The 55,329-nt window shown below is 66.0% G+C and carries 52 protein-coding genes (2 of these 52 running past the window's edge); 31 read left to right on the forward strand and 21 right to left on the reverse strand.

The genetic code is table 11. The features are described from left to right. Positions 1–44, reverse strand: partial view of a methylated-DNA--[protein]-cysteine S-methyltransferase gene (locus ACIPHN_RS13695; RefSeq protein WP_400436981.1) — the 5' portion only. 529 nt of this gene lie to the left of the window's left edge; 44 of the gene's 573 nt are visible here — the first part of the coding sequence; the start codon lies at positions 42–44; the stop codon falls past the left edge of the window. Between the two features lie 143 nt (positions 45–187). Here ACIPHN_RS13695 and ACIPHN_RS13700 point away from each other — a divergent pair, with 143 nt between their 5' ends. Both ACIPHN_RS13700 and ACIPHN_RS13705 read left to right on the forward strand, forming a co-directional pair. After that, on the forward strand, positions 188–406 hold the full coding sequence (locus ACIPHN_RS13700) for a ribbon-helix-helix protein, CopG family (protein WP_400436982.1): 219 nt from the start codon (positions 188–190) through the stop codon (positions 404–406). Then, entirely contained in the window at positions 400–765 is a 366-nt protein-coding gene (locus ACIPHN_RS13705; protein ID WP_400436984.1) for a type II toxin-antitoxin system VapC family toxin, read from the forward strand. Before ACIPHN_RS13700 ends, ACIPHN_RS13705 begins: the two co-directional genes overlap by 7 nt. A gap of 141 nt (positions 766–906) precedes the next feature. Here ACIPHN_RS13705 and ACIPHN_RS13710 read toward each other — a convergent pair whose 3' ends face one another. Then, complete coding sequence (locus ACIPHN_RS13710; RefSeq protein WP_400436985.1) at positions 907–1,266, reverse strand: hypothetical protein; 360 nt, start codon at positions 1,264–1,266, stop codon at positions 907–909. Between the two features lie 352 nt (positions 1,267–1,618). Between ACIPHN_RS13710 and ACIPHN_RS13715 the strand changes: the two genes are divergently transcribed. After that, a complete protein-coding gene (locus ACIPHN_RS13715) occupies positions 1,619–2,824 on the forward strand; it encodes a threonine ammonia-lyase (RefSeq protein WP_400436987.1) in 1,206 nt (401 codons plus the stop codon). 13 nt (positions 2,825–2,837) lie between these two features. On the opposite strand, the gene ACIPHN_RS13720 is transcribed toward ACIPHN_RS13715, so the two are convergent. From ACIPHN_RS13720 to ACIPHN_RS13730, 3 genes are read right to left on the reverse strand one after another with little or no spacing between them, the layout of a single operon-like run. After that, the gene (locus ACIPHN_RS13720) at positions 2,838–3,131 is read right to left on the reverse strand and encodes a DUF6587 family protein (protein ID WP_400436989.1); all 294 of its coding nucleotides are present in this window, start codon (positions 3,129–3,131) and stop codon (positions 2,838–2,840) included. Next, the gene (locus ACIPHN_RS13725; RefSeq protein WP_400436990.1) at positions 3,128–4,954 is read right to left on the reverse strand and encodes a ferrous iron transporter B; all 1,827 of its coding nucleotides are present in this window, start codon (positions 4,952–4,954) and stop codon (positions 3,128–3,130) included. The genes ACIPHN_RS13720 and ACIPHN_RS13725 overlap by 4 nt, the downstream gene beginning before the upstream one ends. Further along, positions 4,951–5,202, reverse strand: coding sequence for a ferrous iron transport protein A (locus ACIPHN_RS13730; RefSeq protein WP_400436991.1), 252 nt, complete (start codon positions 5,200–5,202; stop codon positions 4,951–4,953). Before ACIPHN_RS13730 ends, ACIPHN_RS13725 begins: the two co-directional genes overlap by 4 nt. Before the next feature lie 484 nt (positions 5,203–5,686). Here ACIPHN_RS13730 and ACIPHN_RS13735 point away from each other — a divergent pair, with 484 nt between their 5' ends. Further along, positions 5,687–6,193 carry a hypothetical protein gene (locus tag ACIPHN_RS13735; RefSeq protein ID WP_400436992.1) on the forward strand — a complete coding sequence of 169 codons (507 nt, stop codon included), beginning with the start codon at positions 5,687–5,689 and terminating at the stop codon, positions 6,191–6,193. An 18-nt stretch (positions 6,194–6,211) separates the two neighbouring features. On the opposite strand, the gene ACIPHN_RS13740 is transcribed toward ACIPHN_RS13735, so the two are convergent. Further along, positions 6,212–7,126, reverse strand: coding sequence for a LysR family transcriptional regulator (locus ACIPHN_RS13740; RefSeq protein ID WP_400436994.1), 915 nt, complete (start codon positions 7,124–7,126; stop codon positions 6,212–6,214). A gap of 150 nt (positions 7,127–7,276) precedes the next feature. Between ACIPHN_RS13740 and ACIPHN_RS13745 the strand changes: the two genes are divergently transcribed. Then, positions 7,277–8,545: an MFS transporter gene (locus tag ACIPHN_RS13745; protein WP_400436995.1), complete on the forward strand. Its 1,269-nt coding sequence runs from the start codon at positions 7,277–7,279 to the stop codon at positions 8,543–8,545. Positions 8,546–8,643: 98 nt separating this feature from the next. On the opposite strand, the gene ACIPHN_RS13750 is transcribed toward ACIPHN_RS13745, so the two are convergent. The 3 genes from ACIPHN_RS13750 to ACIPHN_RS13760 all read right to left on the reverse strand — a co-directional run bounded on the left by ACIPHN_RS13750 (position 8,644) and on the right by ACIPHN_RS13760 (position 10,567). Then, positions 8,644–9,231 carry a VOC family protein gene (locus ACIPHN_RS13750; protein ID WP_400436997.1) on the reverse strand — a complete coding sequence of 196 codons (588 nt, stop codon included), beginning with the start codon at positions 9,229–9,231 and terminating at the stop codon, positions 8,644–8,646. 22 nt (positions 9,232–9,253) lie between these two features. Next, entirely contained in the window at positions 9,254–9,643 is a 390-nt protein-coding gene (locus tag ACIPHN_RS13755; protein WP_400436999.1) for a nuclear transport factor 2 family protein, read from the reverse strand. A 174-nt stretch (positions 9,644–9,817) separates the two neighbouring features. Then, positions 9,818–10,567: an SDR family oxidoreductase gene (locus tag ACIPHN_RS13760; protein WP_198982322.1), complete on the reverse strand. Its 750-nt coding sequence runs from the start codon at positions 10,565–10,567 to the stop codon at positions 9,818–9,820. Between the two features lie 221 nt (positions 10,568–10,788). Here ACIPHN_RS13760 and ACIPHN_RS13765 point away from each other — a divergent pair, with 221 nt between their 5' ends. Beyond that, complete coding sequence (locus tag ACIPHN_RS13765; protein ID WP_400437001.1) at positions 10,789–11,754, forward strand: LysR family transcriptional regulator; 966 nt, start codon at positions 10,789–10,791, stop codon at positions 11,752–11,754. On the opposite strand, the gene ACIPHN_RS13770 is transcribed toward ACIPHN_RS13765, so the two are convergent. Next, a complete protein-coding gene (locus tag ACIPHN_RS13770) occupies positions 11,727–12,512 on the reverse strand; it encodes an AraC family transcriptional regulator (protein ID WP_400437003.1) in 786 nt (261 codons plus the stop codon). The genes ACIPHN_RS13765 and ACIPHN_RS13770 overlap by 28 nt on opposite strands. Positions 12,513–12,666: 154 nt before the next feature. On the opposite strand from ACIPHN_RS13770, the gene ACIPHN_RS13775 reads away from it, so the two are divergent. Next, positions 12,667–13,494 (forward strand): alpha/beta fold hydrolase, encoded by an 828-nt coding sequence (locus ACIPHN_RS13775; protein WP_400437005.1) that lies wholly within the window; start codon positions 12,667–12,669, stop codon positions 13,492–13,494. Here the strand turns inward: ACIPHN_RS13775 and ACIPHN_RS13780 are convergent. After that, positions 13,488–13,796, reverse strand: a complete 309-nt coding sequence (locus ACIPHN_RS13780) for a hypothetical protein (RefSeq protein ID WP_400437007.1) — start codon at positions 13,794–13,796, stop codon at positions 13,488–13,490. The two genes, ACIPHN_RS13775 and ACIPHN_RS13780, sit on opposite strands and share 7 nt — an antisense overlap. A 273-nt stretch (positions 13,797–14,069) precedes the next feature. Between ACIPHN_RS13780 and ACIPHN_RS13785 the strand changes: the two genes are divergently transcribed. Then, complete coding sequence (locus tag ACIPHN_RS13785) at positions 14,070–15,386, forward strand: Zn-dependent hydrolase (RefSeq protein WP_400437009.1); 1,317 nt, start codon at positions 14,070–14,072, stop codon at positions 15,384–15,386. Here the strand turns inward: ACIPHN_RS13785 and ACIPHN_RS13790 are convergent, their stop codons facing one another. Continuing rightward, a complete protein-coding gene (locus ACIPHN_RS13790; protein WP_400437011.1) occupies positions 15,387–16,406 on the reverse strand; it encodes an NAD(P)-dependent alcohol dehydrogenase in 1,020 nt (339 codons plus the stop codon). 164 nt (positions 16,407–16,570) lie between these two features. Here ACIPHN_RS13790 and ACIPHN_RS13795 point away from each other — a divergent pair, with 164 nt between their 5' ends. Continuing rightward, the gene (locus ACIPHN_RS13795) at positions 16,571–17,488 is read left to right on the forward strand and encodes a LysR family transcriptional regulator (RefSeq protein WP_400437013.1); all 918 of its coding nucleotides are present in this window, start codon (positions 16,571–16,573) and stop codon (positions 17,486–17,488) included. Between the two features lie 9 nt (positions 17,489–17,497). On the opposite strand, the gene ACIPHN_RS13800 is transcribed toward ACIPHN_RS13795, so the two are convergent. Further along, positions 17,498–18,235 carry a glutamine amidotransferase gene (locus ACIPHN_RS13800; protein WP_400437015.1) on the reverse strand — a complete coding sequence of 246 codons (738 nt, stop codon included), beginning with the start codon at positions 18,233–18,235 and terminating at the stop codon, positions 17,498–17,500. A 494-nt stretch (positions 18,236–18,729) separates the two neighbouring features. Here ACIPHN_RS13800 and ACIPHN_RS13805 point away from each other — a divergent pair, with 494 nt between their 5' ends. Next, positions 18,730–19,134: a DUF4148 domain-containing protein gene (locus ACIPHN_RS13805; RefSeq protein WP_400437017.1), complete on the forward strand. Its 405-nt coding sequence runs from the start codon at positions 18,730–18,732 to the stop codon at positions 19,132–19,134. A gap of 158 nt (positions 19,135–19,292) precedes the next feature. Here the strand turns inward: ACIPHN_RS13805 and ACIPHN_RS13810 are convergent, their stop codons facing one another. The 3 genes from ACIPHN_RS13810 to ACIPHN_RS13820 form a co-directional block, all read right to left on the reverse strand. Further along, the gene (locus ACIPHN_RS13810) at positions 19,293–20,396 is read right to left on the reverse strand and encodes a mechanosensitive ion channel family protein (RefSeq protein ID WP_400437019.1); all 1,104 of its coding nucleotides are present in this window, start codon (positions 20,394–20,396) and stop codon (positions 19,293–19,295) included. A gap of 109 nt (positions 20,397–20,505) precedes the next feature. Further along, positions 20,506–22,626 (reverse strand): FUSC family protein, encoded by a 2,121-nt coding sequence (locus tag ACIPHN_RS13815; protein ID WP_400437021.1) that lies wholly within the window; start codon positions 22,624–22,626, stop codon positions 20,506–20,508. A 221-nt stretch (positions 22,627–22,847) separates the two neighbouring features. Further along, the gene (locus tag ACIPHN_RS13820; RefSeq protein ID WP_400437023.1) at positions 22,848–23,762 is read right to left on the reverse strand and encodes a LysR substrate-binding domain-containing protein; all 915 of its coding nucleotides are present in this window, start codon (positions 23,760–23,762) and stop codon (positions 22,848–22,850) included. A gap of 173 nt (positions 23,763–23,935) precedes the next feature. Between ACIPHN_RS13820 and ACIPHN_RS13825 the strand changes: the two genes are divergently transcribed. Continuing rightward, positions 23,936–25,426 carry an acetyl-CoA hydrolase/transferase family protein gene (locus tag ACIPHN_RS13825; RefSeq protein WP_400437025.1) on the forward strand — a complete coding sequence of 497 codons (1,491 nt, stop codon included), beginning with the start codon at positions 23,936–23,938 and terminating at the stop codon, positions 25,424–25,426. A 2-nt stretch (positions 25,427–25,428) separates the two neighbouring features. Here ACIPHN_RS13825 and ACIPHN_RS13830 read toward each other — a convergent pair whose 3' ends face one another. Further along, the gene (locus tag ACIPHN_RS13830; RefSeq protein WP_400437027.1) at positions 25,429–26,412 is read right to left on the reverse strand and encodes a LysR family transcriptional regulator; all 984 of its coding nucleotides are present in this window, start codon (positions 26,410–26,412) and stop codon (positions 25,429–25,431) included. Positions 26,413–26,545: 133 nt separating this feature from the next. Here ACIPHN_RS13830 and ACIPHN_RS13835 point away from each other — a divergent pair, with 133 nt between their 5' ends. The 7 genes from ACIPHN_RS13835 (at position 26,546) to ACIPHN_RS13865 (ending at position 33,772) form a co-directional block, all read left to right on the forward strand. Next, the gene (locus ACIPHN_RS13835; RefSeq protein ID WP_400437029.1) at positions 26,546–27,811 is read left to right on the forward strand and encodes an MFS transporter; all 1,266 of its coding nucleotides are present in this window, start codon (positions 26,546–26,548) and stop codon (positions 27,809–27,811) included. A 185-nt stretch (positions 27,812–27,996) separates the two neighbouring features. Further along, complete coding sequence (locus ACIPHN_RS13840) at positions 27,997–28,569, forward strand: DUF2325 domain-containing protein (RefSeq protein WP_400437031.1); 573 nt, start codon at positions 27,997–27,999, stop codon at positions 28,567–28,569. A gap of 110 nt (positions 28,570–28,679) precedes the next feature. Continuing rightward, entirely contained in the window at positions 28,680–29,174 is a 495-nt protein-coding gene (locus tag ACIPHN_RS13845; RefSeq protein ID WP_400437033.1) for a sigma-70 family RNA polymerase sigma factor, read from the forward strand. A 6-nt stretch (positions 29,175–29,180) separates the two neighbouring features. Beyond that, the gene (locus tag ACIPHN_RS13850) at positions 29,181–30,197 is read left to right on the forward strand and encodes a FecR domain-containing protein (protein ID WP_400437034.1); all 1,017 of its coding nucleotides are present in this window, start codon (positions 29,181–29,183) and stop codon (positions 30,195–30,197) included. An 80-nt stretch (positions 30,198–30,277) separates the two neighbouring features. Further along, on the forward strand, positions 30,278–32,680 hold the full coding sequence (locus ACIPHN_RS13855) for a TonB-dependent siderophore receptor (protein ID WP_400437036.1): 2,403 nt from the start codon (positions 30,278–30,280) through the stop codon (positions 32,678–32,680). A gap of 178 nt (positions 32,681–32,858) precedes the next feature. Continuing rightward, the gene (locus ACIPHN_RS13860) at positions 32,859–33,098 is read left to right on the forward strand and encodes a hypothetical protein (protein WP_400437037.1); all 240 of its coding nucleotides are present in this window, start codon (positions 32,859–32,861) and stop codon (positions 33,096–33,098) included. A gap of 35 nt (positions 33,099–33,133) precedes the next feature. Further along, positions 33,134–33,772, forward strand: coding sequence for an ATP-binding cassette domain-containing protein (locus ACIPHN_RS13865; RefSeq protein ID WP_400437039.1), 639 nt, complete (start codon positions 33,134–33,136; stop codon positions 33,770–33,772). On the opposite strand, the gene ACIPHN_RS13870 is transcribed toward ACIPHN_RS13865, so the two are convergent. Continuing rightward, positions 33,769–34,695 (reverse strand): LysR family transcriptional regulator, encoded by a 927-nt coding sequence (locus ACIPHN_RS13870; RefSeq protein WP_400437040.1) that lies wholly within the window; start codon positions 34,693–34,695, stop codon positions 33,769–33,771. The genes ACIPHN_RS13865 and ACIPHN_RS13870 overlap by 4 nt on opposite strands. A 148-nt stretch (positions 34,696–34,843) precedes the next feature. Here ACIPHN_RS13870 and ACIPHN_RS13875 point away from each other — a divergent pair, with 148 nt between their 5' ends. The 8 genes from ACIPHN_RS13875 (at position 34,844) to ACIPHN_RS13910 (ending at position 44,155) form a co-directional block, all read left to right on the forward strand. Then, on the forward strand, positions 34,844–35,887 hold the full coding sequence (locus ACIPHN_RS13875; protein WP_400437042.1) for a cupin domain-containing protein: 1,044 nt from the start codon (positions 34,844–34,846) through the stop codon (positions 35,885–35,887). A gap of 87 nt (positions 35,888–35,974) precedes the next feature. Next, the gene (locus ACIPHN_RS13880) at positions 35,975–37,168 is read left to right on the forward strand and encodes a 3-hydroxybenzoate 6-monooxygenase (protein ID WP_400437044.1); all 1,194 of its coding nucleotides are present in this window, start codon (positions 35,975–35,977) and stop codon (positions 37,166–37,168) included. A gap of 10 nt (positions 37,169–37,178) precedes the next feature. Next, complete coding sequence (gene maiA, locus ACIPHN_RS13885) at positions 37,179–37,826, forward strand: maleylacetoacetate isomerase (protein ID WP_400437045.1); 648 nt, start codon at positions 37,179–37,181, stop codon at positions 37,824–37,826. A gap of 45 nt (positions 37,827–37,871) precedes the next feature. Next, on the forward strand, positions 37,872–38,576 hold the full coding sequence (locus ACIPHN_RS13890) for a fumarylacetoacetate hydrolase family protein (RefSeq protein ID WP_400437047.1): 705 nt from the start codon (positions 37,872–37,874) through the stop codon (positions 38,574–38,576). 89 nt (positions 38,577–38,665) lie between these two features. Beyond that, complete coding sequence (locus ACIPHN_RS13895) at positions 38,666–39,994, forward strand: MFS transporter (RefSeq protein ID WP_400437048.1); 1,329 nt, start codon at positions 38,666–38,668, stop codon at positions 39,992–39,994. Positions 39,995–40,207: 213 nt separating this feature from the next. Then, positions 40,208–41,812, forward strand: a complete 1,605-nt coding sequence (locus ACIPHN_RS13900; RefSeq protein WP_400437049.1) for a methyl-accepting chemotaxis protein — start codon at positions 40,208–40,210, stop codon at positions 41,810–41,812. 171 nt (positions 41,813–41,983) lie between these two features. Beyond that, complete coding sequence (locus ACIPHN_RS13905; RefSeq protein ID WP_400437216.1) at positions 41,984–43,606, forward strand: acyl-CoA synthetase; 1,623 nt, start codon at positions 41,984–41,986, stop codon at positions 43,604–43,606. Between the two features lie 279 nt (positions 43,607–43,885). After that, complete coding sequence (locus tag ACIPHN_RS13910) at positions 43,886–44,155, forward strand: helix-turn-helix domain-containing protein (RefSeq protein ID WP_400437050.1); 270 nt, start codon at positions 43,886–43,888, stop codon at positions 44,153–44,155. Here ACIPHN_RS13910 and ACIPHN_RS13915 read toward each other — a convergent pair. Both ACIPHN_RS13915 and ACIPHN_RS13920 read right to left on the reverse strand, forming a co-directional pair. Next, positions 44,144–45,604 (reverse strand): heavy metal sensor histidine kinase, encoded by a 1,461-nt coding sequence (locus ACIPHN_RS13915; RefSeq protein WP_400437051.1) that lies wholly within the window; start codon positions 45,602–45,604, stop codon positions 44,144–44,146. The two genes, ACIPHN_RS13910 and ACIPHN_RS13915, sit on opposite strands and share 12 nt — an antisense overlap. After that, a complete protein-coding gene (locus ACIPHN_RS13920) occupies positions 45,601–46,272 on the reverse strand; it encodes a heavy metal response regulator transcription factor (RefSeq protein ID WP_400437052.1) in 672 nt (223 codons plus the stop codon). Before ACIPHN_RS13920 ends, ACIPHN_RS13915 begins: the two co-directional genes overlap by 4 nt. Before the next feature lie 262 nt (positions 46,273–46,534). Between ACIPHN_RS13920 and ACIPHN_RS13925 the strand changes: the two genes are divergently transcribed. From ACIPHN_RS13925 to ACIPHN_RS13945, 5 genes are all read left to right on the forward strand, one after another. Beyond that, positions 46,535–46,825 carry a DUF4148 domain-containing protein gene (locus tag ACIPHN_RS13925; RefSeq protein ID WP_400437054.1) on the forward strand — a complete coding sequence of 97 codons (291 nt, stop codon included), beginning with the start codon at positions 46,535–46,537 and terminating at the stop codon, positions 46,823–46,825. A gap of 76 nt (positions 46,826–46,901) precedes the next feature. Further along, positions 46,902–47,252, forward strand: a complete 351-nt coding sequence (locus ACIPHN_RS13930) for a cobalt transporter (RefSeq protein WP_400437055.1) — start codon at positions 46,902–46,904, stop codon at positions 47,250–47,252. A gap of 66 nt (positions 47,253–47,318) precedes the next feature. Beyond that, positions 47,319–48,602 (forward strand): TolC family protein, encoded by a 1,284-nt coding sequence (locus ACIPHN_RS13935; protein WP_400437056.1) that lies wholly within the window; start codon positions 47,319–47,321, stop codon positions 48,600–48,602. Positions 48,603–48,610: 8 nt separating this feature from the next. Then, positions 48,611–49,897: an efflux RND transporter periplasmic adaptor subunit gene (locus ACIPHN_RS13940; RefSeq protein ID WP_400437058.1), complete on the forward strand. Its 1,287-nt coding sequence runs from the start codon at positions 48,611–48,613 to the stop codon at positions 49,895–49,897. Between the two features lie 39 nt (positions 49,898–49,936). Beyond that, positions 49,937–53,077: a CusA/CzcA family heavy metal efflux RND transporter gene (locus ACIPHN_RS13945; protein WP_400437059.1), complete on the forward strand. Its 3,141-nt coding sequence runs from the start codon at positions 49,937–49,939 to the stop codon at positions 53,075–53,077. Between the two features lie 21 nt (positions 53,078–53,098). Here ACIPHN_RS13945 and ACIPHN_RS13950 read toward each other — a convergent pair whose 3' ends face one another. Next, positions 53,099–55,329 carry the 3' portion of a putative bifunctional diguanylate cyclase/phosphodiesterase gene (locus ACIPHN_RS13950; RefSeq protein WP_400437061.1) on the reverse strand. 106 nt of this gene lie beyond the right edge of the window, so 2,231 of the gene's 2,337 nt are visible here — the last part of the coding sequence; its start codon lies beyond the right edge, outside the window; its stop codon occupies positions 53,099–53,101.

Here is a 55,329-nt window from a genome sequence, read left to right on the forward strand (position 1 = left end):
AGCAGACCCGCAGGGGAGGCCATCAGCTTGTACGCATATTCCATTTGCCACTCTTTTCTTGCATCGAAGCGGGTGATTCTACTGCCTCAGCCAGGAAGATGGTCAAGGCTTCCAAAGAAAGTTCGAGGCCGGAAGAGATGCAATGATATATGATATGTATATCATCCATCATCATGGAGCCAGCGCAATGAGCCGCATCCTGATCGACATTCCCGAGGTACAACTGGCGGAGCTGACGCAGCTTGTCGAGCATCAGCAGCGTCCCCGTGCGATGCTCATCCGCGAAGCCATCGCCGCCTACATCCTCCAGCACAAACTGGAGCAGGGGGCCGAGCCATTCGGGCTGTGGAAGAAGAAAAAACCCGATGGGCTGGCTTACCAGAAGGAGCTGCGCGCCGAATGGTAAAGGCACTCTTCGATACCAACATCCTGGTCGACTATCTCAACGGTATTGCCGCCGCCAGGAAGGAACTGGCACGCTACGAAGAGCGCTACATCAGCATCATCACCTGGATGGAGGTCATGGTCGGTACCTCGGAAGAGGATGAAGAGACCATCCGCGCCTGGCTGTCCTCCTTCCACGTCGTCGAGCTGGACACGGCCCTGGCCGAACGTGCTGTCCAGCTGCGCAAGCGCCGCCGCATCCGCTTGCCTGACGCCATCGTCTGGGCCAGTGCGCAAGTCCATTCGCTGCTGCTGGTGTCGCGCAATACCAAGGATTTCCCGGCCGACGACCCCGGGGTGCGGGTTCCCTACAAGGTGTAGAGGCCACGCAAGCCCCGCTCACCATCGACAATGAAACAGGGCGCCGCTCTCCCGCCGGCGCCCTGTGGTTTTTCGTGTCGCTGCCTGTTTTTCTGTCTCGGATTTTCTCGGATTTTCCCGGTTCTTGTCGGTCGTTTCCGGTCAGAGCGTCAATACCGAACGCCCACTCTCGTTGATCGCGTCATAGACCCGGGTGCATACCCGGCACACCAGATGGCTGCGCTTGACATGACGATGCCGCAGCACCAGCTGCAAGGCCACGCCATCGCAATGCGGGCAAGCCTCGCGCATGGGGCCGATCGGTACCACGTCAGCGGCCAGATAACCATTGGGGGTCATGATGCCGTCGATGACTTCGCGCGGATCAAGTTCTACCAGTTTCAACATCAACGGCGAGGTGCGCTGCTCGTAACGGGGACGCGCACGCTCCCCGGTGGTGGGTACTGCAAAGGGCGGTAACGAGGATGGCCTGACATCCGGGTGCCGGGTGGCGATGCTCATTTGTATCTCCTTGATGAGAACGGCTGAGGCTGATCGGACCTGCATGAGGGAGAAGGCCGCAAAACGGCACTTCCGGGTGCCGCATTCCACGTTGGCAAGAGATTCAGGCGGCGGGGCGGCGAGATTTCACTTTAGACGGCAGGCGGGGTGAGTTCAATGGTGATAATCAAAGATTTTTCTATTGTCGATTCTACAATCCCGGCCCATTCCGGCATCAGTCGAAAAGCGCGTGCAGGGCAGCAAAATTTGCATGAATCGACATCCGGAGGCCAGCAATATCGATTTTGCTGCATCTTCTTTCCGGATCTGCATGATCCGCTACAAAACAGTGCATAGGCTCTACAATCGCTGCATGACGACACTCAACGATATCGAAGCAGCTGCACAGCGGCTGCAAGGCCAGATCCTGGAGACGCCCTGCGTGGAATCGCGCACGCTCTCGCAGATCGTCGGCGCCCAGGTCTTCCTCAAGTTCGAGAACCTGCAATTCACCGCCTCCTTCAAGGAGCGCGGCGCCTGCAACAAGATGGCCGATGTGGCCGCCAGCGGCAACGCCACGCGCGGCGTGGTGGCCATGTCGGCCGGCAACCATGCCCAGGGCGTGGCCTATCATGCGCAACGGCTGGGCTTGCCGGCCACCATCGTCATGCCGCGTTTCACGCCGGGTGTGAAGATCGAACGCACGCGCGGCTTCGGCGCCAATGTGGTGCTCTTCGGCGATACGCTCGAAGCCGCCCGCGCCCATGCCTATGAACTGGCCGAGAAGGAAGGGCTGACCTTCGTCCATCCCTACGACGATGAAGCCATCATCGCCGGACAGGGTACGGTCGCGCTGGAAATGCTCAAGGCCGTGCCCGACCTGGATTGCCTGGTGGTCGCCATCGGTGGTGGTGGCCTGCTGGCCGGGATGGCCGTGGCCGCACGCGCCATCAAGCCCGAGATCGAGATCGTGGGGGTGCAGACGCGACGCTTTCCGACCATGGTCAACGCGGTCAAGGGAACCGACCATCCGGTCGGCACCAGCACCATTGCCGAAGGGATTGCCGTGGGCACACCCGGCACGCTCACGCGCGCCATCATCGCGCGCGAAGCCAATGAGTTGCTGCTGGTCGATGAGGGCGATATCGAACAGGCCGTGCTGATGCTGCTGGAGATCGAGAAGACCCTGGTCGAGGGTGCCGGCGCGGCCGGACTGGCGGCGCTGGTGCGCTACCCGGATCGTTTCCGTGGCAAGCGCGTGGGACTGGTGCTGTCAGGCGGCAATATCGATCCGCTGCTGCTGACGGCCATCATCGAGCGCGGCATGGTGCGCGCCGGTCGTCTGGCGCGGGTCAAGGTCAGTTCCCGGGATGTGCCAGGGACGCTGGCCAAGATCACCGGCATCGTCGCCGAGGCCGGCGCCAATATCGATGAGGTGCATCACCAGCGCGCCTTCACGCTGCTGGCAGCACAGAACGTGGATATCGAACTGGTCCTGCAGACGCGTGGCCGTCCGCATCTGGCCCAGGTGCTGCAGGCGCTGCGGGCCGCCGGCTTCGAGGCCGAGGAACTGCACTAGGGCCTGGCACCGCCTAGCGGCGGCGGTGGAACTGGATCTTCTGTTCCAGCGGCGGCAAGGCATCGCCGCCATCGCCACAACCATCACAGGCGCCACCACCACAACCACCGGCCTTGGCCGGCGGCAGCAGGCGTCGGCCCAGGGCCTGCCAGGGTGCGGCGCGACGCCGCAGCAACCACGTTGCCAGGCGTGCCTGCCCGCGCCAGGAGAAGGTCGGCGCCAGCTTGCGCAGCATGAACAGCAGGCTGACCGCGACCAGCGCGCCAATCACCAGGTATTGCCACCACAGTCCGTGCGCGCCACTCATGCCAGCCACCCCGCGATACGATAAGTCAGGAACGATGCAACATAGGCCAGCACGAACATGTAGCTGAAGGACAGCACCACCATGCGCCAGGACTGCGTCTCGCGGCGGATGATGGCCAGCGTGGACATGCACTGCGGCGCAAAGGCGAACCACACCATCAGCGACAGCGCGCTGGCCAGCGAGATATGCGCGGCCAGTGCGCTCTGCAGGGCTGCGCCTTCCTCGCCACCGACCGCATAGACGGTGGCCAGCGTGGCCACCGCGGTTTCGCGGGCGGCGAAAGCGGGGATCAGCGACAGGCTGATCTGCCAGTTGAAGCCCAGCGGCGCGAAGACATACTGCAGGGTATGGCCGATCATGCCGGCGAAGGAATAGTCGATAGCGGCGCGGGTGGCATCGGCCGGCGCGCCAGGGAAGGTGCAGATGGCCCACATCAGCACGGTCAGCGCCAGCATCACGCCGGTCAGGCGCTTGAGGAAGATGGCGCCACGCTCCCACAGGCCCAGCGCGATATCGCGCCAGTGCGGCAGGCGGTAGGAGGGCAATTCCATCAGCAGCGCGCGCTCCTGGCGCGAGCGGCCAATGCGCTTGGCCACCCAGGCCACGAACATGGCTGCGGCAATCCCCGCCACATACAGGCAGAACAGTGCCAGCCCCTGCAGGTTGAATACGCCCAGCACGGCACGATGCGGGATGAATGCGCCGATCAGCAGCGCATACACCGGCAGGCGCGCCGAACAGGTCATCAGCGGCGCCACCAGGATGGTGGCCAGGCGGTCACGCGGATCGGTGATGCTGCGCGTGCCCATGATGCCGGGAATGGCACAGGCAAAGCTGGAGAGCAGGGGGATGAAGGAACGGCCCGACAGGCCCACCGAGACCATCAGCTTGTCCAGCACGAAGGCCGCACGCGGCAGGTAGCCGGATTCTTCCAGCAACAGGATGAAGAAGAACAGCACCAGGATCTGCGGCAGGAAGCCCAGCACCGTCCCCAGCCCCGCCAGCAGGCCATCGGTCACCAGTCCGCGCAGCGGCCCTTCGGGCAGCCATTCGCCGACCACGCCACCAAGCGTGCCGAAACCGTCGGCGATGGCATCGGTCATCGGCTTGCCGATGGCATACACCGCCTGGAACACCAGGAACATGGTCAGCGCCAGCAAGAGCACGCCGAAGACGGGGTGCAGGGCGACGCGGTCGATCGCGTCGTCGCGGCGGTCGGTCGGGGCCGGCATCACCACGGTATCGGCCAGGATGCTACGTACCTCGGCATGCAGGTCGGGCGGCACGGTGGCCACGTCCAGGGCAGCCGGTTCGGCCGTATCGATGGCGCCCACCAGCGCGGTGGCACCACCGCGCTTGACGGCAATGGTCTCGATGACTGGCATGCCCAGGCGCCGCGACAGTGCCGGCACATCGATGCGGATGCCACGGCGGGCCGCCGCATCCATCATGTTCAGCGCCAACACCATGGGACGACCGATGCGCCGCACCTCCAGCACGAAGCGCAAGTGCAGGCGCAGGTTGGTGGCATCGGCCACGCAGACGATCAGGTCGGGCACGGCCTCGCCCGGATAGTGGCCCTGCAGCACCGCCTGGGTCACGCGTTCATCGGGGCTGACCGATTGCAGGCTGTAGGCGCCGGGCAGGTCGACCACGCGCACGGTGCGTCCCGAGGGCGCGGTGAAGCTGCCGGACTTGCGTTCCACGGTCACGCCGGCATAGTTGGCGACCTTCTGGCGCGCGCCGGTCAACTGGTTGAACAGTGCCGTCTTGCCGCAATTGGGATTGCCCACCAGGGCGATATTGAGTGCGCCGCCGCTCATGCCGCCACTCCCTGCGCCACCTGCAGGTTGACCCGCTGGGCTTCGGCGCGGCGCAGCGCAAACCGGGTCGAACCGATCTGGACCACGATGGGGTCGCCGCCCCAGGGCGCGGTCGCCACGATGCGCACCGGCTCGCCCTGCACGAATCCGAGATCGCGCAAGCGCGCCGCGACGGCGTCCGCAGTGTGCTGGTCAGCAACATGATCAACGATGGCGGCAACGCCCTTGGCGAGTTCGGTCAGACGCATGATGTTCTTGTGTGTTCAGAATCGATAAGCATTCTCATTATATTCCTTCACTCTTGCAGATGCCTGACCGCTTCCACCCCTCGCCCTGAGGTGCGACGATTTGACGCAACACCATCGCGCCTCCGAAGAGGGCATGGCAAGATAGATAATGAAAAAAACACAACATGGGTGGCAACAAGCAGGTTTTCTTTTATTATCTGAACAATAAAGTCTGCAAAGCTGTCGTTTCTTCGTCCAACTGGTCAAAAATTTCCATGCGTAAATTTTTGCGGCGCACTATACTTGGCCGAGTTTCCTTACGGAAATTCACGTTTGGTGCTCCAAATATGTCGTTTTCTGCAGCGCTCGGTGAAGCGCAGGAAGCCATGGGGACGCCAGCGTCCGGGAGCCGGCGAGACATCCGCATGGGGGCGGAGTCGTCGGGAAGATCGATTCACGCAGGCGGTTGCGGCCCTTGCATGGCCGTCTCTGCAGCAAGAACAACATGAATCAACATCCAGCAGGCCCAGCCGAATCCGAGATGCCGCAGCAGATGCCGCTGCGTTCACTGCTCAACGAAATCAGTGCATTGACCCTGCACGTCCAGCAACTCAGTCGCATGGCGGGGGAAGCCAGCGCACTGATCGAGCACAGCCAGATGCCGGCGCCGATCGATCCCGAGCCCCTGGCCACGCACACGGCGCAAGAAGCCGACGGAGCGACCCAGCGGGTCGAGCTGGAAGAAGCCATCATCGCCATCTTCGAGGAAGTCTTCGGCCCGCGCACCGACACGCTGGAGCGCCAGATGAGCATGAGCCTCATCGCCGAATACGGTCCGGCCGCCTTCGTGCAGAAGGTACTGTGGGGTGAGGAAATCAGCGACATCGCCCTGACCATAGCCCTGGAACGCATGCTGCCGGCGCTGGAACAGCTGGTGGAAGAATACCCGGCCGCCTTCCTCAGGCAGGCCAACTCGGTGCTGGGCCGCTTCAAGCCGGCCAGCGACCTCTAGTCCCTCAAACCTGGTCCCTCACGCCTGCTCCTTGTCTGCCGGCCCACCGGCGCGCCGCAAGGAGCGCTGCAGATGGGCGGCAAAGCGCGAGGCGGCAATCGACTGGCGGTGATAGGCCAGCGACAGCTGGGCGCGTGGCGCCGGTTCGCGGATCTCGATATAGCGCACCTGGGCCAGCTGCACCTGCTCGATGGCTTCGGGCACGATGGAAATGCCCAGGCCCGAGGCCACCAGGTTGATGGCCGAGGTCAGCTGCGGTGCCAGCTGGATCACTTGCGGATCGAAGCCGGCGGCCTGGCAGGCATTGAAGATGTTGTCGTATAGCGCCGAGCCCTTGCCCCTAGGCACCATGATGAAATTCTCCCCGGCCAGGTCCTGCAAGCGCAGCGACTTGCGGCGCGCCAGCGGGTGCGAGCGCGGCAGCGCCACCTTCAGTTTCTCGGCCGGCAATTCCACCACCCCAAGCTCGGCCGAGGGCGTGGTGACGATGCGCACGAAGGCGGCATCGAGCTGGGAGGCGGCGATATCGGCCAGCAACTGCTCGGTGATGCCTTCGCTGAGCGAAATCTCCAGCTTGCGATGACGTTCGCGGAACTGCTGCAAGGCATTGGCCACCAGCGGATGGAACACCGCCGAGGACGTGAAGCCCATGCGCAACAAACCGACCTCGCCGCTGGCGGCCTGCTGTGCCGCGCGCAGCGCCTGCTCGGCATCATCCACCGCCTTCTGCGCATGCGGCAGGAACACGCGTCCCACCTCGGACAATTCCACGCCATGTGAGGTCCGCAGGAAGAGGGCGCCACCGATCTCTTCTTCCAGCGCCTTGATCTGCATCGACAGCGGCGGCTGGCCGATGCCGACCTTCTCGGCCGCGCGCGTGAAGCTGCGCTGTTCAGCCACGGCCAGGAAGTAACGCAGGTGTCGGAGTTCCATGATGAGGATGTGATATCTGTTCTGTAGATGGACAGGGCCTGTCCCATATATTGGACAATATAGCCGATTTCTTCCAGACTGCATTCCTCTCCAACCAGATGCCAGATGCGACGTGTCCACCGCCCGACACGCCATGGCAAGGAAATCGCCATGCAGTCCCTCTCCGACCCGGCCAATACGACCACCACGGCCCGTCGCTCCGCCGCCACCATCGGTGCCAAGCCAGCCCCCGTCCAGGGTGCCACGCGCGGCTCGGCCGCCTATCAACGCATCGTCCTGGCGCTGTTCTGCTCGGGCTTCGCCACCTTCTCGCTGCTGTATTGCGTGCAGCCGCTGCTGCCGGCCTTCGCCCACGAATTCAATATCGGCGCGGCCAGCGCCTCGCTGGCGCTGTCGGTGTCCACCGGTCTGCTGGCGCTCTCCATCCTGCTGGCCGGCATGGTCTCGGAACGCTATGGCCGCAAGGAACTGATGTTCGCCTCGCTGGCGACCGCCGCCTGCTGCAACCTGCTGGCCGGCGTAGCGCCGACCTGGCACCTGATCCTGGCCGCGCGCGCCCTGGAAGGCCTGGCCCTGGGCGGCGTACCGGCCGTGGCCATGGCTTACCTGGCCGAGGAAATCGATGCCCGTGGCCTGGGTTTTGCCATGGGCCTCTATGTCGGCGGCAATGCCTTCGGCGGCATGATGGGGCGGGTGAGTATGAGCATGATGGCCGAGTCCTATGGCTGGCGCACCGCGATGCTGGTCATCGGTGCGCTGGATCTGGTGCTGGCGGTGGTGTTCGTGATGCTGCTGCCGGGCTCGCGCAACTTCGTGCGCAACGGCACCCTGCGATTGCGCGACCATCTGGCGCTGTGGCAGCGCCACCTCGGCCATGCGCGCCTGCCGCTGACCTTCGGCATCGCCGCGCTGAACATGGGCATCTTCGCCACCTCCTACAACTACGCCGGCTTCCGCCTGATGAGCCCGCCGTTCTCGCTCTCGGCCACCGTCACCGGCCTGATCTTCAGTGCCTACATCTTCGGCATCGTGTCGTCCTCCTGGGCCGGTGCGCTGGCCGACCGCTACGGTCGCGCACCGCTGGTGGCCGCCGGTATCGCCATCTCCTGCGCCGGCCTGTTCCTCACCTGCACGTCGTGGCTGCCCCTGGTGATCACCGGCATCGTGCTGCTGACCATCGGCTTCTTCACCACGCATTCGGCCGCCAGCAGCTGGGTCGGCCGCATGGCCAAAGAGGGCAAGGGCCACGCCGCCTCGCTCTACCTGCTGGCCTATTACCTGGGTGGCAGCATCCTGGGATCGGCCGGTGGCTGGTTCTGGGAACACTCGGGCTGGAATGCCGTGGCCGCCTTCATGCTGCTGCAGGTGGCAACGGCGGCATGGCTGGCGCGTCGGCTGTGGCAGCAGGGCCGCAACTGAAGCACCTGCGCCAACGAACATGACAACGCCGGCATGATGCCGGCGTTGTCATGTCTGGCCAGGCCCTGAGGCCTGCCTGATGCCTGTCTGATGCTTGCTTATTGCGCCGGCCGCGCCGGATTCCACAAGCGCTGCGCGGTACGGGCTTCATAGGCCTTGCCACGCGGATAGCTCACCAGTTCCATCTCGGCGCCCCAGGGTGCGCGGAAGTGGACCCAGGTCTCGCCGCCGGTATCGCCGCCACGCATGGTGATGGGCTCGCCCAGTACGGTGACGCCATGCGACTTCAGGTAGGCCACGCCGGCCGCGATGTCCTCGGTATAGAAAGCGATGTGCGACGCGCCGGCCTCGGCCAGTTGCGGCATCTCCTTGCTACCACGCGGATTGGTGTATTCGAACAATTCGATGTTGGCCCCGGTGCCGCAGCGGATCATGGCCAGCGTCACGCTATCGGCACGCGGCGCAAAGGCGCTGTCCGTACCGGTGGCGGCGGGATCCAGCGGGAATGGACCGATCCGGGTCACCGGCACGCAGCCGAAGGTATCGATGAAGAAGGCCTGGGCCGCCTTCAGGTCGGGGACATTGATGCCGACGTGGTCGACGCCGGCAATCGGCACGCCCGCGGCATGGCCGGGCGCGGAGAACAGCAGGGCGGCAGCCGCCAGCAGGGAAGCGAGGAATTTCATTGCAGACTCCATGGAAAGCGGATTACCGGGAAGGAAGTGAGTCGAGGAAGACGAAGGCGCTGGCCAGCTTGCCATCACGGATGGTGAAGATGTCCTCGCCATGGATCAGGCCGGGCTGGTCGGGCGGGCCGAAGGTCCAGGTCACGCGGCCCAGGCCGTGGTTCCAGGCGACCGGCTGCGCCTTGAAGGAAAACCCCGGATGCTGGTCCTGGAGCCGTTGCAGCAACTGGCCCACCGCAGCGTGGCCCACGGCCTTGGCCTGGTAATCGGCGACGACGAAATCCTCGGTATAGACCTGGGCGAAGAGCGCGTTGCGACGTTGCGCATCGGGCTCGTTCCAGATCGCGAAATGCAGGTCCATCAAGGCCTGCGCCTGTGCCACGTCGACCGTGGCGTCACTGGTGAGATGCATGGAAGACTCCTGGGCTGAAGCAGCCGGCGCGACAGGCGCTGTCAACAGCGCCAGCACACCGGCCAGGGATAGGGTGGAAACGAGATGTCGCATGCGCATGGGCATCGCGGCCAAGGGCGAACGCAGGGCGGGGAAGAGCAGAGGGCGCACCGACCATCCTCCCCGCCAGCTGCATCACACCTGTGCCATGCCTCCATCGACGAAGAGCTCGATGCCGTTGACGAAGCTGGCTGCATCCGACGCCAGGAAGGCCACAGCCTTGCCGATTTCCTGCGGTTCGCCCAGACGGCCCAGCGGTACCTGCGCGGCGAGGAAGTCGAACAGGCCCTGACGCGACTCGTCGGGGACCAGGCCGCCCAGGCCGGGGGTACGGATCGGGCCGGGGCTGACGACGTTGACGCGGATGCCACGGTCCTTCAGGTCCAGCGCCCAGGAGCGGGCGAAGTTGCGCACGGCCGCCTTGCTGGCGCTGTAGACGCTGAAGTTGGCGGTCCCCTGGATGGAGACGGTGGAGGCCGTCAGCACCACCGAGGCGCCATCGACCAGCAGCGGCAGGGCCTTCTGCACGGTGAACAGCACGCCGCGCACATTGGTGCCGAAGATGCGGTCGAAGTGTTCTTCGGTGATGGCGCCCAGCGGCATCATGTCGCCGCCGCCAGCGTTGGCGAAGAGGATGTCGAGCTTGCCGGCGCTCTGGGCGATCTGGGCGTACACGGCGTCCAGGTCAGCCAGCACGGAGGCATCGGCACGGATGCCCGTGGCAGCGGCGCCGATGCTGGCGACGGCGGCGTCGAGCTCGGCCTGGCGGCGGCCGGTGATGAAGACGCGGGCGCCCTGGGCGGCCAATTCCTGTGCGGTGGCCAGGCCAATGCCGGTGGTGCCGCCGGTAACCAGTGCGATCTTGCCGTTGAGTTGCTTGTTCATGGTAGTGCTCCTTTACGTTGTCGGGTCATGCGATGGATGGGGTAGCCCGGGCCGACTGGCGCGCCGTGATCTGCTTGCGGCGCCTTGTCGTTCAGGGATGTAGCCACTTTAGCGATCCACCGTTTATGAATAAAGAATGTAAAATCGAATTCACTATCCATGAGCATGGATAATCAAGGCAGCCGCCATTACATTCGGACAGGGCAGGGGAGAGGAAGAACATGGATCAACTGGTCGCCATACGTGGCTTTGCTCGGGTAGTGGAGGCGGGTAGTTTCACGCGGGCGGCCGACTCGCTGGACATGCCCAATGCCACCCTGAGCAAGCTGGTGCAGGACCTGGAGGCGCACCTGGGCGTGCGCCTGCTGCAGCGGACCACGCGGCGCGTGACGGTGACGCCCGAAGGGCGCGACTACTATGAGAAGACCACGCGCCTGCTGCGCGACCTCGACGATATCGACACCTCCTTCGACATCGCCCGCAGCAAGCCCAAGGGACAGCTGCGCATCGACGTGGGCGGCTCGACGGCGCGTGACGTGCTCATCCCGGCATTGCCCGATTTCATGGCGCGCTATCCCGACATCCGCATCGACCTGGGGGTCTCGGACCGCTCGGCCGACCTGATCGGCGAGAACATCGACTGCGTCATCCGGGGCGGCGCGCTGGACAATTCATCGCTGGTGGCGCGCGCCATCGGCCAGGCCCACCTGATCACCTGCGCCACGCCCGGCTACCTGAAGCAGTTCGGCACACCGGCCTATCCGGATGAATTGAAGAACGGCCACAAGCTCATCAGCTACCTGTCTTCGCAGAGTGGCCGCGCCTTTCCGTTCCGCTTCGAACGCCATGGCGAACAGGTGGAGATCAAGGTGGTGCATCGCATCGGCATCAACGAGAGCAATGCGCACCTGGCGGCAGCCGTCGCCGGACTGGGCATCATCCAGACCTTCGGCTATGCCGCCGGTGCGGCGCTGGAGAGCGGGGCGCTGGTGGAGATCCTGGCGGACTGGCGACCCCAGCCCTATCCCTTCCATGTGGTCTATCCGCAGAACCGCCATGTGAGCCAGCGCCTGCGCGTGTTCATCGACTGGCTGTTGCAGGCCTTGCCGGCGCGCATTGCAGTCGCTCCGGCGCTCTCACGCGCCAGGCCACGCCGGCCTCATGAGGCCGGACGTCCCGCCAGATAGCGGCTCGGCGTATCGCCCAGCACACGCCGGAATGCAGACGAGAATGCGCTGGGACTGGCGTAGCCCAGGTCCAGTGCGACCCGGGTCACCGCTTGCCCGCCACTCAGGCGCTCGATGGCGATCAGCAGGCAGGCCTGCTGGCGCCACTGTGCAAAGCTCACGCCGGTCTGCTCCCGGAACAGCCGGGTAAAGCTTCTCCGGCTCAATCCCGCTTCGGCGGCCATCATGTCGAGCCCGACGCCGATCGACGGCGCAGCAAACAGCCACCGGCATGCGCGCGCCAGACGCGCATCGCTGGGCAACGGCGCATGCAGCGACAGGGGCGACATCGCCGCGATCTCCGCCACCAGCAGATTCATCAGCTTGCCGGCGCGCCCCTGCACGTCATACATGGCGGGCAAATCGATGGCCTCGTCGAGCAAATGCCTCAGCAGTGCCGACACGCCGTAGACGCAACAATGGTCGGGCAATTGCTCGGCCTGCGCTTGCTCCGGTGACACGAAGACGTTGAGCATGGTGACCGGTCCGCTCATGGTCATCTCGTGGGAGATCCCGGCCGGCACCCAGCAGGCACGCTGCGGCGGCACCAGCCAACGGCCTTGCGGGGTAGCGACGCTGATGGTGCCGCGCGAGGCGAACGCGAACTGGCCGCGCCGGTGCGTATGGACAGGAAACGACAAGCCAGAGGCGTAGTCGTTGGCCGTCACGACCACGCTACGCGCAATGTCTTCATAGGGATCAACCAGGGTGTTTCGCATGGCCCGGATTCTACAGCGGATGGCCCGCTACCGAAGGCGCCCGTCTATCGTCCGGATTACGATCCTTCGCATCGCTTGCGTGAACTCGATAGGCTTCCCCGGAAGGGGGCCCCACGCCTGCGGATACCCCTATCCCTTTCTTGTCGGAGTCTCGATGTCCAACACTTTTCATCGCGTGGGGCATGGCCCCCACGTTGTCCTTGTCCTGCACGGCTGGTTCGGTGACGCCCGCGCGTTCGAACCCATCGAGCCATGGCTGGACCAGCAGGCTTTCAGCTACGTCTTCATGGACTATCGCGGCTATGGTGGCATGCAGGATAGCCCCGGCGCCTACACGATCGACGAGATAGCCTCCGATGCGCTCACGCTGGCAGATGCGCTGGGCGTCGATGCCTTCAGCCTGGTGGGCCATTCGATGGGCGGCATGGCCATCGAACGCATTGCCATCCGCGCGCCCGATCGGGTGCGCTCGCTCGTCGCTATCGCGCCGGTGCCTTGCGGCGGCATGTCATACGATGCCGCGACGTGGCGCTTGCTCGCCGATGCGGCCGTGCATGTGGAGAATCGCCACACCATCATCGACCGTAGCACCGGCGGGCGCTTGCCCGCATCCTGGGTCGCATGGAAGGCAGCCTATTCGGCCACGCACAGCACCCGGGAAGCGTTCGCGGCCTACCTGCAGGCATGGGCCAAGACCGACTTCAGCGACGAGATCAGCGGAGGACATCCGCTCAAGGTTCTCGTGGGGGAGCACGATCCCAGCTTCCATGCCGACCTGATGGCCCGGACCTATCTCCGACGCTATCCCCTGGCCACCGTCGAGATCCTGGCCAACGCCGGTCACTACCCGATGAACGAGACACCGCTCGCCCTGGTCAGCGCCATGGAAGGCTTCCTCGCCGCATCATCACAAGCAAAGGCCCCGGCCTTGGCCGGGGCCGGGGCCGGGGCATCCATCACGCTAGCTCACCGGGATCAGTGACTGTTGTCAGTCTTGGATGCAGGAGAGGTGGCCAGTGCCTCGTTGCGCTGGGCGGTGGAATCCATCTTCTCCTGCTTCAGCTGGGCCTTGGCGGCCTTGCGGTCGGCCTTGTACTCCTGCTTGGCAGCCTTCTGCTGTTGCTTGTACTGGGCCTTGGCGTCGGCATCAGCCTGGCGCTTCTGCACGAACGGGTCACTCGATGGCGTACCCGCCGTGGCCGCTGCCGGCGCGGTGGACTGGGCCATGGCGCTGCCGGCCAGGGCGAGGAACAGGGACGGGATCAGGATATGACGTGCTTTCATTTTTCTACCTCCTTGCTGTCGTTTGCTGTCACAGGAATGGCGAACGGGTTTCGCCTGTCCGTGCCACCACTATAGGCGGGCAAACGGCCGCGTCATGTCGGACAAGCGCTCATTGCGGACTTCACCGATGGCGCGACTTGCTGTGCGACGATGTCGACCACGGCAAGAAAGAACACGCCCGCAAGCAAGGCAGGGCAAGTGCTGGCTTGGCTTTTGCTACACAATGGGCCTGGTTTTCCTGCATCAACATCGACGCTTATCTCACACGACCTCATGGACACCCGCACCACGCCCTCCGACATCGCGCCCGACCTGCCGCTGGCAGCGCGCCTGTTCGCCCAATTGCGCCAGGACAACGACGCCCTGCATGGCCCGGACACCGGCATCACCCGTGACACCTATGGCGCCGGCGAAGAACGCGCCCACGCCCTGATGGCCGAGACGGCCCGCGCACTGGGACTGGAAGTCCGTACCGACGCCGCCTGCAATCTCTACCTGACCCTGCCGGGCCGCGATCGCAGTGCGCCCGCGGTGATGACCGGCTCGCACCTGGATTCGGTGCCGCGCGGCGGCAACTACGATGGCGCCGCCGGCGTGGTCGCGGGCCTGGCGGTACTGGCAGGGTGGGTGGCCGCAGGCCGGCAGCCACAATGCGATGTCACCGTGATGGGGATACGCGCGGAAGAGAGCGCCTGGTTCCCGGTCTCCTATATCGGCAGCAAATCGGCCTTCGGCCTGTTGCCCCCCGATGCGCTGGAGATCCTGCGCCTGGATACCCGCCGCAGCCTGCGCGCGCACCTGCAGGAATGTGGCGGCCGCGCCGAGGATCTCGCGGCCGGCCAGGCCCACCTGTCGGCGGCGGCCATTGCCTGCTTCCTCGAATTGCATATCGAGCAGGGCCCGGTGCTGGTGGAAGCCGGCGAACCGCTGGGCGTGGTCACCGGCATCTGCGGCAGCCTGCGCTATCGCCATGCGCGCGTGCTGGGTGACTATGCGCATTCGGGCGCGACGCCGCGCAGCCACCGCCGCGATGCCGTGGTCGCGCTGGCCGAAGTCATCACGCGCCTGCAACAGGATTGGGCCGGCATGGAAGAAGCCGGCGAAGAACTCACCCTGACCATCGGCCAGGTCTATACCGATGCGGCGCAGGCCGATATCAGCAAGGTCGCCGGGCTGGTCAGCTTCGGCGTCGATATCCGCTCGCGCAGCACGACCAGCCTGCAACGCATGGAGGCACACCTGCTGGAAGCGGTGCGCCAGGCCGAGGCGCGCCACGGCGTGCGCTTCGAACTGGGTGAGCGCACCGGCAGCCAGCCGGCACAGATGGATGCGAGCCTGCAGGATGCGCTGGCCGATACCATCAGCGCGATGCAATTGCCGCATCGTCGCCTGCCCAGCGGCGCAGGCCATGACGCCGCGCTGTTTGCCAACCAGGGCATCGCCACGGCCATGCTGTTCGTGCGCAACGCCCATGGCAGCCACAACCCGGACGAGGCCATGGACCTGCAGGATTTCGGCGCCGGCACGCAGGTACTGGCCCGGGTGATGGCGCAGCGCGCCGGCCTCCTGGCCGCCGGCAACGCGGGCTGATCAGCGGTCCAGCCGCAGCACCAGCTTGCCGAAGGGGCCACGCTCCAGGTGATCGAGCGCTTGCGGCAGTTGCGCAAAGCCGTACTGTTCATCGATCACCGGTGCCAGGGCCAGCTGGTCGGCCGCGCGCACCAGGTCTTCGAGCGCGCGCCGGTGGCCCACGCCGATGCCCTGCACCACATGCCGCCCCAGCAGCAGCGGCGGACTGGCCGCCTGCACGCGGGCCTCGCCCAGCAGGCCGATCAGTGACACGCGTCCGCCTTGCCTGAGCGCCTGCAGGGAACGATCCAGGTTGTCGCCACCGGCCATCTCCAGCACATGATCCGCACCCCGGCCCTGGGTCAGCTCACGCACGGCGTGCTGCCATTCGGGCTGGCGCAGGCGATGGATGCCATGGGTCGCTCCCAGGGCGCGAGCCCGTTCGAGCTTGGCATCGTCACCGGAAATGACGATGGTGCGCGCCCCATGTGCCACCGCCAGCTGCAGGCCAAACAGCGCAACGCCGCCGGTGCCTTGCACCACCACGGTCTGGCCGGCGTGCAGGTGGCCGTGTTCGATCAAGGCCGTCCAGGCGGTGAGGCCGGCGCAGGGCAGGGTGCTGGCCTGGATATCATCCAGCGCGGCCGGTGCGGCCACGGCCCAGTCCTGATGCAGCACGACGTACTCGGCCAGCATGCCCGGTCCCGGCGCGCCCAGTGCCACGGCGTGTTCAGGCCAGGCGCCATCGATCCAGCCACCCCAGAAGGTGGAGATCACGCGCTCGCCACCGGCGAAGCGGCTCACCTCCTCACCGACAGCCACGACCTCGCCGGCCATGTCGGAGGCCGGGGTCAGCGGCGGGTTGACGTGCGCACCGCCACTGCCGCTGTCGATATTCATCTTGTCGCGATAGTTCAGCGATACCGCCGCCACGCGCACCAGGATCTCGCCGCGACCGGGACGCGGGATCTCCACGGTTTCCATGGCCAGGTGCTGCTTGCCGAACCGGTCGAGGCGCCAGCGGCGCATCTGCTTTTGCATGGGATTTCCTTGTAGGGGCTCCTCCGGAGTGGAAGAGGAGCGACCAGTCTATTGAGGAAATGAATGCACCAGTGGCGGTGAATTTTCGCTGGACTGGCGAATTATTTTCTACAATCGTGGCCAGCCATTGCGGCATCATCTGGCAACCTCAAGGGAGCATGGGCATGGACAGTTTCAACGGCATCGCAGTCTTCATCCAGGCAGTGGAGGCGGGCAGCTTCGTGCGCGCCGCCGAGCGGCTGCACCTATCGCGTTCGGCGGTGGGCAAAAGCATCGCGCGGCTGGAGCAGCGCCTGGGCGTGCGACTGTTCCATCGCAATACCCGCAGCCAGAGCCTGACCGAAGAGGGCCGTGCCTACTACCAGCGCTGCCTGCGCGCACTGGAGGAGCTGGAGAGTGGCGCCGCACAGGTCGGCGCCGAGCAGGGCGAGCCGACCGGGCAGGTCAGGATCAGCATGCCGGTGCTGTTCGGCCGCAATTGCGTGGCGCCGCTGCTGGTGGAACTGGCGCGCCGCTGGCCGCGCCTGGAGATCGCCGCCTCCTTCACCGACCGCCGTGTCGATCTCATCGAGGAGGGCATCGACCTGGTCCTGCGCAGCGGTCCGATCAGCGACACCAGCAACCTGGTGGCGCGCAAGCTGGGCGTGCAGACCCTGATGCTGTGCGCGGCGCCGTCCTACCTGGCCCATCATGGCCGGCCGCGGCGCTTCGCCGAGCTGGCGCAGCATCACGCCATCCTCTACGGCCGCGAGGCCGGCTGGCCGATGCGCGATGAAGAGGGCCGTGTGCGGGCCGCGCCGGTGGCCAGCCGACTGCGTTTTGACGATCTCGATGCCATCACCGCCGCCGCCGTGGCCGGAGCGGGACTGGCCCGCCTGCCTTGCTGGCTGATCGCGCCACATGTGAAGGCGGGGCGGCTGGTCAAGCTCATGGAAAAGGAATCCTATATCGCCATCGACATGCACCTGGCATGGCCGCCGATGCGCCACATGCCGCTACGCATGCGCGCCGTCATCGATGTGCTGGCCGAGGCCTTGCCATCGGTGCTGGGCATTGGCGCGCGCCCGCCAGCGCGTACCTGAACGCGGGGTTCAGGCGCTCTGGCGCAGCGGCTGGCCGGCGTCCAGGCTGTGCAGCCAGCCTTGCCAGAACTGCCGCGCCGCCGCTTCGAAATGACGCCCGTATTGCTGGGCATCGGCCCGCAGGCGGGCCACGCTGATATTGCGGGTGTGGGCGATCTCGTGCGCGTGGCCGACCAGCCATTGCTCGACCGTGCGCACATCGACTTCGGGATGGAATTGCAGGGCCAGGCAATGCCGGCCCCAGGCGAAAGCCTGGTTGGGATAGCGCGCGGACGACGCCAGATGGCGCGCACCCCGCGGCAGGTCGAAGGTATCGCCATGCCAGTGCAGCACGCGCGTGTGCGGATCCACCAGTTGGCGGAACCAGGGCAGCTCGTCCAGGTGTTCGCCGGCCTGCAGGCTGTCCCAGCCGATCTCCTTGCCGCAGCTACCGGGATAGACCCGCGCATGCAGGGCCGCCGCCATCAGTTGCGCACCCAGGCAGATACCCAGCGTGGGCAGGTCTTCCAGCATACGCGCGCGCAACCAGGCGATCTCGGCGCGCAGCCAGGGATAGGCATCGGTGTCATAGACCGCGATCGGGCCGCCCAGCACGATGACCAGGTCGGCATCCAGCGGCGAGATATCGACGAAGGCATCCACGCCCGCCTCGAAATAGCGGATCTGGTAGCCGTTCTTGGTCAGCAGCGGGGCCAGCTGGCCCAGGTCTTCGGAGGCCACGTGGCGCAGCGCGAGGGCGGTCTTCATGCAGGATCATCCATGGGGAGGGGCAGGTGCAGAGGCGCCGGCCGTGTTTCACTCTAGTTGTGTCGCTATATCTTATCGTATACAACGATGCTCAGAATGACTTTATCAAATCCATTGAACAAGTTATTGTCATTTTGTATCAAGGCGATAGGTATTGCCTTGCGGCGTTGCAAAACAACACTTGCCCGCCATGGCCAGGGATCTTCTCTTTTATTTATTTAATCCTTTTATTTCAATCACTTACACAACCATTTCCCGCTCTGGCATTGCATTTCCTCTGGCTATCCCCATGTGCAGTTGCAGTGTCAAAAATCCAATTCTGGTACGAAAAAACTGATTGTTCTGGATTCTGGAATGATGTATTCCGGTTTGGATCCTTTTTCTTGACGCCGGCAATCCTTAAACTTGGTTTCACGATGACAGCACACAGCGACTGATCCAACACAGATGGAACGGGCTGAAGTGCACATCTTCCCTCTCACAAGGAAAAGATCATGAACACCAAGAACATTGCCAAGAACCTGCTCGCAGGCCTGTTGCTCACCAGCGCCGTTGGCGCCGCCATGGCCGAAGCACCGTATCCTCCCGAAACCAAGATCGTGTCGACCAAGACCCGCGCCCAGGTGGTTGCCGAGCTCAAGCAAGCCCGCGCCAACGGCGAAATCCTGGTCACCGACCAATATCCGGCCGACAAGCCTTTCGTCTCCACCAAGACCCGTGCTGATGTGCGCGCTGAACTGCAACAAGCCCGCGCCAATGGCGAAATGATCGTGACCGACCAGTATCCGGTGGAAAAGCCCTTCCACTCCACGCTGACCCGTCAGCAAGTGCAAGACGAGCTCCAGCAAGCCCGTGACAACGGCACCGCCGTCAGCAACGCCAACGGCCGCGCTCTGTAATCAGTTTTGCCCTACGACGCCTGGCGCCATGAGCGCTCGGTGTCATCCGCACCGGTGATCCCGGTGCGCCAGTCTCCCCCCAGGCGGGCCCACGAAAGCGACAGTCTCTCCCCTCGGTCGCCGGTAGTGTGGCCCGCCTGCCTTTTTCCCGGTCGTGTTCAGGACATCGTCGCGCCCGCCACAGTCTCGCCGCCCCCCTCGCTTTCCATCACCTGAGCCCGCAGGCGCGGCAGCGCATGGGGATACGCGCGCGCGATGAAGGCGATCATGTGTTCGCGGATCAGGCAACGCAGGTCGAAGGCGCTGCCGGAGTCGCGCGCCGACACCAGCAGGCGCAGTTGCATCGTGCGTTCGCTGGTATCGGTGACGTGCATCACGCAGACCCGCCCATCCCAGAGCGGCTGGATCTTGCAGAAGCGCTCGAATTCGGCCCGCACCGCCGGCGCCGGCACCGAAAAATCCAGCCACAGGAACACCGTACCCAGGATGGTGGAGGAGGTGTGGGTCCAGTTCTCGAAGGGATTTTCGATGAACCATTGCAGCGGCACGATCATGCGCCGCTCATCCCAGATCCTGACCACGACGAAGGTCCCGGTGATTTCTTCCACGCGCCCCCATTCGCCCTTGACGATCAATACATCATCGATGCGGATCGGTTGTGAAAACGCAATCTGCAGGCCGGCGAAGAAATTGCCCAGCACCGGCTTGGCGGCAATACCGGCGACGATGCCGGCCACCCCCGCCGAGGCCAGCAGGCTGGCGCCGAACTGGCGCGCCCCCGGCAAGCTCAGCAGCACGAAGGACAAGCCCAGCAGGGCGATGAGGAAATAGGCGCTGCGCGAGAGCACCCGCGTCTGGGTCAGGATGCGACGCGCCTTGAGGTTGTCGGCCACATCGTAAGGATTGAGATTGACGACGGTGACGCTGACCGACTTCACGCAACGCATCAGGAACCAGGTCAGCGCCAGGATCAGCGCAATCGAGCTCAGGTAGGACGCGGTGGTCAGGCCGGGTGTGTTGTCGGGTGCGCCCGTCAGCACCAGGCGCAGCATGAACAGCATCACGCACAGCCGGCTGGCGTTGAAGGCCACCTGGCTGGCCGTGACGGTAAAGGCATGGCCCCGCGCCAGCCGGCGCACCAGCAGGATGCCGATGCGATGCAGGATCACCGCCAGCACCAGCGCCATCAGCGCTGCGACGCAGACGATCAGTGCGGAGCGCAAGGGCCCCTCGTTGATGTTGTAGAGAAAATCCAGGTTCATGCGCGCCCTTTCCGGTCCGGGATGGTCGGCGCTGCTGCCAGCAGGGCGGGCAACAGCGGTTTCCGGTTCGAACAGGGCAGGCGGATTTTGTTTCCGCCCTGTGGATAACTTAGCTGGCCTGGCCCGCCGCCAGGGTTGTTACCAGCAGGCAGGCGGTTTCCACTGCAGCGGCCTGGGCCAGGTGCACCGGCGCCGGGCGGCGACGCGGCAGGTCATGCAGGGCGGCCAGGTCATGCGCCTCCAGGGCCAGGGCCAGCGCCCGCAACCAGTCGAGCAGGCCAGGGGAGGGTGCTTGCGGATGCGCCCACAGGTGGCTGGCCGCCGCCGCCAGCCGGCGCGACAGTGCAACGGCCGTGCGCCCCGCGCCCTGGTCGCGCTCGGCCCAGCCGCGCTCGCGGGCCATGCGTTGCAACAGCAGCCCGGCCTCGACATTGGCCACGCAGGCGTCGCGCCGATGGGCGTGCATGCGCTTCATCTGCTGCGGGTCGTGGTCGGCGGCCACGGCATCGACCAGGTAGGCCAGGTTGAGCTGGGCCATGCGCATCAGTTGCGCGCGCGCATCGGTCTGCTGCCGGCGCGGCCAGAACAGGTAGCTGGCCAGCACCGCCACCACGGCGCCGATGACGTTGTTGCCGGCACGCAGCGCGGCATTGGACAACTGATGCGCCGGATCGCCCGCCACATCGGCCACCAGCACGAACACCGGCGTGAGGAAGGTGGCATACAGACCATAGCTGACCGGGCGCAGGGCCATGGTCAGCACCGTCAGCGGGAACACCAGTACCGCCAGCGCCAGCGGCGAATGCACCACCAGGCAGACCGCCACCGCCAGCACGCCCCCCACCACGCTGCCCACCGCACGCTCCATGCTGCGCGACCAGCTATCGGAGATGCTGGGCTGCATCACCAGCATGGTGGCCATGGTGGCCCAGTAGCCGAAGGGCAATTCCAGCAGATGCACGATCAGATAGGTCGCGCCCGCCGCCGCCGCGCAGCGCCAGGCGTGATGCCACTCGGCCGATCCGGCGTGGGCATGCGAGGCGGCCTTGCGCCACAGGGCGCGCACGCGATGGCTGAATGCGGCCAGGCCATGGCGTTGCAGTGCCGCCTCGCGGGCGGCCTGTTTCAGGTCGGCCGGATCCACGCTGGCGGCCACCGCCAGCGGCGTCTCGACCTGCTGCAGCATGCGGCCCGCGCCACGGGGCAGGCGCGCCACCAGTTGGCGCAGGCGCAACATGATGCGCGCATCCTCGTCGGCGGCGATGGCATCGCCCTGGCTCATGGTCCTCTGCATGGCCTGCAACTGGCGCGCGATGGCGGCCAGCACACGCGCGGTACGCTGGCGCGCGTGCGGCTCCTGGTAATGCGTCAGCTGCAGGTCGGCCAGGACCGTGATGCCATCGAGCAGGTCGCCGGCACGCGCCAGACGCACCAGCAGGTTTTCATACAGGCGACGCGATTCGGTACGCTCGACGGCGACCGCCTCCAGGGCACGATGCGCACCGGCGATATCGAAGCGCGCATGACGGCGCGTGTGCGCGGCCAGCTCGGCGGCATGGACGGCGTAGGCCACATCGTCCAGGTCGGTGGCCGCGGCGATGGAGGCCAGCTCGGCCAGCGTGCCATAGACCCGCGCCACTGCCTGGCGTGCCGGCGCGAAGGGGTGGATGCGCCAGACCGTCAGGCTCAGCAGCAGCGCCCACAGGCAACCGCCGAAATAGATCAGCACATGGCTTTGCGAGATTGGCCACAACACCACCGGCGCATCGGCCATGATGGCCGAGACGCCCGCAGCCAGCATCAGCACCAGGCCGGCGGCAGCGCCATAGATGCGCGAATAGCCAGCCACCCCGGCGCAGGCCATGATGGCCAGCAAACCCGCTTCCACGCTCAGCCCGGCGGCAGTGGCCGCGACCATGCCGCCCACGGTGGAGGCCAGTGCGAAGCCACCCATCGAGGCCAGCCGGGCCCGGTTGGAACCGGCGCTATCGGCCAGGCTGGTCAGGAAGGCGCCAATGGCCGCCCACGAAAACAGTGGATTGCCCAGCCACTCGCCCAGCAACAACATGGCGCTGGCGCCGCAGGCGGCGCGCAAGCCTTCGGACAGGTTGGTGTGGCGCAGCGGAAACTGGGCGCGCCAGCGCTCCACGCGGGTGCGGCAGCGGCGGCAGCCGGTGAGCAGGACGAAACGAAACAGCGAAAAACGCGACGACAATAGCGGCGGCATCATGACAGCGTAGGCGGCTCGGGCAGCAGGGGGGCAGGCAAGACAGGAAAGGAGTGCCGACACCCGCGTACTCATGCTCGCGACGACGTCATTCCGGTTCCGCCGTCACGGATGAGGGGGGCGGCAGGTATCGGCAAGCACCAGTATAGGAAGCCTACAGCATGCACGGTATGACTAAAGTTCCGGCTTTGCATTCCATATTGGAATGCTATCGACTGGCGTCGTCAGGCCGGCTTCGGCGTCCTGCCGGCCAGCCGGCCACCGGCAAAGAGTTCGCTGCTCAGAGCCATCCAGGCCCTGGCCGCGTGGGAGAGATAGCCGCCCCGCGTCACATAGGCGACCTGCCACTGCACCTCGGGCTCCACCAGCCGCACCGCCTGCAACTGGTCGGTGGCCAGGCGATGGATGAAGGGCTCGGGCAGCAGGGCTGCGCCCATCCCGGCCAGGGCCATGGCCACCAGCCAGTCCCACTGGGCGCTCTGGGCGACGATCTCGGGGTGGATGCCATGCTCGCGGAAGACCCCGCGCAGGCTGCGGGTAAGGCCGAATTCATTGTTGAGCATCACCAGCGGCATGCCGTCGAGCTGGGCGCAGCGCAGCGTGGCGCGGTTCTTCTGGAAACTGCCGGCCTGCGCCACCACCCACATCGGGTAACGCGCCACCGGCAGGGTCTGCAATTCCAGCTCCGGGTCGGCCGGCAACACCGTCATGCCGATCTCCAGCTCGCCGCTGGCCACGCGCTGCTCGATCTGCGGGCCGGTATCTTCCTTGAGCACGATGGCGATATCCGGGTGGCGCTGGCGGAAGGCCTTCAGCACCGGCGTGCAGAGGATGTTGATCATCGGCGGGATGCCGATCTCCAGGCGGCCCTGGCGCAGGGCCTTGGTGTCGCGTACCTCGGCATCCAGCCGCTGCATCGACGCCAGGATCTGCTGGCCCTGCTCATACACCACCCGGCCGGTGTCTGTCAGCTGCAGGCGGCGACCGTCGCGGATCAGCAGCGGTGCGTCGACCTCATCCTCCAGCTGGCGCACCATCTTGCTGACCGTGGACTGGGTCACGTGCAAGGCATCGGCAGCGCGGCTGAAGCTGTTCAGTCGCACCGTTTCGGTGAAGTAGCGCAGGGCGCGGATATCCATGGCGGCGGCTTTCGGAAGGGCAGGGCGATCCAGTCGTTTTATGACTGGAATGCTGGAATTTTAATCATACAGCGCATAGTACCCGGCTTCTATACTGGGTCCAAACAAGAATGCAGGAAGTCCGCCGTGGACGCGCTGCTCACCTTCCCAAGAGAACCCGAGCAGGAGCACACATGGATAGCCAACGCATCCGCCAGCCAGCCTTGGCCGGCAAAGTCATGTCGGCCGCACAGGCCGCGACATTCTTTCACAACGGGATGACCATCGGTCTGAGCGGCTTTACCCGCGCAGGCGATGCCAAGGCCATGCCACGCGCATTGGCCGATCGCGCAGCCCACGAGGACCTGCGCCTGACCGTCATCACCGGCGCTTCGCTGGGCAATGGCAGTGATGGCCTCATGGCCGAAGCCGGCCTGCTGGCGCGCCGCCTGCCGTTCCAGGTCGATCCCACCCTGCGCAAGAAGATCAATGCGGGCGAGGTGATGTTCATCGACCAGCACCTTTCCGAGACCGCCGAGCAGCTGCGCAGTGGCACGCCTTCGCGCATCGATATCGCCGTCATCGAAGCGGCGGCCATCACCGAAGAGGGCATCGTGCCCACCATGTCGGTGGGCAATTCGGCCAGCTTCGTGGAACAGGCCAGCCAGATCATCATCGAACTCAACACCAGCGTGCCGCTGGCGCTGGAAGGCCTGCACGACATCTACCTGCCGGCCGCCCGTCCGGAGCGCCAGCCCATCCCGCTGACGGCCGTGCAGGACCGCATCGGCAGCACCACCATCCCCTTCGATCCGGCCAAGGTGGTCGGCATCGTCATCACCGAGACACCTGACAGTCCGTCCTCGGTGCTGCCGCCCGATGCCGAGACGAAGGCCATCGCCGGCCACGTGATCCACTTCCTCGAATGCGAAGTCGAGGCCGGTCGCCTGCCGCATACGCTGGCGCCGCTGCAGGCCGGTATCGGCACCATCGCCAATGCCGTGCTGCATGGCCTGGTCGATTCGCCGTTCCGCAACCTGGTGATGTATTCGGAAGTGCTGCAGGACAGCGCCATCGAGCTGCTCGATTCGGGCCAGCTGGCCTTTGCCTCGGCCTCCTCGATCACGCTCTCGCAGGACAAGTACGCGCACTTCCTGGCCAATATCGACCGTTACCGCGACAAGCTGGTGCTGCGCCCGCAAGAGATCAGCAATCATCCGGAACTGGTGCGCCGCCTGGGCGTCATCGGGCTGAACACGGCACTGGAATTCGACATCTACGGCAACGTCAACTCCACCCACGTGGGTGGCACGCACATGATGAACGGCATCGGCGGCTCGGGCGACTTCGCGCGCAACGGCCAGATCTCGATCTTCGTGTCCAAGTCGGTGGCCAAGGACGGTGCCGTCTCCAGCGTGGTGCCCATGGTCTCGCACGTGGACCACAGCGAGCACGACGTCGATGTGCTGGTCACCGAATGGGGTCTGGCCGACCTGCGCGGCCTGGCGCCGCGCGAACGCGCCATCAAGGTCATCGAGCACTGCTGCCATCCGGACTACCGGGCGCAGCTGCGCGACTACTTCGAGCGCGCCTGCCAGGCCGGTGGCCATACCCCGCACCTGCTGGGCGAGGCCTTCTCCTGGCATCAGCACTACGCCCAGCACAAGACCATGCGCCTGGGCTGAGGCTAGCGCACCAGCGCCCCCCAGCCGACGGCCTTGTGGACGACGGCTGGCATGGCTTCCTTCATGGTGTCGATGAAATGGCGCAGGCGCGCCGGGTAGAAGCGCGCGTAGGGATACATCAGCGACACCGGCAGCGGCGCCGGCTGCCATTGCGGCAGCAGCTGTACCAGCCGGCCCTCAGCCACATCGTCCTGGAGCACCCAGGACGATCCCACGGCTACTCCCAGGCCCTCGATGGCGGCATTGCGCAGCGAATAGAGGCTGTCGGTCACCAGGCGCGGCCGGAAACTGACATGGCGCTGCTCGCCGCTCTCCTCATGGGTCAGCGTGACCTCGCGCCGGTAGAAGGCCGGGATGGCGATCCACGGCAGCTCTGCCAGGTCGGCCGGATGGCGGGGCAGCGAGCGGCCCTCCAGCAAGGCCGGCGCCGCCACCGTCATGCGCGGCACTTCGGCCAGGTGGATCGCCACCACCGACGGATCATGCACCTCACCCACCTGGATGGCGCAGTCGATGCCCTGGCTGATGAAGTCGGCGGCGCGGTCATGCAGCAGCCACTCCACCGTGATGCGCGGATGGCGGCGCATGAACTGGGCCAGCGGCCCGATCAGCTGCTTCTGCCCGAAGGCGTGCGGCACCACCACCCGCAAGGTCCCCTCGGCATGCTGGCGCGCACCACGCAGGTCGCTCTCCAGCTCATCCCAGCCGGCCAGCAGGTCCTTGGCCCGTTCATAGCAGCGCTCGCCATCTTCGGTCATCTTCATCGCGTGGGTGGAGCGTTGCAGCAGGCGCACACCCAGCGAACGCTCCAGCGTCTGCAGGCGGCGGCTGATGGTGGGTTGGGTAGTCCCCAGTTGCGCGGCTGCCGCCGAGAGGCTGCCGGCCTCGACGATGCGCACGAAGGTCTGCATGAGCTCGATGCGGTCGGTCAGGCCGGTGGCGGCGAAGGCTGAGGTCGGGCTGGGGGTGGGGGAGGGCTTGGTCATACGGCTAACGTATATCAATTCTGCCCGTCGCGCTACTACCGTATGCGAGCAGGGAGCGAGAGAATCCGTTCCAACGCTGGCACAGAGGGATTTCCCGGGCCGGCAACGATACAACCCGAACGGAGTCTCCACCATGAACACCATTCCCAAGACGCATACAAGCGGTGCCGGCACGGCAGCCGCCCATTCTCCCGGCCACTCCCCGGCACACGGCCATGCACATGGCCTGTCGGGCTCGCTGATCCTGCTGCTGGCCACCGGCGCCGGGCTGGCCGTGGCGTCCCTGTATTACTCCCAGCCGATGCTGGGCGTGCTGGCCGACGACATCGGCGCTTCCGAGCGCTCCGTGGGCATGGTGCCAATGGCGACCCAGCTCGGTTATGCGCTGGGCATCCTGCTGCTGGCGCCACTGGGCGACCGCTATGACCGCCGCCGCATCATCCTGATCAAGGCCGCCGTCCTGACGGCCGCGCTGCTGCTGGCCGGCGCCGCCTCGGGTGTGGGCGCCTTGCTGGGCGCCAGCCTGGCCATCGGCCTGACCGCCACGCTGGCGCAGGATATCGTCCCGGCCGCCGCTAGCCTGGCGCCGGAGCAACACCGCGGCCGCATTGTCGGCACCGTCATGACCGGGCTCTTGCTGGGCATCCTGCTCTCGCGGGTGGTGGCCGGTTTCGTGGCCGAGCATTTCGGCTGGCGCGCCATGTTCGTGGCGGCCTCGGCCAGCATCGCCGCCATCGGTGTGGCGGCCTGGCGCGGACTGCCGCGTTTCCATCCGACCACGCATCTGTCGTATGGCGCACTGCTGGGTTCGCTGCGTACCCTGTTCAACAAGCATGGCGCCTTGCGTCGTGCCGCACTGGCCCAGGGCTTGCTGGCGATCGGCTTCTCGGCCTTCTGGTCGACCCTGGCGGTGATGCTGCATGGCGCCCCCTTCCACCTGGGCAGTGCCGCTGCCGGCGCCTTTGGCCTGGCCGGTGCGGCGGGTGCCCTGGCCGCGCCCCTGGCTGGTCGCATCTCCGACCGCAAGGGTCCGGAACTGGTGACCCGTCTGGGTGTGGGCCTGGCCACGCTGTCTTTCGCCGCCATGGCACTGTCGCCCTGGTTCTCGACCCAGGGCCAACTGGTCTTGCTGGCGCTGGCCGCGATCGGCTTCGACCTGGGTGTACAGGCGACCCTGGTAGCGCATCAGACCATCGTCTACGGCATCGAGCCGGGTGCCCGTAGCCGCCTCAATGCGGTGCTGTTCGTAGGCATGTTCATCGGCATGGCCGCCGGTGCGGCCCTGGGCAGCCTGGCCCTGGCGCAATGGGGCTGGATCGCAGTGGTCGCCCTGGCAACGGCCAGCTCGGCCCTGGCCCTGGTGGTGCGGATGTGGCCGGGTGCGGCGAAGGCACATTGAAGCATCTCGCCTGGTAGCGTATGACTGACGGTCCCGGCTTTGCCGGGACCGTTTTTTTTACTTTTTCCACAGCCACGAGAGGGAATACCCCTGCCGCCCACATCACTAAATGACAATAATTCTCATCTATAATCGGTGCACCCCGCCGCGTATCCGTCACCGGCGGGTTCGCAAGGGAGACCCCGATGGACCACCACACCCACAACCCGCCTGAGACCACCCAGGCCGAATACCTCGCCCTGCTGCGCCATCTGGCGTCGGTACAGCAGCGCTGCAGTGCTGCGATTGCAGACCAGGCGCGGGAAATCGCGCAACTGCGCAGCCAGACCATGCAGCTGCGCGCCCAGGTGATCGCCCGCGACAGCGCCCTGGCCTGGGCGCTGGCCGACCGCGCCGCACTGGAAGAAGCCGCCCCCGACCTGGCCCCGCGCGCCACCCTCACGCGCAAGGTCAGGGAATTGCATGGCAAGCTGCAAGACCTGATGCGCGAAAAGATGCAGCCCGCGCTGGTCGCCAGCGCGCCGCCCAGCCAAGGGACCGCCACCGAACCCGGACTCTCCGAGCTGGAAGCCAGCGTGGCCGCCGCCGACCTGGTGATCTGCCAGACCGGATGCCTCAGCCACGGCGCCTACTGGCGCGTGCAAGACCAGTGCAAACGTACGGGCAAGACCTGCATGCTGGTGGAGCAGCCGGCCCGTTTCCGGGTCATGCGCATCCACCAGGTCCGCCAGGCCGTGATGCTGGATGCGGACGATTGACGACAGCCCGGCGTCGGCCATATTGGTAATGGTTATCACTATCATTTATACTGGGCGTTTTGCCGGGGCTGGTTTCCAGCCTGCCAACCTGTCCAGGGATGTGTATTCCCATGTCTATCGAAGCCCTCTATTGCGACCACCATTCCTGGCTCAAGGGATGGCTGCAGCGTCGTCTCGGCAATAGCGAGCAGGCGGCCGACCTGGCGCAGGATACCTTCCTGCGCCTGCTGGGCAGCGAGCGCATCCCCAGCGTGATCCACGAACCGCGCGCCTACCTGACCACGGTGGCGCAACGGCTGGTCGCCAACCTGTGGCGGCGCGAGAAACTGGAACAGGCCTACCTGGAAGCACTGGCCCAGGCCCCGGTGGCGACGGCCCCCTCGCCCCAGGAACAGGCCATCCTGCTGGAAACCCTGCTGGAACTGGATCAGTTGCTGGACCAGCTACCCGCCCTGGTGCGCCGCGCCTTCCTGCTCTCGCAGCTCGACGGCCTCACCCATGCGCAGGTGGCGGCCGCCCTGGGCATCTCCATCCCCACGGTGAAACGCTACCTGGTCAAGGCCTTGCAGCGCTGCTATTTCGCCGATGTCTCCTTCACCGGCTGAACACCCGTGGCAGACTCTTCCTGGTACCAGCACACCCCCGAAGCCGCCAGCGTGCCGCCGGCAGTGGCCGAGCGCGCGCTGGAATGGCTGGTCGAGCTGCAAACCCCGTCCCTGCCGCCGGCCACCATCGCCGCCTGGCAAGCCTGGCGCGCCGCCCATCCCGACCACGAGCGGGCCTGGCAGCGCATCGAATCGGTACGTGGCCGCCTGCAGGTGCTGGCCTCGCCGGTCAGCGCCGCCATCGCCCAGGCCACGCTGACACCGCGCCACTCGCCGCGACGCCGGCAAGCCATCAAGACGCTGGCCGTGCTGGTCTTCGGCGGCGGTGCGGCCTGGGGCGTCAGCCGCAGCGGGCCATGGCGGGCCTGGAACGCCGACCTGCGCACCGCCACCGGCGAGCGCCGCACGCTGGTGCTGGAGGATGGCACGCAGCTGGCCATCAATAGCGGCAGTGCGCTGGACCTGGCTTTCGATGCCCACCAGCGCCGCATCCGCCTGATCGCGGGCGAGCTGCTGGCCACCACCGGCCATGACGGCCGCGGCCGCCCCTTCATGGTGGAAACCGCCGACGGCCTGGCCCATGCGCTCGGTACGCGCTACCGGGTGCGCCAGCTGGCGGGGCAGACCGAGGTGAGCGTCTTCGAAGGTGCGGTGCGCCTGTCGCCGCGCAGCCCGCTGGCCGGTGAGCTGGTGCTGCAGGCCGGCCAGCAAGCCCGCTTCAGCGCCGATGCGGTGGGCGCGGTGACGGCGGCCGACCAGGCCGCCACCGCCTGGGCCGAGGGCTTCATCGTGGCCCACGGCATGCGGCTGCAGGACTTCCTCGATGAGCTGGGACGCTACACGGCCGACACCCTGTCCTGCGACCCGGCGGCGGCCGGCTTGCGTGTCTCGGGCTCCTTCCCGCTGGCCGATACCGCTGTCGTGATGGACAGCCTGGCGCTCACGCTGGGCCTGGGCGTGGACCGCCGCCAGCGCATCTGGGGCGCGCGCCATGTGCGGCTGGTCGTGGCGACGGCCGGGTGAGCTCTTTTCTCCGCTCGCGTGTCATGAAGGTGGGGAGCTTGTCTTCCTGACTTCCCTCCAACCGGCCAGACCCTGATGCCATGACCTCCGCCAGCGCCGTCCGATCTCGCCAGTGCCTGCCGACGGCGCTGCTGCTGGCGCTGTCGTTGACATTTCTGCTGACCTGCAACCTACCCGCCTGGGCGCAGATGCAGCGCCGCTACGCCATCCCCGCGGGGACACTGGAGGAGGTGCTGGGCCGCTTCGGCCAGCAGGCTGGCATCCTGCTCTCGTTCCGTCCCGAACTCACCGCCGGCCTGCACAGCACCGGGCTGCAGGGTGCCTACGACAGCGCCGATGGCCTGGCCGCGCTGCTGGCCGGCAGCGGCCTGGAAGCACGACGCCTGCCCAATGGCAGCTACCTGCTGATGCGCACGGCGGACGCGGCCGGCGCGGCGCCACTCCCGCCCGTCACCATCAGCGCCACGGCCACCGACACCTCGGCCTATGCCGGTGGCTACCTGGCCAAGGGGGGAGGGCTGGGCATCCTCGGCAGCGCCGGGGTGATGGAGATTCCCTTTGCCACGCTCAACTACACGGCCGAGCTGCTGCAGGACCAGCAAGCCCGCAGCGTCGCCGACGTGGTGCTCAACGATGCCTCGATCCGCATGCTGACCTCCACCGGCGGCTTCGGCGAAACCTACCAGATCCGCGGCTATGGCCTGACCAGCGGCGACGTCGGCGTCAACGGCCTGTTCGGCCTGGCCTCGGGCAGCCGCATGCCGGCCGCCATGATCGAGCGGGTGGAGGTGCTCAAGGGGCCGGGCACGCTGCTCAACGGCATCAATCCGGGCGGCAGCATCGGTGGCAGCATCAACCTGGTCACCAAGCGCGCCGGGGACGAGCCCCTGACGCGCCTCACCGCGCTCTACCAGAGCCGCCGCCAGCCGGGCGTACAGGCCGATCTCGGGCGGCGCTTCGGCGACGACGATGCCTGGGGCATCCGCGTCAATGGCGTGCTGCGCGATGGCGAGGCCAGCATCGCCGGTGGCCATCAGGAGCTGGGCGCTGGCGCACTGGCGCTGGACTATCGTGGACGCGGCCTGCGCTGGTCGCTGGACGCCTACCACCAGCGCGAGGACAGCAGCAATTTCCGCCCGCAGGTGGGCTTCCTGCCGGGCGTGACGGCGCTGCCCTCACCGCCCTCAGGCGATGCCGACTTCTTCCCCGACAATCGCCTGCACCTGCAAGACGACGCCATCCTCACCCGGCTGGAGCTGGACCTCAGCGCAGGGCTCAGCGCCTATGCCGCCATTGGCTACCGGCACGGCGCCACGCAGCAGAACCTGCCCACCGGCTCGGTCGATGCCAGCGGCGCCGGCGTGGTGCGCAACGCCTACTACGATACCGACACCCGCACCATCACCGCCGACGCCGGGCTGCGCTGGCAGGTCAGCACCGGCGAGGCGCGCCACACCATCGCCGCCGGCGTGACGCGGCTGCAGCAGGAAGCCGCCTACGCCTACCTGACCTCGGCCACCACTGGCAGCTACAGCCTCTACACGCAAGCCGCGCTACCAGCCATCACCGGCACCCGCAGTGCCCCGCGCAAGGCCTACGACATGGTGCTGGAAAGCCTCACCCTGACCGATACGCTCTCGCTGGCCGGGGACCGCCTGCGCCTCTTCGCCGGCGCGCGCCGCCAGTCGGTGCGCTATGACAGCTACGACACCAGCAGCGGCAGCGGTGCGCCGGTCTCGACCTACGATGCCAGCGCGGTCTCCCCCCTGTGGGGCGTGGTACTGCGTCCACGCAACTGGCTTTCGCTCTACTTCAACTACACCGCCGGACTCACACGCGGCACCATCGTCCCCAGCGGCATGGTCAATGCCGGCCAGGTACTGGCACCGTATCGCTCGCGCCAGCTGGAGGGCGGCGTGAAGGCCGACTGGGGCAGCCTGACGAGCAACCTGTCGGTATTCCAGATCGACAACCCCAGCGCCATCATCACGGTCCTGCCGGGGTCGCCGGCCAGCAGTTCCTATGGCTACGACGGCCAGCAGCGCAATCGCGGCGTGGAATGGTCGGTCTACGGGGAAGTCGCGCGCGGCCTGCGCCTGCTGGGCAGTGCCACCTTCTACGACGCCCGCCTGCTGCGCACCGCCAATGGTGCCAACGACGGCCACACCGCCCCGGGCGTGCCGCAGCGCACCGCCAATCTCGGCACCGACTGGGAGACACCCTGGCTGGCCGGCCTGGCCTTCAATGCCCGCATGATCTACACGGCCCCGGTCTATTTCGATGCCGCCAACACCCTGCGGCTACCGGGCTGGACACGCTGGGACCTGGGCGCGCGCTACCGCACGCAGATCGGCGGCCGGGCCGTGGTGTGGCGCGCCAATGTCGAGAACCTCTTCAACCACCGTGCCTGGCTGCTGGACAATCCCTACGTGACGGTGGCCGCGCCGAGGACGGTGTTGTTGTCGGTGCAGGTGGATTTCTGAACCCCGGGCCTGCCATGTTTGCCCTGCGGGAACATGCATGGCGACAGCCCCCGGTGCTCCCACATCTTCTATAATCAAGGCCGGAGACAACCCATCGCCAGCAAGTTGCCGCTCAGTCATCGCGCCCATCCGGCGTGACGCGCGGCGACGATGCTGCGAGCAACGCACGGTGAATGGCATGGCACTGTATTTCAAGAACAAGAGACAAAAGACTTTCCTGGGTGCGCCCGTGGGCTGGCCATTGATGTTCCTGATGGCCATCGACCTGTGCATCGCCGGCCTGATGTTCCTGTCGGATCACGACTGGAGCGGCCTGATCCTGCTGTATCCACCGCTGGCGCTGGCCCTGGCCATGCTGGCCGACGCCCGCAAGGAAAAGGAAGCCGCCCGCCAGGCCGAACGTCGCCAGCGCCGCTGATCCCCTCCGCTCCACCAGATTCCAGCAGATTCACTATGCCCCAGGTTACCGACCGGCCCGCCGTACTGCTGGCCTCCCGCATTGCATTTTCCTATCCCGGCATGGAACTCTTCCATGACCTGACGCTGCGCATCACCGCGGGTGTGACGCTGGTGCGCGGCGGCGATGGCCGTGGCAAGACCACGCTGCTCAATATCCTGGGCGGCAGCCTGCCCGATGCCACCGGCGCGCTGGAACTGAATGGCGTGCGCCTGGACAGCGATGGCCCGGCCTATCGACGTGAAGTGTTCCATATCGATCCACGCAGCGAGGCCTACGACCAGATGACGCCGCCGGAATTCTTCGCGGCCATGCGCGCACGCTATCCGCGCTTCGACGCGCGCCTGCTGCCGGCGCTGACCGAGGGCCTGTCGCTCACGCCGCATCTGGAGAAGAAGCTCTTCATGCTCTCCACCGGCAGCAAGCGCAAGGTCTACCTGGCCGCCGCCTTCGCCGCCCATGCCACGCTGACGCTGCTGGACGATCCCTATGCCAGCCTGGACCGCGCCTCCATCAACGTCGTGGCACGCACGCTGGATGCGCATGCCGACGATGCGAAGCAGGCCTGGGTGGTCGCCATGTACGAAGCGCCGGACGACATCCGCCTGGCCGGGACCATCGACCTGGGTGACTAGGGCCTGCGGGCGCCACCGGCCCCCGCATTCGACAACAACTCCGACAACACCGAACGCAGCCAGCGATTGCCCGGATCGTGATGATAGCGCTCGTGCCAATGCTGCTTGACCGCGTAGTCCGGCAAGGTGAAGGGTACCGGGAAGACCTTGAAGCGTCCACGTCCCTCCAGTACCTCGGCCAATCGTTCGGGGATGGTCACCAGCATGTCGGTCTGCTCCACCACGAAGGCAATGCCCAGGTAGTTGGGGACCCGCAGCGCGATGTTGTGGGTGATGCCCTGGCTGGCGATTTCCCTGGCCAGGATCAGGTGGCCGGTGCCTGAGGTGGTGACCACGGCATGCTCTTCGCGCTCGAACTGCTTCAGGCTCAAGCGGTTGCGGATGCGCGGGTGGTCGGCGCTGGCCACGCAGACATAGCGCTGGCGGAACAGCGACTGCTGGTAGAAGCCGGCTTCCAGCTGCGGCATGAACCCCAGTGCCAGGTCGGCCTCGCCGGATTCGAGCAGGCGCGGCGTGTCCGTCGACAGGGGAACGATATCGATGTGGATCCCCGGCGAGGTGCGGCGCAGGTGCGCCCACAGGCGCGGCAGCAGCACCAGCTGGCTGATGTCGGTCATGCTGATGCAGAAGGTGCGCTCGGCGGTGGTCGGATCGAATCCGCTGCGATAGCCGAATACCTGCTCCAGCGAGGCCAGCGTGCCGCTGACCTGTGGCTCCAGTTCGCGCGCCAGCGGGGTCGGCTCCATCACGTTGGCAATGCGCACGAAGAGCGGATCATCGAAGTGCTCGCGCAGGCGCCCCAGGGCGATGCTCACGGCCGGCTGGCCCAGTCCCAGGTTGTCGGCGGCGCGGGTGACGCTGCGGGTCTTGTAGATCTCCTCGAAGACCTGCAGCAGGCGGATATCGGCGGTTTGCATGGTCATCGACACTATTCTTTATTCGAATGGAATCCATTAATACCATTGCATAGACCGAATGTCGATGCGGCGCGTACATTTTCGTCACAGAACAAAACCTGCCGCTTTCCCTCCGGGAATGCAGGCAGGAAATCAAATCACCTGGAGACGACACATGCTGCAACTGGGCACACTGGATGAGCTGCCATCCGACTATCGCGACGCACTGACCCGAGAACACCTGGTGCCACTCTGGCCCAGCCTGCGCAACGTATTGCCGCCGGCCAAGCCGATCCCACGCACGCAACCGGCCTGCTGGCGCTACCAGGCATTGCGGCCGCTGCTGCTGCAGGCCGGTGAGCTCACCCCGATGGAGAAGGCCGAGCGGCGCGTGCTGGTGCTGGCCAATCCCGGTCATGGCCTGGAGAAGATGCAAGCCAGCGCCGCCATCTACCTCGGCATGCAATTGCTGCTGCCCGGCGAATGGGCCCCCGCGCATCGCCATACCCCCAATGCCGTGCGCATGATCGTCGAAGGCGAGGGCGCCTACACCACGGTGGAGGGCGAGAAATGCCCCATGCAGCGCGGCGACCTGATCCTCACCCCCAGCGGCCTGTGGCACGAGCACGGCCATGACGGCCAGGATCCGGTGGTGTGGCTCGATGTCTTGGACCTGCCGCTGGTGCATTACCTGGAAACCTCCTACGTCCAGGAGGGCCAGGCGCAAACGGTAGCCGCCGGTGGCAGCGAGCGCGGCTATCGCAGCGGCGGCGTGGTGCCGGCGCCGATGTTCGTGCGTACCCAGCAACGCTATCCGATGCTGCGCTATCCCTGGGCCGAGGTGCGCGCCAGCCTGCTGGCGCTGGCCGCGCGTTCGCAGGCCGGGCAGGCGGTGCAGCTGGCCTACGTCAATCCGGAAAGCGGCGAGGATTGCCAGAACATCCTCGGCTATTCGGCACTGATGCTGCGTCCGGGCGAGACCCTGCAACTGCCGGCGCGCTCGCCGGCCATGGTGTTGCATGTGATCGAGGGCGCCGCCTCGGTGGTGGCGGCCGATGCCAGCTTCGCGCTGGTGCAGGCCGATACCTGCTGCGTACCGGGCTATGTGACGGTGAGCTTGCGCAATGCCTCGGCCAGCGAAGCGGCTTTCCTCTTCGTGGCCGACGAGAGCCCGCTGCACCGCAAGCTGGGTCTGTACGAAGTGCGCCAGCAGGCCTGAGTCCACCCACATTCCGAACTATCGCAGGCATGCGCCCGCTGCGGCTCATCTGCATGCCTGCGCCAGCAAGCAAGAAAGGATACTTCCATGACTCCATCCCTCCCCATCATCGTCGCCGGTGGCGGCATCGGCGGCCTGGCCGCCGCCTTGGCGCTGGTGCGCCAGGGCTTTGCCGTGACCGTGCTGGAACAGGCCGCCGAGATCGGCGAGATCGGCGCCGGCATCCAGCTGGGGCCCAATGCCTTCCATGCCTTCGACGCCCTGGGCATCGGCGAGAAGGCCCGCGCCCGCGCGGTCTATACCGACGAGATGGTGATGCACGATGCCGTCGATGGCCGCCTGGTCGGACGCATCCCCACCGGTGCGGCCTTCCGCGAACGCTTTGGCAATCCCTATGCGGTGATCCATCGCGTGGACGTGCATCTCTCGCTGCTGGAGGGGGCGCAGGAGACCGGGCAGGTGAGCTTCCTGACCTCGACCCGGGTGCAGCACGTGGAACAGGATGAACATGGTGTGACCGTCTATGACCAGCATGGTCGCGCCCATCGCGGGCAAGCCCTGATCGGCGCCGATGGCACCAAGTCGGTGGTGCGTGCGCAATACGTCAACGACCCGGCGCGGGTGACCGGTCACGTGGTGTATCGGGCGGTGATCGACAAGCGCGACTTCCCGGCCGACCTGCAGTGGAATGCCGCCAGCATCTGGGTCGGTCCGAATTGCCACCTGGTGCATTACCCGCTGCGCGGTGGCGAGCAGTACAACGTGGTGGTGACCTTCCACAGCCGCCAGCAGGAACAGTGGGGCGTGACCGATGGCAGCGCCGAGGAAGTGCAGAGCTACTTCCAGGAGATCTGCCCGCAGGCGCGCCAGCTGATCGACCTGCCCAGGAGCTGGAAGCGCTGGGCCACCGCCGACCGCGAGCCGATCGGGCAATGGAGTTTCGGTCGCGTCACACTGCTGGGCGATGCCGCCCATCCAACCACGCAGTACATGGCGCAGGGGGCCTGCATGGCGCTGGAAGATGCGGTGACGCTGGGCGAGGCCTTGCGCGTGAATGGCAACGATTTCCTGGCGGCCTTCGACCTGTACCAGCGTTCGCGGGTGGCGCGCACGGCGCGCATTGTCCTGTCCTCGCGCGAAATGGGGCGGATCTATCACGCCAAGGGGGTGGAACGGCTGGTGCGCAACGACCTGTGGAAGGGGCGCACGCCGGAGCGCTTCTATGACGCCATGGAATGGCTCTATGGCTGGAATGTGCAACGCTGCCTGGCGCAGGACTGAGGACACGCTCATGCAACTCTACAACTTCTTTCGCAGCGGCACCTCGCATCGCCTGCGCATCGCCCTGGAACTCAAGGGCCTTTCCTATGACTACGTGGCCGTGGACCTGCGCCGCGAAGAACACCTGGGTGCAGCTTACCGCGCTCGCCATCCGCAGGCCATGGTGCCGGCGCTGGTCGAGGGTGAACAGACGCTGATCCAGTCACCGGCCATCCTGGAGTGGCTGGAAGAACGCTACCCGATGCAGCCCCTGCTACCCGCCGATGCCGATGCGCGTGCGCGTGTGCGCGCGCTTGCGGCCATCGTCGGCTGCGACATCCATCCGGTCAACAACCGCCGCATCCTGCAATACCTGCGCCAGCACATGGGCTGCGACGAGGCTCACATCCAGCGCTGGTGCCAGCAATGGATAGGCGATGGCTTCGCCGCACTGGAAACCCTGCTGGCGCAGGATGGACAACGCGGCCCGTTCTGCTTCGGCGGCCAGGTGAGCCTGGCCGACGTCTATCTCATCCCCCAGGTGGACAGCGCGCGGCGCTTCCAGGTCGACCTGGGGCCGTATCCGCACATCGTCGCCATCGACCAGGCCTGCAGCCGCCTGCCCGCCTTCCAGCGCGCCGCGCCGGCGGTGCAGGTCGATGCGGCGGGCACGGCCTGATCATCCGATTCATCCTCATCACCTCACTCCACCAGGAAACGCTCCATGACATATCTCTTCCCTCCCGCCGGCGTAGTCGGCTTGCCCATGGCCGGCAGCCAGGCACTGTTCCCGGTGCGCCGGGTCTATTGCGTGGGTCGCAACTACGCGGCCCATGCGCGCGAGATGGGCTTCGACCCGGACCGCGAGCCGCCTTTCTTCTTCTGCAAACCCAATGATGCGCAATCCATCGTGGTGGTCCCCGCTGGCGAGACGGTGAGCTTGCCCTATCCGGCACTGACCCAGGACTATCACCACGAAGTCGAACTGGTGGTGGCCATCGGCAAGGCCGGCAAGGATATCGCGCCCGACCAGGCCGCCTCGCACATCGCCGCCTATGCGGTCGGCCTGGACATGACCCGCCGCGACCTGCAGATGAAGATGCGCGAGATGGACCGTCCCTGGGAGATCGGCAAGGCCTTCGACTATTCGGCCCCGGTGGGCGTGCTGCATCCGGTAGCCGCGACCGGCGCGATCACGCGCGGCGAGGTCGCCCTTGAAGTCGATGGCGTGACGCGCCAGAAGAGCGACCTGACGCACCTGATCTGGTCGGTCGACGAGATCATCGCCAACCTCTCCACGCTGTTCGAACTGCAGCCCGGCGACCTAATCTTCACCGGCACGCCCGAAGGCGTCGGCGCGGTACGTAGCGGCCAGACCCTGCATGCCCATATCGACGGTCTTACCCCGATCACGGTCAGGATCGCCTGACCCCATCGCACACCGCGCAACATCGCGCATCACGACGAAGCGGCGCCACGCAGCGCCGCTCATCCCTCATCCAACCGAGGAGACATGCCATGCACGCCAGGCAAGACGTACAGCAATTCATCGACCAGCTTCCCTTCTCGCGGCTACAGCGCCTGACGCTGTGGCTGTGCTTTTTGGTAGTGACCGTGGACGGTTTCGACACGGCCGCCATCGGTTTCATCGCCCCGGCCATCCGCGCCGAGTGGCAACTCTCCGCCAGTGCGCTGGCACCGCTGTTCGGTGCCGGCCTGTTCGGCCTGATGGCCGGCGCGCTGATATTCGGCCCGCTGGCCGACCGCCTCGGGCGCAAGACCATCCTGCTGTTCTCGGTCCTGTTCTTCGGCCTGGCGAGCCTGGCAGCGGCCTGGTCGCCCAGCCTGGGGGCACTGGTGGCCTGGCGCTTCCTGACCGGGCTGGGACTGGGTGGAGCCATGCCTTGCGCCATCACCATGACCTCCGAGTATTGCCCCTCGGCACGGCGCTCCACGCTGGTGACGCTGATGTTCTGCGGCTTCACCATCGGCTCGGCCGTGGGCGGGCTGGCCTCGGCGCATCTGCTGGTGCAATTCGGCTGGCGCGGGGTGCTGCTGGTGGGCGGCATCCTGCCCTTGCTGCTGGTGCCGGCGCTGGCATTGTGGCTGCCGGAATCGCTGCGCTTCCTGGTGAGCCGGCAGGCCTCCACGGCGCGCCTGCAGGCGCTGCTGCGCCGGCTGGCACCGGGCGTGAGCGAACCGCCCGAGTTGAGTGTTGGCGACAGGGCCGCCGGCACGCCCGTGCGCGCGCTCTTCAGCGGCCACTATGCGGTGGGGACGAGCTTGCTGTGGGTCAGCTTCTTCATGAGCCTGCTGATCATCTACCTGATCTCCAGCTGGCTGCCGACCCTGCTCACCCATGCCGGCGCGTCCATGAGCCGGGCCTCGCTGGTGACCTCGACCTTCCAGATCGGCGGCACCCTGGGCGCCATCGTACTGGGACGGTTCATGGACCGCGCCGGCGCGCATCGCACGCTCTCGCTGGCCTATGTGCTGGGAGCGGTGTGCGTGGCCATGAGTAGCCTCAGCGGTGGACAGCTGTGGCTGCTGGTGCTGGCCATCTTCGGCGTGGGGGTGTTCGTCAGTGGCTCGCAGGTGGGCGCCAATGCACTGGCCGCGCAGTTCTATCCCACCCACAGTCGCGCCACCGGCGTGAGCTGGGCCAATGCCGCCGGACGTTGCGGCTCGGTAGTCGGCTCACTGTGCGGCGGCTGGATGATGTCGATGGACCTGGGCATGGGCGTGATCCTGTCAATGCTGGCGGTGCCGGCCCTGGTCTCGGCGCTGGCCATCGCCGTGCTGGGACGGCGGCATGCGGCATGGACACGTCAGCCGGTCTCCACCTGAGCGGCTGACGGCAAGCTGCTGCGGCGGCATTGCCGCAGACCAAGAGGGCGTGCCGATGTCATGGACATCGGGGCGGCCCTGCTTGGTTTCCCCTTTGTTGTCTCCTATGCTGGAACAGCAGCCTGTCACACGGGCTGTTGTTTTTTATTGCTTTCCGGTTACGCCATGCGCCGGATTGCCAACCAGCAATGCAGTGATAACAAGGGGAAAACCATGCAGCTTTCCAACGTCACGATCCGCGTTCGCCTGTGGCTGGGCTTCGGCCTGTTGATGGTACTGATGCTGGCGATGGCCGCCTCGGGCATCACCCGCCTGGGGCAGTTGAACGGGCAGATGAAGGACGTCATCCATGACAAGTATCCCAAGACCGTGGTGGCCGGCGACATCGTCGACCAGCTCAACCTGGTGGCACGATCGGTGCGCAACATCCTGTTGCTCAAGAACGAGGCACAGATCAAGAGCGAATACGATCGCATCGGCGATGCCGACCGCGCCATCCGCGCCGACCTGGCGCAACTGGACAAGCTGCTGGTGGACGCCGACGGCCGTGCCGCGCTGGCGAAGCTGGTCTCGGCACGTGCAGCCTATCTGGACAAGCGCGACAAGGTCCTGACCATGGTGCAGCAGGGTGGCAAGGCCGGTGCCATCGATGTGCTCATCGATGAAGTGCGGCCCGTGCAGAACGATTACATGAATGCCGCCGATGCCCTCATCAAGCTGCAGCACAACATGATGAAGACCGCGGGTGAGGAGGTGGAGGACAACTACGCCCATGCGCGCGCGCTGTTGAGCGGCCTGACCATCGCCGGCCTGCTGGCAGCAGTAGCCATCGCCTGGATGATCACGCGCAGCATCACTGCGCCGCTGGACCGCGCGGTGCGCGTGGCCGAGACGGTGGCCGCAGGCGATCTGACCTCGGCCATCGACGACCGCGGTCGGGACGAGACCAGCATGCTCCTGCGTGCCTTGAAGAAGATGAACGAGCGCCTGCTGGAGATCGTCAGCCAGGTGCGCGTCTCCACCGACACCATCGCCACGGCCAGCAGCGAGATTGCCCGGGGCAACCTGGACCTGTCCTCGCGCACCGAGCAACAGGCGGCCTCGCTGGAAGAGACCGCCTCCTCGATGGAAGAACTGACTGCCACCGTGAAACAGAACGCCACCCACGCCAGCGAAGCCAACACCCTGGCCGGCTCGGCCTCGGACGTGGCGCGCCAGGGTGGCAGCGTGGTCAGCCAGGTGGTGCAGACCATGAGCGCCATCGATGCGTCGTCCAAGCGCATCGTGGACATCATCGGGGTCATCGATGGCATCGCCTTCCAGACCAATATCCTGGCGCTGAACGCAGCAGTGGAAGCGGCGCGGGCCGGCGAGCAGGGTCGTGGCTTTGCGGTGGTGGCATCGGAAGTACGCGCACTGGCGCAACGCTCGGCCACCGCCGCGCACGAGATCAAGGCCCTCATCGCCGACTCGGTGGCGCGGGTGGCCGATGGCAGCAAGCTGGTGGAGCAGGCCGGGCACACCATGCAGGAGGTGGTGGAAAGCGTGCAGCGGGTGGGGGCGGTGGTCAACGAGATCAGCGCGGCAGGGCAGGAGCAGAGCGCCGGCATCGAACAGGTCAACCTGGCCATCGTGCAGATGGACCAGGTGACGCAACAGAATGCCGCGCTGGTGGAACAGGCCGCCGCCGCCGCGCAATCCCTGCAGGATCAGGCGGCGCATCTGGCGCGGCTGGTCTCGGTGTTCAAGCTGGAGGGCGGGGCGCCGGAATTGCGGGTCATTACGGCACCGGTGGGGCGGACCTTGCAATATGCCTGAGCGCCGCGCCGGCTGAGCGGCCGGCGCCCGCCACCGTCCATGGACGCGAGAACCGGTGCAAGACCGGGAGGAAGGCTATGATATGCACGTACGCGTACCCCCGATGCAGGGGTCGCGACCAGAACATCCAACAGGAGACGCTACGTGAGCATAGACATCCAGCCCCGGACGGTGATCGGTTCCGCGCATTACCGCCAGGACGAAAAGACCGACTACCGGTGGAATATCCCCGAGTTCTTCAACATCGGTATCGAGGCCTGCGACAAGTGGGCCGATGGCAGCGCCCGACCGGCCATCATCAGCGAGGAGGCCGACGGCACCGTCACCACCTGGAGCTTCGACCAACTGAAGTCGCTCAGCGACCAGTTTGCCAACGTCCTGGCCGAGGCCGGGGTGAAGCGGGGTGACCGCATCGGCATCTACCTCTCGCAGCGCATCGAAACGGTCATCACCCACATCGCCGCCTACAAGCTGGGGGCCATCACGGTGCCGCTGTTCTACCTGTTCGGCCCCGACGCCATTGCCTATCGCCTGCAAAACAGCGGTGCCACCGCACTGGTGACCGATGGCAGTGGCATGGAAAAAGTCCATCTGGCCGGCGAGCTGCCGGACCTGAAGGTGATCTATTGCGTCGAGCCCTCCGACATCGTGCTGCCCCAGACCACCGACTTCTGGGATCGCCTGAACGCCGCTCCCGCCCTCTACACGCCGCAACCCACGCTGGCCGATGACCCGGCCATGATCATCTACACCTCCGGCACCACCGGCAAGGCCAAGGGTGCGCTGCATGCCCATCGCGTACTGCTGGGCCACCTGCCGGGCGTGGAGGTGTCGCACGACAGTTTCCCCCAGCCCGGCGACCGCTTCTGGACTCCGGCGGACTGGGCCTGGATCGGTGGCTTGCTCGATGTGCTGCTGCCCTCGCTGTTCCATGGCGTGGCGGTGGTGGCCAGGCGGCTGGAGAAGTTCGATGCCGAGGCGGTCTTCGGGCTGCTGGCGCGGCATGGCATCCGCAACGTGTTCTTCCCGCCGACGGCGTTGAAGATGCTGCGCAGCACGCCCGCGCCGCGCGAGCAATGGGATTTCAGCCTGCGCAGCGTGGCCAGCGGCGGCGAGACACTGGGTGACGATCTGATCGCCTGGGGCCGCCAGGCGCTGGGCGTGACCATCAATGAATTCTATGGGCAGACCGAGTGCAACCTGGTGGTGTCCTCGTCCTCGCGGCTCTATCCCAGCGCCTCCGGCAGCATGGGCCGCGCGGTGCCAGGCCACGACGTGCAGATCGTCGACGACGAGGGCCAGATCGTGGCGCCGGGGACGGTGGGCAACATCGCCATCCGCTCACCCGATCCGGTCATGTTCCTGCGCTACTGGCGCAACGAGGAAGCCACGCGGGAAAAGTTCGCCGGCGATTTCCTGCTCACCGGCGACCTGGGCAACATGGATGAGGGCGGCTATATCCGCTACCTGGGCCGCAATGACGACGTCATCACCAGTGCCGGTTATCGCATCGGGCCGGCGCCGATCGAGGAATGCATCATGCGTCATCCGGCCGTGCGTATCGCGGCGGTGGTGGGTATCGCCGACGAACTGCGCACCGAGGTGGTCAAGGCCTTCGTGGTGCTCAAGGAGGGCCATGCCGGCGACCCGGCCATGGTGGCGGCGTTGCAACAACATGTGCGCTCGCAATTGGCGGCGCACGAATATCCGCGCCTGATCGCCTTCGTCGATGCCCTGCCGACCACCGCCACCGGCAAGATCATGCGCAAGACGCTCAAGGAAATGGGCAGTTAGCGCCCACCGGCCGGGCTGCTTTTTCCGCTGTTTCTTCATGTCGAGCCGCCCCTGGGTGGCTCGCATCACATAGGCTGTTGGGGTCAAGAATATCCAAAAGATTCGATATTTTTCTAGCGCGAATTCGGCAGTAATCTCAATTAATTGACGAAGTCATTCTCGTAATATTTCGATTAAACGCCAGCAGATTAGCGCGTATAAATGTTTGTCACGGATAGTATGTGCCTTATTAATTGTAGCTAATCGACCATCGTCTCCAGCCACCCGATCCTTGCGCTCATGAAAAACACCGAGACTCCACCGAGCGCCCGCGTCATCTTCGGACAGAATGTCAGGAGAGTTCGCCGGCTGAAAGAGATGTCACAGGAAGAACTGGCCTTCCGGGCCGACATCAGTCGAACCTACCTGAGCGAAGTTGAACGTGGAGACCGCAACATCTCCGTGGACAACATGGAAGCCCTCGCCCAGGCCCTTGAAATGGAATTGCCCGACCTGCTGCGCCAGACGCTGCTGTCGCTGCCTAGCGAGGAGGTCCGCTCACCCGACTGAAGGGCTGGCCTGCTTGCCGGCGCGGCCCGGTCGGGCCTGGGGAGGGAGAACGGAAGAAGGAAGGGGAAAACGCAGGCTGAACACCGTACTCCCTCCCGGCACGCTACGCACGCTGGCCTGCCCGCCATGCAGGCTCATGATGGAACGCACGATGGCCAGACCCAGGCCGCTGGAACCGCTGGCGCTGCTGCGCGAGGGATCGGCACGATAGAAGCGGTCGAAGATGCGCTCCTGCAGTTCGGGGTGGATCCCGCTACCGGGATTGGCGACCTCGATGACGGTAGCCCCGTCGACCATGCTGGCCGTGATCGCGATGACACCCTGCTGCGGCGTATAGCGGATCGCATTGGCCACCAGATTGCCCACGGCCCGCCGCAACAACATCATGTCGGCGTGGATGCGTCCGGTGCCATGGATGGCGATGCGCACCTGGGCCTCCTCGGCGATGCCCTCGAAGTAGTCGGCGATCTTGCCCAGCTCCTCCCTGACATCCAGTGCCTGCACCTGCATCACCACATGCGCATTTTCCGCGCGCGCCAGGAAGAGCATGCTCTCCATCATCCGCGACAAGCGTTCGTACTCTTCGATATTGGAACTGAGCAGAGCCTGATACTCCTCCACCGGACGCGGCTTGCCCAGCGCCACCTGGGTCTGCACCATGAGGTTGTTGAGCGGTGTGCGCAAGTCATGGGCCAGGTCGGCGGAGAACTGGCTCAATTGCTGGAAGCTGCCGGAGAGGCGGTCCAGCATCCCGTTGAAGGATTCCACGATCTCGTGCAGCTCTTGCGGCGCGGCCTGGATATCGAGCCGGGTATCGAGCCGGTTGGCGGAAATGGCGCGCGTCTGCGACGCCATCATGCGCAAGGGCTGCAAGCCGCTGCGCACGAACAGAAAACTCAGCAGCGTCGCCAGCACCGTGCCGATGCTGGCGGCCACCCAGACATCGGAGCGATATTCGGAGAGCAGCATCATGCGATCCGAGGCCGTGCGCACCACCAGCACGATGGCCTGCTCCCCCGAACGCGTCATGGGCTTGCTGGCGATGTAGCGGGCATGCTGATCGCCCAGCTTCCACGACTGGATGCTGTCCCACTCGCGGATGGCGATCTGGCTCAGGTCGATGCCGGGCGGGGCGCGTTCGGGATCGTGGCTTTCCAGCAGCGTCGTGCCATCGGCGCGCGCGATGCGCACCAGCAGCTGGTCGTGGCCGCTCAGGTTGTCCAGCACCAGGTGGCGCCGCGCCAGGATGTCTTCCAGCGAGGCCGAATCCTGGACCAGGTGATTGATGGAGCGGCACTTGCCGGCCAGCTCCTCGTCGTCGCGCCGTTCCAGCTGCACATGCAGCGCATGGCACAGGTAGCTGCCAAACCCGGCGAAGGTGACGATGGCCAGCAGCGCGAACAGCACCACCAGCCGCAGGTTCATCGAGGCGGGTGCATGCTGCTTCACGGCCTGGCCTCGAAGACATAGCCCATGCCCCAAACGGTATGCAGCAGCTTCTTGTCGAAGCCATCGTCAAGCTTGGCGCGCAGGCGCCGCACGGCGACATCGACCACATTGGTATCGCTGTCGAAATTCATGTCCCACACCTGCGAGGCAATCTGCGGGCGCGACAGTACCTCGCCGGGACGGCGAATCAGCATATGCAGCAGGGCGAATTCCTTGGCGGTCAGGTCGATGCGCTGGCCGGCACGGGTGGCCTTGCGGCGCACGACGTCGAGCACCACATCGTCATACTCGATCACGTCGGCCTCGCGGCTGGGTCCGCGCCGCAACAGCGTGCGCACGCGCGCCAGCAGCTCGGTGAAGGCGAAGGGCTTGACCAGGTAATCGTCGGCGCCCAGCTCCAGCCCCTTGACGCGGTCATCCACCTCGTCGCGGGCGGTCAGGAAGAGCACCGGCGTGTCGTGGGTGCGGCGCAGCTCGCGCAGGATGTCCCAGCCATTCATGCCAGGCAGCATCACATCCAGGATGATCAGCTTGTAGTCCAGCGTGCGGGCATTGTGCAGGCCATCCACGCCGGTCTGCACCCAGTCCACCACGAAGCCGGACTCGGTCAGGCCGCGACGCAGATAGTCGCCCGACTTGGGCTCGTCTTCTACCAACAAGATGTGCATGTTCGGATTCCTGGCGGGCAAGGCGCCAACACGGTCGCTGACAAGGCGATATTGTGAACCAGCGGGCAAGCCTATTCATTACAAATCTGTAATGACTGAGCAATCTTTCTGTGCGGACCGGCTGCCTAGAATGCATCCCAACGATACGCCAGACGCTGCGGGAAGCACCAGCAACGGCAGGGCGGTCGACGGTGCCAGCTGCATTATCCCCTCTGCGGCCTGGTGTCTTGTGTATCACTTTCCCCCTTCAAGGAGCATCCTCATGAAAACTTCGCAATTGATCCTCGGCACCCTGGTTGCCGCTTTCTCCCTGTCCGCCTTCGCCCAGTCCACCGTCCCCACCGAAGCTGCCCGCGACCAGGCCAACCTGACCGCCCGCAACAACTACCCGGTCATCAAGTTCACCAGCACCAAGACCCGCGCCGATGTCATGGCCGAACTGAAGGCCGCCCGCCTGGGCGAGCCGATGCAAGCCAGCGCAGCCAAGCCGTCGGTCAAGGACAGCAGCACCCAGGACCAGGCCTTTGACTCCTCCCTCTACAACGGGGCATAATCGGCGCCGACCGGCTGGTCTGACTCCAATCCAGCGGCTACCCGCCTTCACCGGCCGGTAGCCGCGCCAATTTCCGATGCGCGCTCTCATCCTCTTCCTGGCCTTGCTCTTGCCGCTGCAGCTCTCCTGGGCAGCGATGGCGAGCTATTGCCAGGGGGAACGCAGCAGCGCGCCGGCCCATCCGGGCCATCATGAACACCCCGCAGCCCAGTCGGCGCAGACCGACAGCGACCACGCCAAGACCGGCGAGGCCGACAGCGGCTGCTCCCTCTGCCAGTTCTCCTGCATGAAATCGGTGCAATGGCCGCGCCTGTCCATGGCCGACCATGGCGGCACATCGCTTGAGGTGTTCCGCAGCGGCACCTGCCATCCCGCCTCCCACATCGCCGACGGGCCCGACAAGCCCAACTGGCTGCTCGCCGCCTAAGCCGGCGAGAACGCACACACTTTCCCTGCTCTCGCCGGATTCCCCTCATCTTCACTGGAGAATTCGATGTACCGGCACAGCCATCTGCTGGCGCTAGCCCTGCTCGCGCCCAGCCTGGTCCTTGCACAAGGACCGACCCCACCCATTGCTTTGCCCATTTCCGCCCCGGCTACCGGTCAGGCGGAGCTGCTGACCCTGTCCTCGGCGCTGGCACTGGCCGACGCCGGCAACCGCGCGCTGGCCGCCGCCCAGAAGGAAATCGAGGCCCTCGACGCCAGCCTCGAACAGGCTGGCGCACGACCCAACCCGGAGTTTTCCGCGCTGATGGAAGACACCCGCAAGTCCAGTCGCACCACCACCTACCAGGTCAACCAGCCCATCGAACTGGGCGGCAAGCGCAGTGCCCGCATCGAGGCGGCGGAGCGCACCCGCGACATGGCCGTGCTGGACCATGCCAGCCAGCGCAGCGCCCTGCACGCGCGCGTGAGGGCAGCCTTCCATGAGGCCGTGCTGGCCATGGAGCGCCAGCGCCTGGCGCGCGACCTGGTCACGCTGGCGCAGACCGCCGCCGACATGACGGCGCGCCGCGTGCAAGCCGGCAAGGTCTCGCCGGTGGAACAGACCCGGGCGCAACTGGCGCTCTCCAACGCACGCCTGGAAGCCGGCCAGGCCGACAGCGACGTGACGCTGGCACGCCGCCAGCTGGCCAGCCTCTGGGGCGCCACCGATCCCGGCGCGCCACTGGCCGACATCGGCGTGGAAACGCTGCCCGAGCTGCCCGATATCGGCACCCTGACCACGCGGGTGGCCAACGGCCCGGTTGTGCAGATGGCACGCCTGGAGGTGGAGCGCCGCCGTGCGCTGGCGCGCATCGAAAGCAGCAAGCGTGTGCCCGATCTCACCGTGAGCCTGGGCAACAAGCGCGACGAGGAAGCCGCCCGCAACATGTGGGTGGTCGGCTTCTCGGTGCCGATCCCAGTGTTCGACAGCAACCGCGGCAATGAACTGGAAGCGCTGAAACGCGTGGACAAGGCCCGCGACGAACAGGCCATGGTCGAGCTGCAACTGCAAAACGATGCCGCCCAGGCCTACGAGCGCCTGCGCAATGCCCGCCAGGAAGCGCAGGCCCTGCGCGAGGACATCGTCCCCGGCGCACAAAGCGCCTACCTCGCCGCGCGTACCGGGTTCACGCTGGGCAAGTTCGCCTTCCTCGACGTGCTGGACGCCCAGCGCAGCTATTTCCAGGCCCGGGCGCAGTACTGGAAGGCCCTCTCCGGCGCCTTTCAGGCCAGCGCCGAACTGGACCGCCTGGCCGGCGACGCCGCCCTCACTCCACCCAATCCACAATGAGACCGCACATGAAGACACGCGTGAGCAACAAACAGAAACTCGCCATCGCGGCCATCCTCGCCGTCGCCGCCCTGCTGTCGGGATGGGCGCTGATGCAGGGCCAGGGCGCGCAAGCCAATGCCACACCGGACAGCGCAGCCGCCAGCAAGCATCAGGATGACAAGGATGACAAAAACGACGACCACGGCCACGACGACAAGCCTGAACATAAGCCCGACAGCAAGCAAGCCCATGCCGAAGAGGGCGAGCATCACGATGAAGAAGGTGAAATCGCCCTGAGCCAGGAACAGATCACCGCCGCCGGCATCGTGCTGGCACAGGCCGCACCGGCCAGCCTGGAGAGCGGCCTGCAACTACCCGGCGAGATCCGCTTCAACGAAGACCGCACCGCCCACGTCGTGCCGCAGGTGGCCGGCGTGGTGGAGTCGGTCTCGGCCAACCTGGGCCAGAAGGTGAAGAAGGGCCAGGTACTGGCCGTCATCAGCAGCAGCGCCGTCTCCGAACAGCGGGCCGATCTGATCAACGCCCAGCAACGCCTGGCGCTGGCACGCAGCAACTGGCAACGCGAGAAGCAGCTCTGGGAACAGAAGATCTCGGCCGAGCAGGACTACCAGCAGGCCCGGCTGGCCTTGCAGGAGGCCGAGGTGGCCGTGCGCAATGCCGGTCAGAAGCTGCATGCCATCGGCGCCGTCAGTGGCAAAGCGACGGCCAGCCTCAATCGCTATGAGATCCGCGCGCCCTTCGATGGCACCGTGGTCGAGAAACACCTGAGCCTGGGCGAAGCCGTGCGCGAGGACGCCAATGCCTTCCTGATCTCCGACCTCTCCACGGTCTGGGCCGAGATCATCGTCTCGCCCAAGGACCTGCAACAGGTCCGCGTGGGCGGACGCGCGGTGGTGCGCGCCACTGCCTTCGAGGCCAGCGCCAGCGGCACGATCGCCTACGTCGGCGCACTCATCGGCGAACAGACCCGCACCGCGCGCGCCCATGTGGTGTTGCCCAATCCGCAGGACAGCTGGCGCCCCGGCCTGTTCGTCTCGGTGGACGTGATGAGCCAAGTCACCCAGGTGCCGGTGGCGGTCGCGGCCGATGCCCTGCAGACGGTGGAAGGCAAGAGCGTGGTCTTCGTGCGCACGGACGACGGCTTCAAGGCGCAGCCGGTACGCACCGGTCGCAGCGATGGCAAATTCGTCGAGATCCTCGATGGCCTGCAGGCCGGCGACCAGGTCGCCAGTGCCGGCAGCTTCGCGCTCAAGGCCGAACTGGGCAAGGGCGCCGCCGAACACAGCCACTGATGGCCGCCGCGCCACTACTTCATTCGAGAGACCACGATCATGTTTGAACGCATCATACGCTTCGCCATCGAGCACCGATGGCTGGTCCTGCTGGCGGTGCTGGGCATGGGCGCCTATGGGGTCTACAGCTACCAGAAGCTGCCCATCGACGCCGTGCCCGACATTACCAACGTGCAGGTCCAGATCAACACCGCCGCCCCCGGCTACTCACCGCTGGAAACCGAGCAGCGCATCAGCTATCCGCTGGAGACGGCCATGTCGGGCCTGCCCCAGCTGGAACAGGTCCGCTCGCTGTCGCGCTACGGCCTGTCGCAGGTGACGGTGATCTTCAAGGATGGCACCGACATCTACTTCGCCCGCCAGCTGGTCAACGAACGCCTGCAGCAAGCCAGGAGCCAGCTGCCGGGCGGCATCGATCCTGCCATGGGACCGATCTCCACCGGCCTGGGCGAGATCTACCTGTGGACCGTGGAAGCCCGCGAGGACGCCCGCAAACCCGATGGCACGCCCTATGGCGCCAGCGACCTGCGCGAGATCCAGGACTGGGTCATCAAGCCGCAGCTGCGCCTGGTGCCGGGCGTGACCGAGATCAACACCATCGGCGGCTATGCGCGCGAATTCCTGGTGGCGCCGTCGGCCGAGCGGCTGGCCTCCTACGGCATGACCATGGACAGCATCATCAAGGCGCTGGAGAAGAACAACAGCAATGTCGGCGCCGGCTACATCGAGCGGCGCGGCGAGCAATACCTGATCCGTGCCCCCGGCCAGGTCGGCTCCATGGAAGACATCGGCAATATCGTGCTGGCCAATGTACGCGGCGTGCCCATCCGCATCCGCGACGTGGCCGAGGTCGGCGCGGGGCGCGAACTGCGCACTGGAGCGGCCACCGAGAATGGCCGCGAGGTGGTGCTGGGTACCGTCTTCATGCTGATCGGCGAGAACAGCCGCACGGTCTCGCAGGCGGTCGACAAGAAGATGCGCGAGATCAACCGCAGCCTGCCCGAGGGGGTGGAAGCCATCACCGTCTACGACCGCACCGTGCTGGTGGACCGCGCCATCGCCACGGTGAAGAAGAACCTGGTCGAGGGCGCGCTGCTGGTCATTGCGGTGCTGTTCGTCTTCCTCGGCAATATCCGCGCAGCCGTCATCACGGCCATGGTGATCCCGCTGGCGATGCTGTTCACCTTCACCGGCATGGTCTCCAACAAGGTCAGCGCCAACCTCTTGAGCCTGGGGGCGCTGGACTTCGGCATCATCATCGATGGCGCCGTGGTGATCGTGGAAAACTGCGTGCGCCGCCTGGCCCACGCCCAGCAACACCATGGCCGCCCGCTCACCCGCAACGAACGTTTCCACGAAGTCTTCGCGGCAGCAAAGGAAGCGCGCCGGCCGCTGCTGTTCGGCCAGCTGATCATCATGATCGTCTACCTGCCCATGTTTGCGCTGACCGGCGTGGAAGGGAAGATGTTCACGCCGATGGCCTTCACCGTGGTGGCCGCGCTGCTGGGTGCGATGATCCTGTCGGTGACCTTCATCCCGGCGGCCATTGCGCTGTTCATCGGCGAGAAGGTATCCGAGAAGGAGAACGTCATCATGCTGTGGGCCAAGCGCCTCTATGCGCCGCTGCTCACCCGCATCATGGACAACAAGCCGGTCGTGCTCACCTTTGCCGCCGCGCTGATCGTGGTCAGCGGTGCGCTGGCCACGCGCCTGGGGACCGAGTTCGTCCCCAGCCTGAACGAAGGCGACATGGCCATCCAGGCGCTGCGCATTCCCGGCACCAGCCTGACGCAATCGCTGGAGATGCAGCAGCAGATCGAGAAGACCCTCAAGCAGCAGTTCCCCGAGATCGAGCGCGTCTTCGCCCGCACCGGCACGGCCGAGGTGGCCTCGGACCCGATGCCACCCAACATCTCCGACGGCTACATCATGCTCAAACCTGAGTCGCAATGGCCAGAGCCGCGCAAGACGCATGCGCAACTGCAGCAGGCCATCCAGGAAACCGTGGCACGGATTCCGGGCAACAGCTACGAGTTCTCGCAACCGATCCAGCTACGCTTCAACGAGCTGATCTCGGGGGTGCGCAGTGACGTCGCGGTCAAGATTTTCGGTGACGACATGACGGTGCTCAACGACACCGCCGCCAAGGTCGCCGCAGTGCTGCAGAAGACGCCGGGCGCCACCGAGGTCAAGGTCGAGCAGACCACCGGCCTGCCGATGCTCTCCATCGATATCGACCGCCAGAAGATCGCGCGCTATGGTTTGAATGTCTCCGACATCCAGGACACGCTGGCCACCGCCATCGGCGGCACCCAGGCCGGCACGCTGTTCCAGGGCGACCGTCGCTTCGCCATCGTGGTGCGCCTGCCGGAGCAGGCCCGCGCCGACCTGGAGGCGTTGCGCCGCCTGCCCATCGCGCTGCCACTGCAGGAGGGTGCCAGCCGTACCAGCTACGTCCCGCTGGGTGAGGTCGCCAGCCTCACCATCGCGCCCGGCCCCAACCAGGTCAGCCGCGAAGATGGCAAGCGCCGCATCGTGGTCAGCGCCAACGTGCGCGGACGCGACCTGGGTTCCTTCGTGGCCGATGCCGAACAGGCGCTGCAGGCCCAGGTCAGGATCCCGACCGGTTACTGGACCACCTGGGGCGGCCAGTTCGAGAACCTGCAATCGGCCACGCGGCGACTGCAGGTGGTCATTCCGGTGGCGCTGCTGATGGTGTTCGTGCTGCTGTTTGCGATGTTCAACAACGTCAAGGATGGCTTGCTGGTATTTACCGGCATCCCCTTCGCGCTGACCGGCGGCATCCTGGCGCTGGCCGCGCGCGGCATCCCGATGTCGATCTCGGCGGCGGTGGGCTTCATTGCGCTGTCCGGGGTGGCGGTGCTGAACGGGCTGGTGATGATCTCCTTCATCCGCAGCCTGCGCGAAGAAGGCCGCTCGCTGGATGAGGCCATCCACGAGGGTGCCATGACGCGTCTGCGACCGGTGCTGATGACCGCGCTGGTGGCCTCGCTGGGCTTCGTGCCGATGGCGCTGGCCACCGGTACCGGTGCCGAAGTGCAACGGCCGCTGGCGACCGTGGTCATCGGCGGCATCCTGTCCTCTACCGCGCTGACGCTACTGGTACTGCCGCTGCTGTACCGCCTGGCGCATCGTAAGGATGAGGAGGCCACTCCCTGAAGACAGGTCCTGCCGGGCGGCTCAGCGGTAGCGCTGCGGCGTGCGCAGCAGTTCGGCGAACTGCTCGCCCGGCATGGGCTTGGCGTACCAGTAACCCTGGTACAGCGAGCAACCCTGGGCATACAGCAGGTCGCGCTGTTCACGGGTTTCGCCCCCCTCGGCGATGATGGACAGTTCCAGGCTCTGGCCCAGCATGATGATGCTGCGCACGATGCTGGCGGTGGCGGCATCGCTGTGCATGCGGCGCACGAAGCTCTGGTCGATCTTGAGCTGGTCGATGGGGAAGCGTCCCAGGTAGGAGAGCGAGGAATAGCCGGTGCCGAAATCGTCCAGCGAGATCGACACCGCCTGCGCCTTCAGGGCGTGCATGCGATCGATCACCTCGTCGATGTGATCGACCATCATGCTTTCGGTCAGCTCGACCTTGATGCTGTCGGTCTTGACGTGGCTGTCGCGCAAGGTCTGGCAAAAGCGCTGCACGAAGCGGGGGCTCTGGAATTCCTGCACCGATACATTGACGGCCACCACCAGGTCACGCGCCAGGCCCTCGGCCTGCCACGCCTGCATGTCGACACACACCTGCTGCAGCAGCTGGTGGCCGATCTCTTCCATCAGGCCCAGCTCCTCGGTCACTGCGATGAAATGGCCCGGCATCAACAATCCGCGCTGCGGATGCTGCCAGCGCAGCAGCGCCTCCGCTCCGAGCACATCGCCCTCGTAACTGACCTGGGGCTGGTAATGCACCACGAACTGACGCTGCTGCACGGCCTGACGCAACTCGTTCTCCAGCGTGCTGCGCTGGTTGGCCAGCGCCTGCATGGCCGGGTCGAAGAAGCGGAACACGCCGCGACCGGCGATGCGTGCCTGCACCATGGCCAGCTCGGCCTGCAGGATCACCTCCTCGGCGGCATGATCGTGGTGGCGCACGATGTTGATGCCCACGCTCAGCGAGCAGGGCGAGGCCGTCGCCCAGGACGCCTGCAGATCCTCGAAGGTGGCCAGCAGCTTGTGGGCGAGCGCTTCACACAGCTTGATGCCATCGCCGATCTGCTGTCCTTTCAGTTCGGTCAGCAAGGCGAACTTCTCGCCTTCCAGGTGGGCCAGGGTCTGATCGGGCGTCACGCAACTGCCCAGACGTCGGGCGCAATCGATGAGGAAGCGCTCGGCTTCATCGGCCTTGACGGCGCCATAGGCGAAATCGCTGCGATGGACCTCGATACACATCACGGCGGCGATGTTGCCGCTGCTGGCCATGCGCGCCAGGCCGCGGCGCAGGCGATCCATGCAGAGCTTCTTGTTGGGCAATTCGGTGACCGGATCGTAGAAGGCCAGCCGGTCGATCCTGGCCTCGTTCTCCAGACGCTGGGAGACATCGATGATGACCCAGATCTGGTCGGACTGGCGCGTGCCATCGATGAGGGTGGTATGCAGCTCGGCCGGGAAGCTGCTGCCGTCGCCGTGGCGCAGCAGCACGATCTCGCCGGCCACGCCGCTGGCACGGGTCACGGCCTGGTTGACATAGGTCGCCTGCTGGGCCGGCTCGACGAAGACCTGGTCGCAGGGCAAGCCGACCAGGCTGCTGTCATGACGGCCCAGCAGGGCCTCTGCGGCGCCGTTGCCGAAGGCGATACGGCCATCGCGCACGAACAGCACGCCCGCCGGGATATTGCCGAGGATGGCGGCCTGCTCATCGAACAGCGCCTTGAGGCTGCCCTGCATGGCTTGCATGTGACGCGCCAGGAGGCCGATCTCATCCTGCTGCGGCACCGCGATGCGGGTATCGAAACTGCCGCGCTGGATACGTTCGGTGGCCTCGGTCAGCTTGCCGATGGGCGCCAGGATGCGGCGATACACCAGCAAGCCGATGATCAGCAGCGACACCACTGCCTGCACCAGCAACACCAGGCTGTAGAAGCGCTTGTCGGCGGCCAGCTTGCGTTGCAGCTGGTCATCCGACACCACCACGCGCAGGCTGCCCAGGCTGAAATCCTGCTGGCCACGCTGCAACACCAGCGGCACGCTGCGTGCAATGAGCTTGCCCGCGCCGCGTTGCGGATCATCCAGCTCGATGATGCTCTTTTCGTCGGGATCGAAGATCTCCACACTCACCACCTGCTTGTCCAGCATCGCACCGTTGAGGATGGCCATCATGTCGGAGCGATCCAGGCTCCAGACCGGCAGGATCAGGCTGTGCTGCATGGTCTTCAGCTTTTCGTCGACCAGCACCTGCATCTCGGCATCGATCTGCTTGG

This window comes from Herbaspirillum sp. NPDC087042, assembly GCF_044745245.1.
Classification (GTDB): Bacteria; Pseudomonadota; Gammaproteobacteria; order Burkholderiales; family Burkholderiaceae_D; genus Herbaspirillum.

What these genes read in the sequence shown, in the direction of transcription:
- ACIPHN_RS13920 (WP_400437052.1), bottom strand. Translation starts at nt 46,272, where the DNA reads ATGCACATCTTGTTGGTAGAAGACGAGCCCAAGTCGGGCGACTATCTG.
- ACIPHN_RS13835 (WP_400437029.1), top strand. Translation starts at nt 26,546, where the DNA reads ATGAACACCATTCCCAAGACGCATACAAGCGGTGCCGGCACGGCAGCC.
- ACIPHN_RS13765 (WP_400437001.1), top strand. Translation starts at nt 10,789, where the DNA reads ATGGATCAACTGGTCGCCATACGTGGCTTTGCTCGGGTAGTGGAGGCG.
- ACIPHN_RS13760 (WP_198982322.1), bottom strand. Translation starts at nt 10,567, where the DNA reads ATGAACAAGCAACTCAACGGCAAGATCGCACTGGTTACCGGCGGCACC.
- ACIPHN_RS13705 (WP_400436984.1), top strand. Translation starts at nt 400, where the DNA reads ATGGTAAAGGCACTCTTCGATACCAACATCCTGGTCGACTATCTCAAC.
- ACIPHN_RS13945 (WP_400437059.1), top strand. Translation starts at nt 49,937, where the DNA reads ATGTTTGAACGCATCATACGCTTCGCCATCGAGCACCGATGGCTGGTC.
- ACIPHN_RS13830 (WP_400437027.1), bottom strand. Translation starts at nt 26,412, where the DNA reads ATGACCAAGCCCTCCCCCACCCCCAGCCCGACCTCAGCCTTCGCCGCC.
- ACIPHN_RS13735 (WP_400436992.1), top strand. Translation starts at nt 5,687, where the DNA reads ATGAATCAACATCCAGCAGGCCCAGCCGAATCCGAGATGCCGCAGCAG.
- ACIPHN_RS13725 (WP_400436990.1), bottom strand. Translation starts at nt 4,954, where the DNA reads ATGAGCGGCGGCGCACTCAATATCGCCCTGGTGGGCAATCCCAATTGC.
- ACIPHN_RS13700 (WP_400436982.1), top strand. Translation starts at nt 188, where the DNA reads ATGAGCCGCATCCTGATCGACATTCCCGAGGTACAACTGGCGGAGCTG.
- ACIPHN_RS13930 (WP_400437055.1), top strand. Translation starts at nt 46,902, where the DNA reads ATGCGCGCTCTCATCCTCTTCCTGGCCTTGCTCTTGCCGCTGCAGCTC.
- ACIPHN_RS13795 (WP_400437013.1), top strand. Translation starts at nt 16,571, where the DNA reads ATGGACAGTTTCAACGGCATCGCAGTCTTCATCCAGGCAGTGGAGGCG.
- ACIPHN_RS13750 (WP_400436997.1), bottom strand. Translation starts at nt 9,231, where the DNA reads ATGAAATTCCTCGCTTCCCTGCTGGCGGCTGCCGCCCTGCTGTTCTCC.
- ACIPHN_RS13860 (WP_400437037.1), top strand. Translation starts at nt 32,859, where the DNA reads ATGGCACTGTATTTCAAGAACAAGAGACAAAAGACTTTCCTGGGTGCG.
- ACIPHN_RS13935 (WP_400437056.1), top strand. Translation starts at nt 47,319, where the DNA reads ATGTACCGGCACAGCCATCTGCTGGCGCTAGCCCTGCTCGCGCCCAGC.
- ACIPHN_RS13740 (WP_400436994.1), bottom strand. Translation starts at nt 7,126, where the DNA reads ATGGAACTCCGACACCTGCGTTACTTCCTGGCCGTGGCTGAACAGCGC.
- ACIPHN_RS13865 (WP_400437039.1), top strand. Translation starts at nt 33,134, where the DNA reads ATGCCCCAGGTTACCGACCGGCCCGCCGTACTGCTGGCCTCCCGCATT.
- ACIPHN_RS13730 (WP_400436991.1), bottom strand. Translation starts at nt 5,202, where the DNA reads ATGCGTCTGACCGAACTCGCCAAGGGCGTTGCCGCCATCGTTGATCAT.
- ACIPHN_RS13895 (WP_400437048.1), top strand. Translation starts at nt 38,666, where the DNA reads ATGCACGCCAGGCAAGACGTACAGCAATTCATCGACCAGCTTCCCTTC.
- ACIPHN_RS13820 (WP_400437023.1), bottom strand. Translation starts at nt 23,762, where the DNA reads ATGGATATCCGCGCCCTGCGCTACTTCACCGAAACGGTGCGACTGAAC.
- ACIPHN_RS13745 (WP_400436995.1), top strand. Translation starts at nt 7,277, where the DNA reads ATGCAGTCCCTCTCCGACCCGGCCAATACGACCACCACGGCCCGTCGC.
- ACIPHN_RS13890 (WP_400437047.1), top strand. Translation starts at nt 37,872, where the DNA reads ATGACATATCTCTTCCCTCCCGCCGGCGTAGTCGGCTTGCCCATGGCC.
- ACIPHN_RS13925 (WP_400437054.1), top strand. Translation starts at nt 46,535, where the DNA reads ATGAAAACTTCGCAATTGATCCTCGGCACCCTGGTTGCCGCTTTCTCC.
- ACIPHN_RS13780 (WP_400437007.1), bottom strand. Translation starts at nt 13,796, where the DNA reads ATGAAAGCACGTCATATCCTGATCCCGTCCCTGTTCCTCGCCCTGGCC.
- ACIPHN_RS13875 (WP_400437042.1), top strand. Translation starts at nt 34,844, where the DNA reads ATGCTGCAACTGGGCACACTGGATGAGCTGCCATCCGACTATCGCGAC.
- ACIPHN_RS13910 (WP_400437050.1), top strand. Translation starts at nt 43,886, where the DNA reads ATGAAAAACACCGAGACTCCACCGAGCGCCCGCGTCATCTTCGGACAG.
- ACIPHN_RS13940 (WP_400437058.1), top strand. Translation starts at nt 48,611, where the DNA reads ATGAAGACACGCGTGAGCAACAAACAGAAACTCGCCATCGCGGCCATC.
- ACIPHN_RS13790 (WP_400437011.1), bottom strand. Translation starts at nt 16,406, where the DNA reads ATGCAAAAGCAGATGCGCCGCTGGCGCCTCGACCGGTTCGGCAAGCAG.
- ACIPHN_RS13900 (WP_400437049.1), top strand. Translation starts at nt 40,208, where the DNA reads ATGCAGCTTTCCAACGTCACGATCCGCGTTCGCCTGTGGCTGGGCTTC.
- ACIPHN_RS13840 (WP_400437031.1), top strand. Translation starts at nt 27,997, where the DNA reads ATGGACCACCACACCCACAACCCGCCTGAGACCACCCAGGCCGAATAC.
- maiA (WP_400437045.1), top strand. Translation starts at nt 37,179, where the DNA reads ATGCAACTCTACAACTTCTTTCGCAGCGGCACCTCGCATCGCCTGCGC.
- ACIPHN_RS13755 (WP_400436999.1), bottom strand. Translation starts at nt 9,643, where the DNA reads ATGCATCTCACCAGTGACGCCACGGTCGACGTGGCACAGGCGCAGGCC.
- ACIPHN_RS13805 (WP_400437017.1), top strand. Translation starts at nt 18,730, where the DNA reads ATGAACACCAAGAACATTGCCAAGAACCTGCTCGCAGGCCTGTTGCTC.
- ACIPHN_RS13880 (WP_400437044.1), top strand. Translation starts at nt 35,975, where the DNA reads ATGACTCCATCCCTCCCCATCATCGTCGCCGGTGGCGGCATCGGCGGC.
- ACIPHN_RS13855 (WP_400437036.1), top strand. Translation starts at nt 30,278, where the DNA reads ATGACCTCCGCCAGCGCCGTCCGATCTCGCCAGTGCCTGCCGACGGCG.
- ACIPHN_RS13800 (WP_400437015.1), bottom strand. Translation starts at nt 18,235, where the DNA reads ATGAAGACCGCCCTCGCGCTGCGCCACGTGGCCTCCGAAGACCTGGGC.
- ACIPHN_RS13870 (WP_400437040.1), bottom strand. Translation starts at nt 34,695, where the DNA reads ATGACCATGCAAACCGCCGATATCCGCCTGCTGCAGGTCTTCGAGGAG.
- ACIPHN_RS13785 (WP_400437009.1), top strand. Translation starts at nt 14,070, where the DNA reads ATGGACACCCGCACCACGCCCTCCGACATCGCGCCCGACCTGCCGCTG.
- ACIPHN_RS13845 (WP_400437033.1), top strand. Translation starts at nt 28,680, where the DNA reads ATGTCTATCGAAGCCCTCTATTGCGACCACCATTCCTGGCTCAAGGGA.
- ACIPHN_RS13810 (WP_400437019.1), bottom strand. Translation starts at nt 20,396, where the DNA reads ATGAACCTGGATTTTCTCTACAACATCAACGAGGGGCCCTTGCGCTCC.
- ACIPHN_RS13770 (WP_400437003.1), bottom strand. Translation starts at nt 12,512, where the DNA reads ATGCGAAACACCCTGGTTGATCCCTATGAAGACATTGCGCGTAGCGTG.
- ACIPHN_RS13710 (WP_400436985.1), bottom strand. Translation starts at nt 1,266, where the DNA reads ATGAGCATCGCCACCCGGCACCCGGATGTCAGGCCATCCTCGTTACCG.
- ACIPHN_RS13720 (WP_400436989.1), bottom strand. Translation starts at nt 3,131, where the DNA reads ATGAGTGGCGCGCACGGACTGTGGTGGCAATACCTGGTGATTGGCGCG.
- ACIPHN_RS13715 (WP_400436987.1), top strand. Translation starts at nt 1,619, where the DNA reads ATGACGACACTCAACGATATCGAAGCAGCTGCACAGCGGCTGCAAGGC.
- ACIPHN_RS13775 (WP_400437005.1), top strand. Translation starts at nt 12,667, where the DNA reads ATGTCCAACACTTTTCATCGCGTGGGGCATGGCCCCCACGTTGTCCTT.
- ACIPHN_RS13825 (WP_400437025.1), top strand. Translation starts at nt 23,936, where the DNA reads ATGGATAGCCAACGCATCCGCCAGCCAGCCTTGGCCGGCAAAGTCATG.
- ACIPHN_RS13815 (WP_400437021.1), bottom strand. Translation starts at nt 22,626, where the DNA reads ATGATGCCGCCGCTATTGTCGTCGCGTTTTTCGCTGTTTCGTTTCGTC.